This window comes from Frankia sp. CcMO1 (assembly GCF_977945845.1).
Map to the genome: position 1 here is coordinate 6,452 of NZ_CDWTMG010000008.1, position 43,960 is coordinate 50,411.

Consider the following 43,960-nt stretch of genomic DNA (forward strand, 5'->3'; position numbering starts at 1 on the left):
CGGCGGGGCCACCGATCTGGCCGCGTTCGCCAACACGGTGGCCGCGGTCGAGCCGGCCGCCGCGGCGGCCGCCCGCCAAGCCGCCGCCGCGGCCCGCGCCCGGCTCAACTAGCCCCGGAGACCGCCCGCTCGCCTCGGGAATCGCCCGTTAGCTTCGGGAACCGTCTGTTTCCCTCCGCGCCTCTGTTCCTCCCGTATCCGCACCCACCGGGTCGAGGTAGCGCCCGTCGTAGAAGACGAGCGGTCCGACATCGTCCCGCGGCTGGGCGAACGAGACGACCTCACCGAGGACGAGGGTGTGATCCCCCCCGGGATGGGTCGTGACTGTCCGGCACTCGAAGACCGACAGCGCGCCGTCGAACAGGACCACTCCGGTCTCTGGCCCGATCGAGTGCTCCCATCCCGCGAACATGTCGCCGGGCTGGTCATACGCGCGTTTCGCAAAGTAGCGCGACGTCTCGGCCATGTCCTCGGCAAGCACCGAGACTCCCCACACCCCCGAGGCCATGAGCGGACCGTGGAAGCGGGCGTCCCGGCGGATGCTGGCGAGCACCAGCAGCGGGTCGAGGGAGACCGAGACGAACGAGTTCGCCGTCATGCCGAGATGGCGACCGTCGGCGACGGTCGTGAGGACCGTCACTCCGGTAGCGAACCTGCCGACCGCCCTGCGGAAGTCCGCCGTCCGCAGCGTCGGCCGGTCGGCCTGGAGGGTCTGAGAGGTCTGGGAGGCGGGCGCGCCGGCCCGGTTCTCTCCACGGTGCGCAGGGCTGCCCACCCGACCACGCTACCCGCTCCGCTCACCGCGTGGGCTCACCACGTGGGCGACAGTCCCCAAGGGCCGGTGACATCTCCCACATCACAAGAGCCGGTGACATCTCCCAGGGCGAGACGGACGACCGGGTGACCGGACGGCCGGGTGACCGGACCGGTGCTCAGCGACCGGGAGGAAGCACCGCGAGCCCCCGCCGTGCCCCGGCGAGGACGATGACCGCGATCGGGCTCAGTGCCTCGAGCAACAGGAACGCGTACCCGAATCCGCTCGCCCGCAACAACAGGTCCCCCTCGGGGCGGGAACTGGCGAACAGCAGCACGACGACGGCCCAGCCGATGAGCACGGTCGTGGGTCCCAGCCGGGTGCCCGTCAGCCACCGCACCAGCAGCGCGGCACCCCCGTTGCCCACCAGCGCGACCAGTACGCCGAGCGACAGCAGCATCCCCCCCGGCCGCGGACCGGCGGGAACGAGGAAGACGCCGTAGAGACCCAGCCCGACCCCCAGCAATACCCCCAGTGTGTAGGAGGCGGTCAGAAAGGCCCTGCCGGGTTGCGGGTCCGGGGACGGTTGCAACGACGGCCGCGCCGGCTGTCGGGACAACCGGGTTGAGGGCGGCGTCCGGCGGGGACCGGCGCTGGGACGGGGCATTCTCCGACAGTAGGACATCGTCCGCCGGGCCCGCCCGGTCCTCAGGCGGTCACCAGCTCGGCGGGTACGACGATCACGTCCACCAACGCGCCCCGCCGCCACACCGTGAGTTCCACTGGCCGGCCGATCGTGCCCTCGGTCAGCAGTCGCTGGAGATCACCCGGGGTGACGACGGGCGTCCCGGCCACCGACAGGACGAGATCCCCGGTGAACAGCCCGGCGATCCCGGCCGGGCTGCCGACAACCACCTCGGCCAGCCAGACACCGTGGCGCTGCCCGATCCGCTCGGCCACGGCGGGCGGCAGCGGAACACCCGCCCCCGCGACCCCCAGGTACGCCCGGCGGACCCGGCCGTCGCGCATCAACGCGGCGAGGATCTTCCTCGTCGTGTCGTTCACCGGGACGGCCAGCCCCAGGCCGACACCGGCGACGGCGGTGTTCACCCCCACCACCCGGGCGTCGGCCGTGACCAGCGCCCCGCCGGAGTTACCCGGGTTGAGGGCCACGTCGGTCTGGATCACCTCGTCGACCACCCGCACGGCCGAGCCCGAACGGGTCGGCAACGACCGGCCGAGGGCGCTGACGACCCCGGCGGTCACGCTGCCGGTGAGCCCCAGCGGGTTGCCGACAGCCACGACGAGCTGGCCGACCCGCAGACCCGCGGCGTCCCCGAGGACAGCAGCCGGCGGGGTCGTGCCCCGGGCCCGCAGCACGGCCAGGTCCGAGAGCGGATCGGCACCCACCAGGTCGACCTCGCGCTCGGTGCCGTCCGCGAACTGCGCCAGCCCGACCGACGCTCCGGAGGTGGCCCGATGCCCCTCGACGACGTGCGCGGAGGTCAGCAGGAACCCGTCGTCGGTGAACACCACCCCGGAACCGGCCCCCGCGCCGCGCCGGGTACGCACCCGTAGGCTCGCCACCGACGGGGTCAGCGCCGCGGCCACCCGGGTCACGACCGCGGAATAGGCGTCCAGCGGCTCGACCGGCGGGGAACCGCCGGGCCGCGCCGGGTCGGGTCCGTCTCCCCTGGCACGTCTGGTCCGCATCCGACCTCCTCGGCCGACGCCACACTTACATTGATTACAGCGTTACGAACACGGGGCCGTCCAGAACATTCCCACCGAGGTGCCTGTGCCACCGCGGCCGGCGGGCGGGCGAGCGGGCCAGGTCGTCAGCGGGCCGGGGCGTTGGAGTCGATCAGGGCTCACACACGAGACCGGCGAACAGGTCCCGCTCCCGCCCGCCCGGACCGTCCCCCGGCCCCCGGGCGCCCTCGGCCAGCACGAAGTGCTCGACACTCCAGGCTCGCTGACCGATGCCATCGGCGAGCGCGAAAAAGAACCCGTCGACGCTCATCTGTGTCCGGTGCGACCGCATGGCGGCGATCTTCGCCTCGAAGAAGTGGGGAGCGGAGAGCTCGGTCGTAATGTCCGCATCGTCGACAAGCGTCATCCCCAGCTCGTCCACGGACTTCAGACCCGCGAACGGGCTGCTCTCAGCGGCGGAATCGCGGAAGTACTCGAAGCCCGCGACGGCGCTCGACCGCGCCAGCGCCGTCTCGTATCGCTTGGCGACCTGCCAGGCCGGACCGGCCTGCGGGGCGAAGGACGGGTCGGCGGCGTCGGTGAAGGCCCTCCGGGTGAGTTCGTGGGCCCGGATGTGATCGGGGTGCCCGTAACCACCGCGGGCGTCGTAGCTGACGAGCACCTGCGGCCGGACCTCGCGCACGATCCGCACCAGCTCCGCCGCGGCCTCGTCCAGGTCCGCCCGCCACAGACAGCGGGGATGGTCGTTGGCAGGGGTGCCGATCATCCCGCTGTCCCGCCAACGCCCGGGACCGCCAAGAAAACGCTGGTCGGTGATGCCGAGCGCGGCGCAGGCACCGGCCAGCTCGCCGATCCGGTAGCCGCCGAGCTGATCGCCCCGATCCGCCTGCAGATTGATCAGCTCGGGCACCAGTACCTCTCCCTCCTCCCCCAATGTGCACGTCACGAGGGTGACGTGGGTGTCGGGGGCGGCGGCGTACGAGGCAAGCGCGATCCCCGTCGAGATCACCTCGTCATCGGGGTGGGCGTGCACGAACATCACCCGCCGGGCGGGAAGTGGCGCAGTAGAGGGTGATGATGGGGCAGCTGTCGTCACATTGACGACCCTACGGGCGACTTTGCCGCAATCTGGGGACCGGGCTCAGGCTCGGCGGCGGGAGCGGATCTTCTCGCGTTCGGCGGCGGTCAGCGCCACCTTGCGCAGCCGCACGAAGCCCGGGGTGACCTCCACGCACTCGTCCTCGCGGCAGAATTCCAACGCCTGCTCAAGGGTGAGTACCCGGTGCGGGGTGAGCCGGACCAGCTCGTCGCCGGTGGATGAACGCATGTTGGTGAGCTTCTTTTCCTTGGTCGGGTTGACGTCCATGTCGTCCGCCCGGGAGTTCTCACCCACGATCATGCCCTCGTAGACCTCGGTCGTCGGCCCGACGAACATCGTGCCGCGTTCCTGGAGGTTGAACAGGGCGTACGCGGTCGCCACCCCGCTGCGGTCGGCGACCATGGAGCCTGTCGCCCGGGTGCGCAGCTCCCCGAACCAGGGCTCGTACCGGTCGAAGACGTGGTGCAGCAGCCCGGTACCGCGGGTCTCGGTGAGGAACTCGGTCCGGAACCCGATCAGCCCGCGGGCCGGGACCAGGTACTCCAGCCGGATCCAGCCGGTGCCGTGGTTGACCATCTGCTCGACCCGGCCCTTGCGCAGCGCGAGCAGCTGGGTCAGCGTGCCGAGGAACTCCTCGGGCGCGTCGATGGTGAGGCGCTCCACCGGCTCGTGGATCTTGCCGTCGACAATGCGGGGGACGACCTGCGGCTTGCCGACGGTCAGCTCGAAGTCCTCGCGCCGCATCAGCTCGACGAGCACGGCGAGCTGCAGCTCCCCGCGGCCCTGCACCTCCCAGGTGTCCGGCCGCTCGGTGGGCAGTACCCGGATCGACACGTTGCCGATGAGCTCGGCGTCCAGCCGGTTCTTGACCAGCCGTGCCGTCAGCTTCTTGCCGGAACGGCCGGCGAGCGGGGAGGTGTTGATGCCAATCGTCATGCTGATGGACGGTTCGTCGACGGTGATGACCGGCAGCGGCCGGGGATCATCGGCGTCGGCGAGGGTCTCCCCGATCGTGATGTCGGGGATGCCAGCGATGGCGATGATGTCGCCCGGCCCGGCCGACTCCGCCGGCACCCGCTCGAGCGCCTGCGTCATCAGCATCTCGCTGATCTTGACGCGCTGCTGGCTGCCGTCGGCCCGGCACAGCGTCGCCGGCTGACCACGCTTGATCGTGCCGTTGTGCACCCGGCACAGCGCGAGCCGGCCGAGGTACGGGGACGCGTCGAGGTTGGTGACCAGGGCCTGCAGCGGCGCGTCCGGATCGAACGACGGCGCCGGCACGGTCTCCAGCAGAAGGTCGAACAGCGGCTTGAGATCGGGTGAGTCCGGGCTCACCCCGTCGGCCGGGCGGGTGGTGGAGGCACGGCCCGCCTTCGCGTTGCAGTAGACGATCGGGAAGTCGATCTGGTCCTCGTCGGCGTCGAGGTCGAGGAAGAGCTCGTAGGTCTCGTCGACCACCTCGGCGATCCGGGCGTCCGACCGGTCCACCTTGTTGATGACGAGCACCACCGGCAGCCGCGCCGCGAGCGCCTTGCGCAGGACGAAGCGCGTCTGGGGCAGTGGGCCCTCACTCGCGTCCACGAGCAGCAGGACGCCGTCGACCATCGACAGGCCGCGCTCGACCTCACCGCCGAAGTCGGCGTGACCGGGCGTGTCGACGATGTTGATCGTGATGTCGCCGTAACGGACCGCGGTGTTCTTCGCGAGAATCGTGATGCCCTTCTCACGCTCCAGGTCCATCGAGTCCATCACGCGGTCGGTGAGCTCGGCATGCTCGCCGAACGCGCCGGACTGGCGCAGCATGGCGTCAACGAGGGTGGTCTTGCCGTGGTCGACATGGGCGATGATTGCCACGTTTCGAAGATCGGCACGAAGAGACACGGTGATGCGCTCCGGGGCGGACATGGGGTTCGCGACCCCGCAACAACGACGACGACGTCACCGCATGAAACGACGGTAACGCATGAACCGGTGACGCGAACGTTCTGGCGGGTGCCCGCCATGGTGTCGGCGCCGCGGCACGACGATCTGCCCGTCACGCGTACACCGGCAACAGTCGCACCGCCACTCATGGTACGGATGCACCCATGGTACGGATGCCACGGCTACAACGGGCTTCACCGGTCCGGGGCTTCACCGGTCCGCGACCTCCCGTCGCCGGCGTTCAGAAAAGCCGGCGTTCAGAAAAGCGATCCGGGAGTCGACAGCACGCGGCGCAACTCCGCCACCAGGGGCCCGTCGGCCGGCATCCACCGGACATCGTCCAGTTCGGCTACGCCGAGCCAGCGCAGCTCGTCATGCTCGACGGGCTGGGGCTGCCGGCGCGTCACCCGGCCGAGCCACACCCGCAGCACCCACCCGGGGCTGGACAGCCCGACCTCGCCGAGCGGCGGACCGACCTCGATCTCGACGTCGAGCTCCTCCCGGCACTCCCGGGCGAGCGCGTCGAGCTCGTGCTCGCCGGACTCGACCTTGCCGCCCGGAAACTCCCACATCCCGGCATAGGGATGCGGTTCCCGGCGCCGGGCGGCCAGCACCCGGCGATCGTCGTCGAGCAGCGCGACGGCGACGACCAGACGTCCCCTCACCACCGGGACGTCGGTGCCGTCCCGGTCCTCGGGTGTTCCACGCCGTCGTCCATGGGTAGAAGGGAGGGCATCCAAGCCCTCCACATCCGCGTTCATGGTGCCGGACTCTCCCAGAGTCCGGCCAGCCGTGGATCCGTTCCCGGCGGATCGTGTCTGATGAGCCTTTCGGGTGGCTCCACCAGGACGGCTCGCCCAGCAGCGGGACGTCGGACCGCAAGCCAGAGAATCAGAGAATCACCAGCCGGAGGGAATCGGTATGCCGAGCAGACTGGACACCACCGAAGTCGCCGAGGCGTTGGCGGCACTACCCGGCTGGATCGGCGACGCCGACCGGATCCAGTTGGAGATCATGCTGGACGGGGACGAGGCCGATGCGATCGTGGCCGAGGTCATGCAGGCAGCGGACGCGATGAACCATCATCCGGTCGTCGAGCGGGGCCCGGGAACAACGACCTTCACGGTCTGGACCCACTCGGTCGGCGGCGTCACCGAGCTGGACGTGGCCCTGGCCCGCAGGATCTCACAGATCCTGTACTCGGCCGGTGTCTCGTACTGAGCTCTCGTACCGAACAGACGTCTCGTACCGAACAGATCTGGAGATCACCAGAGGCTGGGCAGCACCCTGAAGACACCATCCGGATCAGGCGGGAACGGTACGACGATCGTCACCGCGCCGGTGTCGATCATCCCATAGAGATACGGGAAGAGCTCCCCTGGCGCGGGCGTGCCCCCCGCGGGCGCCTGGCCGGCGGGCACCCCGGCCGCCGGCGGCTCCCAGCGCAGCTCCGCGCTCAGCCGCTCCGGGTCGACGACGACCAGCAGCAGGTCCGCATGCCCGGCGTAGTACCGGTTCGCGGTGGCCACGGCCTGCTCCGGGGCGGAGAAATGGATGAACCCCTCGGATGCCAGGCTCGCCGGGCGGTACCCGCCAGCCCCGGCCGCCCACTCGGACCGGCCCGCCAGATGGCAGATCACGCCATCCCCCTCTCCTTGCCACTCATCAGTCGTTGACTGCCGAGCCACGGTCGCGGTGCCCGCATCGGCCCGGGGATACTCCCGGCGGGCCGGACGAAACCCACCCCCGCCCGGAGACCAGTGTGAAGGGCGTGCCCGCGATGCTTCAGCCCCGTTACCCGCAGGCCCCCGGGGGAGGCCGCGTACGCGGAGTCGACGCGGCGCGGGGCATCGCCCTGATCGGCATGGTCGCGACGCACGTCTATCCCGCGGTCGAGGATGACGGGGCGGCGACCCCCGCGCATCTGCTCGCCTCCGGCCGGGCCTCGGCGGCCTTCGCGGTACTCGCCGGGGTGGCGCTGGCGTTGTCGACCGGCCGGCTGCCGGCGCCACAGGCGCGCGCGTCGACTGTGGCACGAGCGGCCTGCATCGGGACGATCGGCCTCGCCCTCGGCTACACCCACTCCGGCATCGCGGTGATCCTCTGTTACTACGCGCTGATGTTCATCCTGGCCGTGCCGCTGCTGCGGGCTCCGCTCGGAGCGCTGGTCGTCGTCACGGTGCTGGCGTTCGCGGTCGTCCCGGCCGCAGGCCTCCTCAGCCGGGACCATCTGCCGTCCCCGACCCTTGACGACCCAACCTTCGGCCGGGTGTTCACCCACCCGGTGAGCCTGACCCTGGAGATGGGCTTCACCGGCTTCTATCCGGCGCTCGCCTGGCTCGGGTATCTCTGTGTGGGACTCGCGGCCGGCCGGCTGGATCTACGGTCCACGCGGGTCGCCGCCGCCCTGCTCGCGGAGGGTGGCACGATCGCCGCGGCGGCGTCGCTGGCCTCCTAGGCACTGCTCCGGCACGCCGCAGGCATGGCCGCACTCGAATCCGTCGATCCCGTCGAGGTCGCGGGAGTCGGGCCGCTGCCGGTGCGCTCCATCCTCGACGCCGGGCTGTACGGCAGCACCCCGACGAACACCTGGTGGTGGCTGGCCGTCGACACCCCGCACTCGTCCACGCCCGTCGATCTGCTGCACACCAGCGCGACCGCGGTCGCCCTGCTCGGGTTCGTCCTGCTCCTGAGCCGGCTGCTGCCGCCCCTGATGCTGGTCCCGCTCATCGCCGTCGGATCGATGACGCTGACCCTCTACTGCGCCCACGTGATCGTGATGTCCGCGTCCTTCCTCCCCGCGGACCCGACGCCGTCCTTCCTGCTCCAGGCGGCCGTGGCCCTGACCGTCGCCACCGCCTGGCGGGCGAGCGGGATGCGAGGACCGGTCGAGGCGGTCGTCGCCGCGGCCACCCGGCAGCTCGTTTAGCGCGGTGACCACGGCCGCCGGAGATCTTCAGGCCGCGGCCACAGCCTCGCTGTAGAGGCGGCCGTTGATCCCAAAGCTACTTCCGGACTCGCATTCCTTCGCGGTCCGGCCATAGCGGTCGGGAGGCTGCTCAGACGTTGAAGCGGAACTCCACGACGTCGCCGTCGGCCATCACGTAGTCCTTGCCCTCCATGCGCACCTTGCCGGCCGCGCGGGCGGCGGCCATCGAACCGGCCGCGATCAGGGCATCGTACGAGACGATCTCGGCCTTGATGAAGCCACGCTGGAAGTCGGTGTGGATGGCCCCGGCGGCCTCCGGCGCGGTCGCCCCGGCCCTGATGGTCCAGGCCCGGGCCTCCTTCGGGCCGGCCGTCAGGAACGTCTGGAGCCCGAGGGTGTGGAAACCGATCCGGGCCAGCTGGGCGAGGCCGCTCTCCTCCTGGCCGAGCGAGGCCAGCAGCTCCGCGGCGTCGGCCTCGTCGAGCTCGGCCAGTTCGGCCTCGACCTTGGCGCACAGCACGATCGCGTCCGCGGGCGCGACGGACCCGACAAGTTCCTTGCGCCGACCGGGATCGGCGAAGACGTCCTCGTCGACGTTGAAGACGTAGAGGAAGGGCTTGGCGGTGAGCAGGAAAAGCTCCCGCAGGGCGTCGCGATCGATCTTCGGTTCCGAGGACAGCGTGCGACCGGCGTCAAGCACCTCGCGCGCGGCCTTCACCGCGGCCAGCAACGGCTGCTTCGCCTTGTCGGCCCGGGCCTCCTTCTCCAGCTTCGGCAGGCGCGCGTCGACGGTCTGCAGATCGGCGAGGATCAGCTCGGTGTTGATCGTCTCGATGTCGTCGGCCGGGTCGACCCTGCCCTCGACGTGCACCACGTCAGGATCGGAGAACACCCGGACGACCTGGCAGACCGCGTCGGACTCGCGGATGTTCGCGAGGAAGCGGTTCCCCAGGCCCTGCCCCTCGGACGCGCCTCGGACCAGGCCGGCGATGTCCACGAAGCTGACCGTGGCCGGCACCGTCCGGGCGCTGTCGTAGAGCTTCGCGAGCTCGCCGAGACGCGGATCGGGCACCCCGACCACGCCCACGTTCGGCTCGATCGTCGCGAACGGGTAGTTCGCGGCCAGCACCTCATTGCGCGTCAGGGCGTTGAACAACGTGGACTTGCCGACGTTGGGCAGCCCGACGATCCCGATCGACAAGCCCATGGCCGGTCAGTCTACGGACCTCACGGCTACGGACCTCACGGCTACGGGCCTCACGGCTACGGGCCCTGCGGCCGCTCACCGGGAAGCGCCCCGCCGGGAAGGGCCCCGCCGGGGACCGACTCACCGCGAAACCGCGCGAAACTGTCGGAGGGCCGTGATTGCCTCTCTCCCGTGGACACGACCAGCGCGCTGCTGGCCCTGATCGGGCTGGCTCTCGGCGCCATGGGCGGATTCGCCGCCGCGCGCCGCTTCCCCGATCCGCGGGTCGCCGCGCTCACGGCCGCGCACGCCGCCGCCATGCGGGAGCGCGACCAGGCCCGGGAGGCCGCCGCCGCCGCTGCCGAGCGCGCGATGCTGGCCGAGTCGGACGTGTCCAGCCTGCGCACCGCGCTGGAGTACGAGCAGCGAGCGGCGGCCGAGCGGGTGGCGCTGGTCGAGCAGAGCCAGGACCGGCTCGCCGAGAGCTTCCGAGCGCTGTCCGCGCAGGCTCTGGAGGGCGCGAGCCGTCAGTTGGTGGAGCTGGCCTCCGCCCGGCTGGACGAGGCCGGCGCCCGTGCCCGCGGCGACCTCGACGCCCGTCGTTCGGCGGTCGAGAGCATGGTGACGCCGCTGCGGGAGGCCCTCGGGCGGATGGAAGACCGGCTGCGGGAGCTGGAGACCGCGCGCACCGAGGCCTACGCGGCGCTCGTCGAGCAGGTGCGGTTCGCCCGTGAGGCGTCGGAGAACCTCCGGTCGGAGACCGCCGCGCTCGTGACCGTGCTGCGCCGGCCCCAGGCCCGCGGTGCCTGGGGCGAGATGCAGCTGCGCCGGGTGGCGGAGGTGGCCGGCATGCTCAACCGCTGCGACTTCACCGAGCAGATGACGATCCAGGGCGACGACGGCCCGCAACGGCCCGACATGGTCGTCCATCTTGCCGGTGGCCGCAACGTGGTCGTCGACGCGAAGGTTCCGCTCAGCGCGTTCCTGGAGGCCGCCGACACGACGGACGAGGACCATCGCGCGCGCCGGATGGCCGCCCACGCCCGCCATCTGCGTGCGCATGTCGACGGCCTCGGCGCCAAGTCCTACTGGCGGCGGCTGCCGTCGTCCCCGGAGTTCGTGGTGCTCTTCGTCCCCGCCGAGGCGTTCCTGGCCCCTGCCCTCGATCACGATCCCGGCCTGCTCGAACACGCCGCCGGCAAGAAGGTCATCATCGCTACCCCAACCACGCTGATCGCCATGCTGCGCACCATCGCCCACGCTTGGACTCAGGATGCGCTGACCGCACGGACGAAAGAGATCTTCGAGCTGGGTCGCGACCTCTACACCCGCCTCGGCACCCTGGGCGAACACGTCGATCGCCTCGGTCGCTCGCTCGGCCGGGCGGTGGGGGACTTCAACGCCACCGTCGGCTCGTTGGAAAGCCGGGTGCTGACCCCTGCCCGCCGGCTCGCGGCCATGGAAGTCGTCGAGGCGGGGCTCCCCAGTCCGGTTCCGGTGGAGACCGGCGTGCGGCCGCTGTCCGCCGCCGAGCTCCTGAGGAGTATCGGGGAGGGCGCGACGACCGGGCGGGGTGGCGCCATAGAGGACCTCGGAGTCGATGCCGGGTATCAGACCTCTGACGGCGCAGATCCGGTCAGATGAGACGCAGACGACTAGCATAAGGAGGCTTAAGCAACGGAAAGCAGTGAGATCGACACCGAAAGCTCAAATACGAGAGCTGATGCGCATGTCTGGCGCATCGCCCTGACGCATTGGAAATCTGCGGGCGGTACCTTGCCTTCGTGAGTGTGCCGCCTCACCGGCAGTCGGCCGGACCGCCGGGCAGATCCGCACGCGCTCGCGGGCATGACGATCTGTACGCCCGCAGCTCGCGCGGTCGGGCGGGTGGGCCGCCGCCCACGCTGTTCACGGGCAGCCGCCGGGGCCTCACCGCGCTCGGCACCGGCATCCTCGTCCTCGTCCTCGGTGGGCTAGGTGCCATCGTGGACTCCGCGATCTTCGGTTCCCTGAAGTTCGCCTTCGGCGTGCTGTTCATCGGCTCGTGCGTCCTCGCCGCGGTCCGCGTGCATGCGGATGACCTCATCGGCGTAGTGATCATGCCGCCGCTCGCCTACGCGCTCATCGCCCTCGGCGTCGGCTACCTGAACCCCGCGGCCGGGGACGGCAGCTCCGGCCTGCGCAACAAGGCCATCGACGTCGGCTCAGAGATGATCTTTCACGCTCCGATCCTGCTGACGGCCTTCATCCTGGTGGCCGTCATCGCGCTCTTCCGGGGTCGCCGCGCCCAGGTGGCGCGCCGCGAGCGGCAACGTTCCCTCTCGCAGTCGGCCGCCGAGCGCCGACGCCGGTCGTAGTAGGCCCGGACCGCCGCTTCCCCGCGCCAGTTCCCCACGCCAGGTCGGCCGTACCGCCACAACCGACCCATGAGTAAATCCGCGCCCTCAATAAAAACAATAACAGGCATGTAGCTGGAACGGCCGACGACAAACACCGGCAACGCGACCACACCTATTGCCGCAGCTCGTGCTAGATTCCATGCCGCATCACGCACCCGCCGCTCAGGCGCACTTCCACTGGCCTATCGGGTGCCGCATCCCCTGGAGGCGGCGGACGTAGGGAGGCCCGCTTGTCGTGCACGTCTCACCCTTTCTCCGGCGAGTACGTCCTGTCCGCTGGTGAGCCGGCCGGGTCCCGGTGACCGCCAGTCCCTGCTCAGCGGAGAGAACCCCGGTGATCCCGATGTTGCGCTACCGGTCTCTCGACACGCAGCCGCCACGCGGCCCGCGACGTCGGCTGATCCCCTTCTCGACCTTCATGCGGCACTGCGCCATCATCGCCGCCTCCGGCCGGCAGGCGCTCACCGTGTCGAAATATGCCGCATCCCTGCGCGCGGCCACCTGGTCGGCCAACCCGGTCGTCATCACCTTCGACGACGGCGGCGTGGAAACCTTGAAGGCTCTCCGCCGGCTGGCCGAGACGGGTCTGACGGCGACGGTATTCGTGACCAGTTCGCGGGTCGGTGATCCGGGCTATTTCAACCGGACCGACCTTCATCGAATACGGGGTCTCGGGATAGAAATCGGCGGATCCGGTCACACCGGACGGCGGCTGGACGAGCTGGCGCGGACCGACGTGATCGCCGAACTGACGCTGTCGCGTCGTCGGCTGGCCGTGGCGACCGGGGACGAACCTCGCACGTTCGCCTACCCCCTCGGCGGATACGACCCGTCCGTACGCCAGCTTGTGATCTCGGCCGGCTACAGTTCGGCCTGCGCGGTACGCGACGTCCTCTCGCATCCCGCCGACGACCGCTTCGCCCTCGCTCGGTTGACCGTCGAGGCGAACACGCCCGACAGCCGGCTTCTCGCGTGGTTGGAAGGCGTCGGGCGGCCCGCGCCGCCTCTCACGGTGCCACGAGCCCACACCCATCGGTTTCGGCGCGCAGCCCGTCAGCCCGATCTTTTCACCCCCCGGCTCGGTCAGCCTGATCCTGGCCCGGTAACCGGCACCGGGGACCCGGACGACCTCGCATCCCCCAGCCTCAGCTCGCCGTCACAGGCCCTGCCGGAGCACTGAGCAGGCCGAACAAACTAAGCAGTCCGAACAAACTGAGCAGACGGGGTGGCGGCGGTACTCCGCCCGCGGGCGGTCAGCGAGAGTGCCACGGCGTCCCGCGGCGGGTCGGTGCGCAGGGCCAGATCACCGAGCGGACTGGTCACCCCGAGCCAGTACCGCTCGTTGCGGTAGTGGTGCAAACGATGCCCTCGCCACAACCGCCGGTAGTAGGCCGTGCGCGGGGGGACCCGGGTATGGATGAGGAAATGCGTCCAGTCGTAGACGAGCGCACCCATCCCGAGGCAGAGCGCGCCGGTCGCCGCCCACGGCGGCCCGAGCAGCGCCGGCGCCGCGACGGCGACGGTTCCGCTGATCACCTCGCGGGGGCGCAAGAACATCGTGTCGAGGTTGGTCGGATCGCGGTGATGCTGCTCGTGCCCGTATCCGGCAAGCTGGTAACCGATCGATCCCAGCCGACTGCCCGGCCGGGCGTGGAGCAGTATCCGGTGCACACTCCACTCGACGAAGGGCTGCGCCGCCATGGCAGCCACCGCGACGCCGGTGTCCCGGATCCGCCACGGGCCTCGGACCGCCCGCAGGGCGGCAAGCGTCCCCACGCAACCAAGCAGGACGGGGGGCCGTGGATGGCGCAGGAACCTGCGTGCCGCACCCGCCAGCGTCCGGACCTCCGCGGCGCTGCCGTGCGGTCCCGGGGGGTCGAGGCGCGCGAACACCCTCGCGGGGACGGAAGGTCGCGGGTAGAGCACCATGCGACCACCTCCCGACCAGATCGGAACCGGAACAGCATGGAAACTGTACGGAACTCCGACCGGACCGGCGACTTGGATCGGAGCTGCGACCGGAGTGGCGACCGGGACAGCGGCGGCTCAGAACGGGACGGTGGAGTACGCCTGCAGCTTGGTGAGCTGATGCTGGCTGTCCACTCGGCGGATGGTGCCCGAGCGTGACCGCATCACCAGCGAGGACGTGTTCGCCCCGCCCGGCCGGTACCGCACCCCGGCGAGCAGTTCGCCGTCCGTGATGCCGGTCGCCACGAAGAAGACGTTGTCACTGTCGACGAGGTCCCGGGTGGACAGTACCCGGGTCGGGTCGCCCCCGAGGTCGGCGACCTTGCGATACTCCGCGTCGTCCCGCGGCCACAGCCGGCCCTGGATCACTCCGCCCAGGCAGGTCACCGCGCAGGCCGTGATGATCCCCTCGGGAGTGCCGCCGATCCCTAGCAGCAGGTCCACGCCGGTGTCCGCCGAGGCGGCCATCACCGCTCCGGCGACGTCGCCGTCGGAGATCAGCTTAACTCGGGCGCCGGCCGCCCTGATCTGCTCGACCAGTTGGCTGTGCCGGGGCCGGTCCAAGACCACCACGGTGACGTCCCGCGGGAGGATCTCCTTGGCCTTCGCCACGGCGCGGATGTTGTCCTCCACCGAGGCCGTGATATCCACCGCCCCGGCCGCCTCCGGGCCGGTGACCAGTTTCTCCATGTAGAAACACGCGCTCGCGTCGTACATCGAGCCACGCTCGCTGACCGCCATGACCGAGATGGCGTTATTCATCCCCTTGGAGGTCAGCGTCGTACCGTCCACGGGATCCACGGCGACGTCGCACTCGGGCCCTTCCCCCGAACCGACCACCTCGCCGTTGAACAGCATGGGGGCCTCGTCCTTCTCCCCCTCGCCGATCACGACGACCCCGCGCATCGAGACGGTGCCGACCAGTCGGCGCATCGCGTCGACGGCGGCCCCGTCCGCGCCGTTCTTGTCACCACGGCCGACCCAGCGCGCCGCGGCGAGCGCGGCTGCCTCGGTTACCCGGACAAGTTCGAGCGCGAGGTTGCGATCCGGAGCCTGTCCCTGCACGGCCAGCGTGTCGGGCACGGACGAGGCGTCGGAAGGCCTGGAAACGGAGGATTCAGCAGTGGAAGACACGGCCCCGAGCCTAGTTCGGGAGCCCCGTCGGCGCCCGAGATAGGCCCAGAGTGACGCCGAATATACCTCCATGACCCTATCCCGCCGCGAAGGTGTGCCTGCGGCCGTCCGGCAAATCCGGCCTGTCGTCGACACGACACCTCGAATCCGCCGAAGAGGCACGCAACCTTCAACCCGGTACGCGCGTCCAACGAAGCATCGGGCAGCCGTCACGCGGAGGGGGCGTGACGGCTGCCCGACAGGTCCCGGCGTGGCCGGTTCCTCACCCCGCGCTCCCCGATAAGGCCATCCAGCCGGGCGAGAGCCTGAACACACCACCACCCCTGCGAGCCGCCCAGACGTGGTCTGGGTGCCCATCCGGGGGCTCAGACCTGGAAGATGGGGACGTGGCACGACGACGCGGTCAGGAAACGATCAGAGACATGGCGCTCTCTCTCGCCGTAGTCATGGCGGGTGTCCTGCTCTTCGTCATCTTCGTCATGCCCCGCGGAAGCGACGAGCCCACGGTCAAGGTCGTCGCGACGAGTGAGCCGATGGCGGCGTTCGCCCGCCAGGCGCCCTACTCCCCACTCGGGCCGGCTGGCCTGCCCTCCTATTGGAAGCCGACCTCCATCCGCCTGACGCTGCCCACCGGTGGTGCCGACGGTGGTCCCGCCGAGGCGACGATCGGCTATGTTGTCGATCGGCCCGACCATCGGACGTTCGCTCGCTTCGTCGAGAGCAACGCTCCCACCGCGGTCCAGCGGATCCTGGGGAACCGACCGGCCAACGGCACGGTCGATGTGGAAGGCGTCGCCTGGCAGCAACGCCGGGACGGCGATGGGCATCTCGCGCTCACCCGGACCGACGGCGGCGTCACCGTGATCGTGGATGATGGAGGCGGCAAAGGCGGGGCGAATCAGGCCGATCTGGTCACCCTCGCCGCGTCACTGCGACCGGTCGTTCCCGCCGCCACGAACTGATCGCGCCGCCGGTGCGAGCCTGGTCGGTGGGAACCCGGTCGGTGCAAGCCGCCCGGTCAGCGCGAACCCGGTCATCGCTGGACGGCGACCGCGATGACGGGAGGCCGTGCGGGCGCGACGGCCGTTGCGGCCGGTGGCTCGCCCCCACCCTCCAGCGCGGTGGCGGCCGGGATGAGAATCGCCATGCCGATGACCAGCCCGGCCGCCCGACGTAGCAGCGGGCCCGTCGTCGGCATCCGCCATCCGAGGTGGGCGCCGCCACCCCGCGTCCCGGTCATCCCACCCCTCGGCACGGCACCCACGGCGGCAACCGAAGGCGGAGCGTACTCTCGGGCGAGGTCGCCGAGAGGCCGGCGACGAGGCGTCGGGCGTAGCGCGGGCATTGCTACCTCCGGACTGGATGTCCTGCGGGTAACGGCCAGTGTGCCAGGCCGGACGTGATCCGTCTCGGACCGCGACCGACCTGAAACGCCGTGCAGTGACCTTGTACTATGGATCTCTACCGGACCGACCGGGTTCAGCCATGATTGTTCCTTGTTGGATATCATGTTGGCCAGGCGGAGGGGAAATCGCCACGCCGGTGCCCCCTGGCCGTCGGGTCGCCCAACGGTGGATGCTGAGTCGGGGCCGAACCCGTAACCCACCGGGACCGAGCCGCAAACGCCGATGGCATCCTGAAACGATGGCACCCCGAGGCAGGGGGCCTCCCCGCTCCGCCGGGGCCGGCCCGGAACCGCGCGGTCCACGGATTGAGCGGACCTCGCTGTAGAGGGTTGTAGAGGCATAGAGGGTTCTAGAGGTTAGAGGGCCGCGGAGGCGGCACGGAGGTGGCCATGCCCGAAGCATTCAACGACAGCCCTACCGGTCACGCCTCGGACTCCGCCGATGTCCCCCCGCCGGGCGTCCCGGCCCCACCGGTCACCTACGAGGCCGCGCGGGCCGAACTCGAGGAGGTCGTCCGCCGGTTGGAGGCCGGCGGGGTGAGTTTGGAGGAGTCACTGATCCTCTGGGAACGGGGCGAGGAGCTCGCCAGGACCTGTCAGGCGCTGCTCGACGGCGCCCGCGCTCGACTGGCCGCGGCGACTCCACTCCCCTGAGCGTCTCCTGATCTCCTGAGCGTCTCCTGAGCGAGCGGCCCCTCCAGCCGACGGGCCGCCGGGCCTGCTCAGCCGTCCACGACCGTCGCGCGCAGCGTTCCGCCCGCCACCCGGATGGCGAGCCCGTCCCCGGCCGCAACCTCGGCAGGCCCGCGCACAACCGCACCATCCACGGTGCGCTGCACCACGGCGTACCCGCGGTCGAGGGTCGCCGCCGGCGACAGCGCGCGCATCCGGGCGCGGGTGGCGGCCAGATCGTTCCCGGTCACATCTATCATGTGGCGGACGCAGCGGCGCGAACGGGCGAGGAGCGCCGACACGTCGTCCGCTCTGCGGCCCACGTCGCGCGTGGGCGTTGCGAGCACGGGGCGCCCCCGGGTGTCCGCCAGCCAACGTTCCTCCCGGTCGAGCCGGTGCTCGACGACCCGCCGGGCCCGGGCCCGCAGCTGGGCGACCGCGATCGCCTGCTCACCGACGTCCGGCACCACCCTCTTCGCCGCGTCCGTCGGTGTGGAGGCGCGGACGTCGGCGACAAAATCGAGCAAAGGGGTGTCCTGCTCGTGTCCGATTGCCGACACCACCGGGGTACGCGCGGCCACGACGGCCCGCAGCAGCGCCTCGTCAGAGAAGGGCAGCAGATCCTCCAGCGACCCGCCGCCACGAGCGATGACGATCACCTCCACTTCGGCACGCGCGTCGAGTTCCCGCAGCGCGTCGATGACCTGGGCGACCGCGAGAGGCCCCTGGACGGCCACCTCCCGTAACACGATACGCACCGCCGGCCAGCGACGGCGCGCGTTCTCGACCACGTCCCGCTCCGCCGCGCTGGCCCGCCCGGTGATCAGACCGACGGCCGCCGGGAGGAACGGAGGACGCCGCTTACGGGACGCGGCGAACAGCCCCTCGGCCGCCAGCGTGGCCTTGAGCTGTTCGAGCCGGGCCAGCAGCGCACCGGCACCGAGCGGGCGAATCTCAACAACCGCAAGGGCCAGCGTGCCTCGGCCGGGGTGGAACGACGGCTTGCCCCACACCACGACGCGGGCCCCGTCGACGAGCGCCGGCCCCACCGCGTCGCACACCGCGCGCGGGCAGGTGACCCGCAGGGACACGTCGGCCACCGGGTCCCGCAGGGTGAGGAAGACCGTTCCCATCCCGGGACGGCGGACGATCCCGGTCACCTGCCCCTCGACCCACACTCGCCCCAGCCGGTTGATCCAGTCTCCCAGCGCGCGCGACACGCTGCGGACCGGCAGCGGCTGTTCCGGGGACGATGTCAGTGCCACCCGGGCACCGTAACCTCGCCCTCCAGCCTCGCCCTACAACAGTCGGCGGCCCTCGTCACGGCCGGACCGGACGATGTCGCCATCGGGTGATGCATCGCCTAGCCGACTTCCCGGCCGCCGGCCGCCGCGTAGACTCCCACCTATGGGCCGGGTCCTTCTTGCCAAACCGCGCGGCTACTGCGCTGGTGTCGATCGAGCCGTCGTGACCGTGGAGAAAGCACTAGAGCTGTACGGTTCACCGGTCTACGTACGCAAACAAATCGTTCACAACCTTCATGTCGTGAAGACGCTGGAGGCCAAGGGTGCGATCTTCGTGGACGAAACCGACGAGGTGCCGCACGGCGCCACCGTCGTGTTTTCAGCCCATGGAGTAGCACCAACGGTGCACGAAGAGGCTGCGGCGCGCGAGCTCCACACAATCGACGCCACGTGCCCGCTGGTCACCAAGGTGCATTCTGAAGCCAGGCGGTTCGCCCGCGAGGACTACGACATCCTCCTCATTGGCCACGAGGGCCACGAGGAGGTCGTCGGCACCACCGGGCAGGCTCCGGACCGCATCCACCTCGTGGACGGGCCCGAGGACGCCGCCGGGGTGAAGGTCCGCGATCCGAAGCGGGTGGCCTTCCTCTCCCAGACCACGCTGTCCGTCGACGAGACGATGACGACGGTCGACGCGCTGCGCGAGCGATTCCCGCACCTGCAGGGTCCACCGAGCGACGATATCTGCTACGCCACGCAGAACCGCCAGGTCGCCGTCAAGGAGATCGCCGGCGCGGTCGACCTGGTCATCGTCGTCGGCTCGCGGAACTCCTCGAACTCGGTCCGGTTGGTCGAGGTCGCGCTCGACGCCGGCGCGCCGGCCGCCTACCTCGTGGACGACTCCACCGAGGTGGACCTGAGCTGGTTCGATGGTGTCGAGACCGTCGGGGTCACCAGCGGCGCATCGGTGCCGGAGGAGCTCGTCACCGGCGTGATGGCCTGGCTCGCCGAGCGGGGCTTCACCGATGTGGAGGAGGTCACGTCCGCGGACGAGCACCTTCTCTTTGCGTTGCCGCCGGAGCTTCGCCGGGAGATGCGTACCCGCGAGCGCGCCGCCAGCTGAGCCCGGACCGCCCCTCACATCAGACTCGTCGGAGCCACCCTTCCCCGCATTGCGCCGAAGCCCCCGACGTTCCCCTATAGCCATTCTCACTGTCCCCGCATCACGCCGAAGGCCCCCGAGGCTCCCCCAGGAACCTCACCGAAGGCGAGGTAACGGAAACCCCGAACGGTGCCCTATGCCAGGGGTCCCCGCATTGCGCCGAAGGCGCCATGCGGGGCAGGCCCGACATGTCCTAAGGTCGGCCCTGGGGCCGCGTCCAGGCGGCATCTCGCCGGGACGCGGCCCCAGTGTGCGGTACAGGGCACGGGCAGTACAGGTCAAGGGCGACGAGCATCGGGAGAACGGGCGCATGAGCGAGCAGGAATACCGCATCGAGCACGACAGCATGGGTGACGTCCGGGTACCGGTCACGGCCCGGTGGCGGGCCCAGACGCAGCGGGCGGTGGAGAACTTTCCCGTCTCCGGCCAGCGGATCTCCCGCGCGCACATCGCGGCGCTCGCCCGGATCAAAGCCGCCGCCGCGACGGTGAACGCCAAGCTGGACGTGCTCGACGCGGACATCGCCGAGGCGATCGCCGACGCGGCCACGGAGGTGGCCCGTGGTGACTGGGACGACCAGTTCCCCCTGGACGTCTTCCAGACCGGCAGCGGCACCTCGTCCAACATGAACACCAACGAGGTGCTGGCCTCGCTCGCCTCCGAGCGCCTCGGCCGCCCGGTTCACCCGAACGACCACGTCAACGCCTCGCAGTCCTCGAACGACGTCTTTCCCTCATCGATCCACATCGCCGCCACCCAGGGCATCGTCGGCGACCTGATCCCGGCCCTGGAGCACCTTGCCACCGCGCTCGGTCGCAAGGAGACCGAGTTCGCCGACGTCGTGAAGTCCGGCCGGACCCATCTGATGGACGCGACCCCTGTGACACTCGGCCAGGAGTTCGGCGGGTACGCCGCCGCGGTCCGGCTCGGCGTCGAGCGCCTGCAGGTGGCACTGCCCCGGATCGGAGAGCTGCCGCTCGGTGGGACAGCCGTCGGGACCGGCATCAACACCCCGCCCGGCTTCTCCGCCGCGGTAATCGAGGAACTGTCCGCCAGCACCGGTCTTCCCCTGACTGAGGCACGCAACCACTTCGAGGCGCAGGCCTCCCGGGACGGCCTCGTCGAGGCGTCCGGCGTGCTGCGGGTGATCGCCCTCTCGCTCTACAAGATTGCCAACGACCTGCGCTGGGCCTCGTCCGGCCCACGAGCCGGGCTCGGCGAGATCCGGCTGCCCGACCTCCAGCCCGGATCCTCGATCATGCCCGGCAAGGTCAATCCGGTCATTCCCGAGGCGGTCTGTCAGGTCGTCGCCCAGGTCATCGGCAACGACGCGGCGGTCGCGTTCGGCGGATCAGCCGGGAGCTTCGAGCTCAATGTCATGCTGCCGGTGATCGCACGTAACCTGCTGGAGTCGATCCACATCCTGTCGACGATCAGCCGGCTGTTCGCCGACCGTTGCATCGACGGCATCGTCGCCGACGTCGAACGCTGCCGCCGCTACGCCGAGTCCTCCCCCTCCATCGTGACGCCGCTGAACAAGTACATCGGCTACGAGGAGGCCGCGAAGGTCGCCAAGATCTCGCTCGCCGAGGAGAAGACCATTCGCGAGGTCGTTCTCGAGCGCGGTTACGTTGAGGCGGGCAAACTCACCGAGGCACAGCTCGACGCCGCGCTCGACGTGCTGTCGATGACCCACCCGTAGCCGAAGCTCGTCGGGCGGCCTCTCCCCCGACCGTCGCGTCTCCCGGACACCTCCGTGACCCACGGGGGTGTCCCGTCCCGACAGCGCGACCCGACAGGCGGCGACCGACGGCGCGGCGGGAGCCGTGGAAGACCCCCCAGACAGCCTCCACGACCCCCGCTAGAGGTTTAACGGGCCGGCGGCGGATTGGTTACGGGTGGCGGGTGCCTCAATTTCACCTGCCGGCACGACGGCCCGGCCCGACAGCAGGGTCCAACGGCCCGGCGGCGGGGGCCCGGCGGCCTGGCGGCGCAAGTCCTCGACAGGTTCCCACCAGTTGGACTCGAAAAGCTCTCAACCGGAACCACACCGGCACATATGGCGGGCATGACGGCACACCTCGGCCATCACAGACGGGTTCGCGACACCTACCTCGAGTGATAATCCGCAGGTGAAGCGACTCCCGAGAAATTTCCCAGAAGAAATGGACGTAACAAGCACGGCCAACGTGCCGACCCGACCCGTCCGGCCGGATAGCCTCGGGTTCACCGGAGACCGATAGATTGCGGGGGATGTGACGATGTTCGACTACGACGTCCTCGTCATCGGATCCGGGCCGGGCGGGCAGAAGGCCGCGATCGCAGCGGCCAAGCTCGGCCGACGGGTCGCGATCGTCGACAAACGGGAAATGATCGGTGGTGTCAGCATCAACACTGGCACGATCCCGTCCAAGACGCTGCGGGAAGCGGTCCTTTATCTGACCGGCATGTCACAGCGTGAGCTGTACGGGTCGAGCTACCGGGTAAAGGATGACATCACCGTCGGTGACCTCTCGGCGCGGACCAGACATGTCATCAGCCGCGAGATCGACGTGATTCGCAATCAGCTCAGCCGTAACCACGTCACCCTGCTGACGGGACTGGCCAGCTTCGTCGATCCGCACACCGTGAACGTGCGGGCGGGCGGCGAGGACACCGAGGACCGCCGGATCCAGGCGGAAAGAATCATCATCGCCACGGGCACCCGCCCGGCGCGGCCGGACACGGTCGACTTCGACGGACGGACTGTCGTCGACAGCGACCAGATCCTGGCCCTAGAGAAACTGCCCCGGTCGATGGTCGTCGTCGGCGCCGGTATGATCGGTATCGAATACGCCTCGATGTTCGCCGCGCTCGGCACGAAGGTGACCGTCGTCGAGCGCCGTGACCGGATGCTCGACTTCTGCGACCTCGAAATCGTCGAGGCGTTGAAGTACCAGCTCCGCGATCTTGCGGTGACCTTCCGTTTCCGCGAGTCGGTCGTCTCCGTGGAACGCCACAACGGCGGTACCCTCACCCTGCTCGAAAGCGGGAAGAAGCTCCCGGCGGACACGGTGATGTATTCGGCCGGGCGGCAGGGGCTCACCGACATCCTCAACCTTCCGGCGGCCGGCCTTTCCGCGGACAACCGCGGCCGGATCAAGGTCGGCTCGGACTTCCGCACGGAGGTCGACCACATCTACGCGGTCGGCGACGTGATCGGATTCCCCGCTCTCGCGGCGACGTCAATGGAACAGGGACGTCTCGCGGCCTACTCCGCCTGCGGCGAGGACGTCAACGCCATGCGGGCCGAGCTGATGCCGATCGGGATCTACACGATCCCGGAGATCTCCTATGTCGGCAGCACCGAGGACGAGCTGACCGAGCAGGCCATCCCGTTCGAGGTGGGCATTGCCCGGTACCGGGAGCTGGCCCGCGGAGCCATCCTCGGTGACTCGTACGGGATGCTGAAGCTACTGGTCAGCCCGGACGACCGGCGCCTTCTCGGGGTACACGTCTTCGGTACAGGAGCCACCGAACTCGTCCACATCGGACAGACTGTGATGGGCTGCGGCGGCACCATCGACTACCTCATCGACAGCGTCTTCAACTATCCGACGCTCGCCGAGTCCTACAAGGTCGCGGCTCTGGACGCGATGAACAAGATGCACGCGGTCGCCCGCTTCAGCGGCTGAATAGGCTCGGCGACATCCCGGTGTTCCACCGTGGTTACACCGGCAGGTGACGCCCCAGGAGCGCCCGTGCCACTCGATCCCGCCAGTCTCGATCTGCCGATCTGCCTAACCTGCGGGATCCAGTACGGTGCGGTCCGGGGCGACTGCCCGGTGTGCGAGGACGAACGGCAGTACGTCGGCTGGGACGGTCAGCGGTGGACCTCGCGGGCACGGCTGCGGGCCGCAGGATACCGCGGGGTACTGCGCCCCGAGGGGGACCGCGTGTTCGGCGTCGGCGCCGAACCGAAGATCTCCATCGGGCAGCGGGCCCTGTTGGTCCGCACGGACGAGGGCAACATCCTCTGGGACTGCGTGCCCTTCCTCGACGACGATCTCGCGGGTCAGGTTGATGCGCTCGGCGGCATCCGCGCCATCGCCGTCAGCCACCCGCACTTCTACGGCGCCATGGTGGACTGGAGTCACGCCTTCGGCGGAGTGCCGATCTACATCCACGCCGCCGACGCCGCCTGGATCGGCCGGACCGGCGATGCGATCGTGCTCTGGTCCGGCGACACCCACCGGATCGGCCCGGGGCTGACCCTCGTCAACGGCGGTGTGCACTTCGCCGGTGGCACGGTCCTGCATTGGGCGGACGGGGAGAACGGGCGCGGTGCGCTGTTCTCCGGCGACATCCTGCAGGTGGTGCAGGACCGGCGGTGGGTGAGCTTCATGTACAGCTACCCGAACTACATCCCGGAACGGCCCGGGGCGGTCCGGCGGACGGTCGCGCTCCTCGAACCCTTCGATTTCGAGGTCGTCTACGGCGCGTTCTGGCAGGCGATCGTCCGCGCCGGCGGTCGGGCCGCCGTGCGCCGCTCCGCCGAGCGATATCTGCGGTTCGTGGCGGACGACACGCCCCAGGGACCGGTTCCACCCGAGTCCCGGGCTCCTCGCCCCACGACGTCATAAGCCGACGAAAGGTAAGCCGCTATTACCGGATCGGGCCGGCTAATGGCGGGCAAGCATAGGCTGATCAGGGTGGAGCTGTCCTCGTTCTGCCCGCGCTACCACCATGCCGTCGAGACCATTGGGCGGCGCTGGACCGGGGCCATCGTGCGCGCGATGCTGGCCGGCGCAACCCGGTTCTCCGAGATCACGACGGCGGTGCCCAACCTGTCCGACCGGCTCTGTTCCGTGCGGCTGAGAGAACTTGAAGCCGAAGGGATGGTCAGACGCACCGTCGTCCCGGATACGCCCGCGCGGACCGAGTACCACCTGACCGCGAAGGGAGCGGACCTCGCAGACACGGTCGCGGCCCTCTCCCTCTGGGCCGAGACCTGGCTCCCCGACCCATGCTGCTGACCCGCCCTGGCGGCCCGCCCTGCTGGCCTAGGGCTGCTCGGCACCCCGGCTGGATCAGGCCCGCATGGGTCCGGTCAGCGCACCAGCCCGGCCTGCTGGAACGCCCTGGTCAGCTTCGCGCCCAGCTGGCCGGAAATCTGCTCGGGCGCCACCCACCGAACCTGCGTCGTGGCGCTCTCCCGCACCGCGAGGCTGCGGTCCTCGACGTGGAAGAGATAGGTCATGTCGTAGTGCACGTGCTCGGGTTCACCGAGGATCGGCGCGGCGTCGACGATTCCGACCTCCACGTCGAACGGGAGGATCCCGCCCGGGATCACCGCGTCGGCCTCGACACCTGCCCGGCGCGCGGCGAGCCCGAGCGCGGCGCCGAGCAGCGAGGAGTCGTCGGCATCTACATGACCGCCGGGCATCCGCCAGACCGCGGTGGACGGCTCCAGGATCTCCAGCACCCGCCAGTCCGGGGACACGATCGCGGCTCGGCACGTGACGTGGGCCGGCATCGTGCTACGGGCTGTGATGGATGGCCCGTGCAGAGCCAGCACGACCAAGGACCGCATGAGGTCCACTTCATCCGGGTTTGCCTCGATGTAGCCCAAGGCCACACCGATCACCGCGTTGTTGGTGACCGCCACGCTTAAGGAACGTACAGGCATCGGGCGCCGATCACGGCGCACTGGGACGGGACACACCGAAACTCGTGTCGCATCGACATCCTCACTTACAGTGATAAAAAAGGTAACAGAACGGACCGAATCGGAATTCCGACAGCTAGAAAGGGGGCTTCACCCGCGAGGGGATCCACCACCGGCCGAGGAAGGCGGAAGCTGGAAGCAGTGGCACCAACACCCCAGGTAGTCGCCACCCCCATGCGACCCATCCCTTTCTTGCGATTACGGAAGGTAGTTGTTGGTACCGGAGTGCCGCCCCGCCCATCCCTTCGCGTCCAGCCCCCTCGGGGCGACCATCGCCATCGACCCCGCCAAGGACTAAGCGGATAAACAGGGCAAGTAACATCCGCCGTGCGGATACCCGGCGACTAACCCCTCAAACCTCACCTATGACACAAATCCGAAAGCTCGGCCGCCCCGACGCACGATCTCGACCCCCGACCCGACGTGATGCTCAGGTGTGCTCCCCCCGGGTGGCGACGCACCGACCGCACCCCCACGCAGGCCACCCCCACACGGCCCACCCCCACGCAGGCAATGACGCTGAGCCGACACCGCCACGCGGCGTGCACCGTCCGCGACTAAGGAGTCGAAATGAAATAACTTGCGCGCTTCGAACCCTCCACAGGCCTGTGACCTGCGATGATGCTCTCGATCACGTATTTGTTACTTCATTACGTCCCCTAAGGTCGACAGCATGGATCCGAAAGATCCGGGAATCAGACACCTGGACAGATCCACAGTGATGATCTACCGTCCGCCCGCGGGACCCCTGTCCCGCCGGTCGGACCGAGCAGGAGGACCAGCCGTGCGGGAGAACCTCACCCTTGACGAACCACGCCGAGGGATCCGGTCCGGCCGAACCATGACGCTGCTTCCGGGGCTGGTCCTCGCGGGAATGGTCGCGCTGACCGCCGGTTGCGGGGGGTCCGACGACATCGGTGTGCCGCCCTCCGTCAGCACACCGACCCTGCCGACGTCGATCCCCACCGCGCTGCCGAGCGGGCTGCCCACCTCGCTGCCTACCTCGCTGCCGGGGGTGGGAAGGATCGACGCCGTCAGCGGCGCGGATGCCCTGCGTGGCACGAATGTCCCTCCGATTTCCCGGTGCCGCCCGGGGCCACCGTGAAGGTCGGCACGACCACCGGGAAAACGTCGACGGTGACGCTGGGCGGGGTGTCCAGCGACGGGGTGGCCACCTTCTACCGGCAGACCCTGCCTGGCGCCGGCTATAAGATCACAACGGATGTGGGGATTCCGGGAGTCGCCAGAGCCATCCAGTTCAACGGGCACGGCGTCAACGGGAGTATCGGGGCCGCGGGGGTCGGTAACACCGACGGCGTCGCCGTGGTATTCACTAAGCAGTAGCCCCCCCGGGGGGATCGCGGCCGGGCTCACCCGGACACGACCGGCCGCTGCGGAAGACCGAACTGCGAGCGATCGAGCTGCGGAAGATCGAAATGCCGGCGGATCTCCGCCTGCACCTCGCGCGGCGGGTGCCTGGCGTCCACGACGGCCACGAACTCCTTGCGCTGGAAGATCTCCATGACCGGTCGGGTCTTCTCGTGGTACTCCCGCAGGCGGACGGCCAGCGCCTGCGGGTTGTCGTCGGCCCGGGTCAGCAGCGGCGCTCCGCACACGTCGCAGGTGTCCGGCACCTGCGGCCTACTGGCGATCAGGTTGTAGTCCAGGACGCACCGCGAGCAGAACCGGCGGGCGAGCACCCGCCGGTAGACCTCGTCGTCGGGGAGGTCGAGGTAGATGACCCCGTCGATGTCGTAGCTCTCCAGGAAGAACTCGGCCTGCCGTGCGTTGCGCGGGAACCCGTCGATGATGAACCCATAGTTCCAGTCGTGCTCGGCCAGCCGGGAGCGCACCACTGACTCGACGAGATCGTCCCCGACCAGGTGACCGGCCGCCACGATGCGTTTGACCTGGGCACCGAGTTTGGTGTGATTCTGCACGTTCCAGCGGAAGACGTCGCCGACGCTGATGTGGACCAGGTCGAAGTCCCGGGCCATCATCGTCGCCTGGGTTCCCTTGCCGCTGCCCTGCACGCCCATGATGACGAACTTGCGCACGCCGACTCCCGCTCGTTCCTCCGCCCCCAGCTGTCCCACCGGCCTCTCCGTCGCGACGTTATCCGCCATGGAGATCACTAGGGGTTTCCGCGGCCCAGCGGTGGCGGGTACGTCATGACACCCGCACGGCCGACCGGCGGGCTGTCCGCAGCCCAACCCGGACCGATGCACGGCGACAATGCCGTAAAGAGCAGGATGTCAGGATGTGTGGGGATCGGGGGAGCGCGGAACGGGCCGCGGCGGCGGCGATCCCGGATTCTAGGAGGGAACGCGGGTGTCAAGGGGACTGCGTCAGACGCTCGGCGCCAGCTTGGCCGCCACCGTGCTGGCGGTGGGGCTCGCGGCGTGCGGTTCCGGGGACAAGGCACCGGCTCCACCCGCGGAGATCGTCCTCAACCGGGGGCAGGACTCGTCGATCCCCTTCCGCACCGAGGCCGACGGCGAGGTGCTCCTGGACATCACCACCACCGCCCCAGGGGTCTCCTGGGGCTCCCCGGGCGGCGAGTCCGCGGTGTTGTCGCTCTACGTCGACACCGCCTACGCCACCGACCTCGTGATCCCCACCTCCTTCCCGATCAAGCGCAGCCTCGCGCTGGGTCACCTGGCCGCCGGCAAGCACACCCTGCGGACGCTGTTCGCCGCGGACCGGTCGCCCCGCAACGCCGCCACGGCGCGCCTGACCGATCTGACCTTCCGCACCGTCACGCCGCAGGACAACGGCTACCAGGCCCTGGCCCACGCTCCGGTGATCTACGGCCGGACGGCACCGGCCGCCACCGCGAATCCGATGGCCGGCGGGCCGTTCCAGAACGCCGTCACCGACACCCCACTGCTCGCCTTCCACTCCGAAGCGCCAACCGCGATCGCCGGTCATCGCCTGCTGACCTACTCGATGGTGTGGAGCAACGAGGACGAAGGCACCCCGACCCCGGCCCTGATGGCGTTCTGGGGGCGGACCACCGACATCGAGTGGACCTACCAGGTCGAGATCGACGCCACCGGCAACGCCATCCCCGGCAGCGCCGTGATCCAGGGTCCGGAGCACACGTCGCAGCCGTTCACCGGCCGGTACGAGGGCACGCACCCGCTGCTCGGGACCTGCACGCGCAGCAACAGCATGTGCCAGAACACCAACGGCCCGATGCGGTTCGCCCTGTCGGCCGCGGACACCCTCGACCCGAACGCCGAGGCCCCTGAACGGGAGATGGACCGCAACCCGTGGACCTACTGGGTGATGTCCCAGGAGGTCGCCCGGGAGGGCAAGGTCGCCGACGCCCCGGTCCCGAACTCGCGCACCCGGATCAGCGACCCGCGTAACTACCTGTACCTGATCGTCCGGAAGAACACGGTCGGCACACCGAACACCGCCGACGCCTGGGTCGGGCTGTCGGTCGGGGTGCGGCTCGCCGGCAACCCCGAGACCTACCGGTCGAACAAGACCTACCCTGCCTGGTCCATCGAACGGGACGCGCCGGCCGCCACGGCCGTCGAACTCCCGCCCGGGACGGTCGCGGAGGACATCGCGTCCATCCAGGCGACCCGGGTCGTCGGTGCGGGTGCCGACACCGGTGCGCGCATCCAGGTCGACTCGATCGAGCGGGCGTTCCTGCTGGGTCCGGACGGCCTGCCGCAGCAGTCGTTCCTGTTCACGCCGACGAAGGTGACCCTGACCGCCGCCGCGCCGACCGCGACCCTGTTCCGCCGTTCGCAGGGCGACTCCTGATCCCGTCCGGGGTTCCCTGATTCCGTGGTGGACCCTCACCCACGTGTGGTGGACCCCGGGGTGTGCATCGCTCCCAGGGTCCGACCGTGCGCCCCGGCCCGCTCGGGGGCTCCGGTGCGCTCGGGGGTCTCGGCTGGCGCCGGGCGCACGGCGGCCGTCGGCATGCTGTCGAGCGTCCGCACGTCCCGACCGACGGGCAGCTGGGCGATGCTGCCGACGATGGCGGTCGGCCGGTAGGGAAACCGGTCGACGTCGGTGATGGACGTGATGCCCGACAGCACCAGCACGGTGTCCATTCCGGTCTCCAGGCCGGCGACGACGTCGGTGTCCATCCGGTCGCCGATCACCACGGTGGTCTCGCTGTGCGCGGACAGGGTGTTCAGCGCACTGCGCATCATCAACGGGTTCGGCTTGCCGACAAAGTACGGTGTGACGCCGGTCGCCCGGGTGATCATCGCCGCGACCGCCCCGGTGGCGGGCAGGAGACCCTCCACCGAGGGACCGGTGGGATCGGGATTCGTCGCGATGAAGCGTGCGCCGTCGCGCACCAGCCGTACCGCTTTGGTGATTGCCTCAAAGCTGTAGGTCCGAGTCTCCCCGAGGACGACGTAATCGGGTGACCGGTCGCTGAGGACGTAGCCGATGTCGTGCAGCGCCGTGGTCAGGCCCGCTTCGCCGACGACGTACGCCGATCCCTGGGGGCGTTGGGTGTGTAGGAAGAGCGCGGTGGCGAGGGCCGAGGTCCAGATCCGCTCCGGCGGGATTGTGAGTCCAGCGCCAGCCAGTCGGGCGGACAGGTCGCGGGCCGTGTAGATCGAGTTGTTGGTCAGCACGAGAAAACCCAGGCCTGCCGCGCTGATCCCGACCAGAAAGGCATCCGCGCCCGGAATGGGATGTTCCTCATGGACCAGAACACCGTCCATGTCGATGAGATAGTTCTCGATCAGATGCTCCGCCATGACCCCCGATTCTCCCCGCCGGCGCTCGATGCCGTCTGCCGGGTGGTCCCCACTCGGCACCATGATGGGGACCACCCGGCCCGGACGATCCGGCGGGTTCGGTCACCTCGCCTCACCTCGCCGGGTTCGGGTGATCCCGTCTCACAGCACCGCGATGGCGGCGATCTCCGGTTCGGTGGGCGACATCAGATACAGGGATGGGACGATGAGCCAGTCGGCGAATCCCCCGTCGCAGGCGTAGGCCTGCGCATGGCCGGGCGACCGGAACGGGCCGATGACTCCCTGCACCTGCCGGGTCCCCTGCTCCAGGACGATGATCGCCCAGCTGCCCGTCCGGTCCGGTGCGGGTGTCCCCCACTCCGACTCCGACAAGTCCATCACATAGTCCATCTGTGCCCCTTCGCGAACGTCCCTCACCGGTATCCACCGAGCCGCGGGGTGGTAAAGCACCCGGGATATCTTGACGCTTTCACGCAGCTTTGCGCATCGAAACGCCGGATGTCGACCTGGGTCGGTCCGGGATCCTCCGCCGGCAACGGCCGGGTGCGGCCCGTTCGTACATCCGTGAGTACATCGCCGAGCCGGCCGGGAGCGGAACGCAGATGTGTGTGACGAAAATCGAAGTTCCCGTGTGGGGATCCCCTTGGGAGGGAGGAGAAGACGGTGCGTTTTCCCGCACCGACACTCGGGTGATGTCGCAGGCCGGTACTTTGCCCGCTGCCCGCGCTCGCGGTCGTGCAGCCGCATCTACCGCCGCGCATACCGCCGGTCCGGCGTATTGCTATGGCGGTAGCCGGGACAGCCGCCCCGGAGCCGCAGAGCCCCGGAGCCCATTTGGCGGTGCCCGTCTGGTGGTGCCCCTCGCGGTGTGCCCCTTTGGTGGTGCCCCCGCGGGGCCTCTTCGGTGCCCCCGCGGCGCCTCGGTGCCGCAGCGGGAGGTTGAACCGGGTACGTGGGACGCCGGGCGTCGCGTCACCGGCGCGGTCGGGAGTCGCTCCCGACGCAACGTCAGGATTGAGCTGTGCGTCTGCTTTGTCGCTGACTTCTTGCTATCTGGGGGACCCGTGAGCCGGCGCCGGAGCGACTACCGCACCTGGGAGGAACTGACCAGGGAGGAACGTCGACGCGGGCTGGCAGTTCTTTCCGTGGTCGGGGTCGTGGCGGTGGTCGTGGTGTTCCTCGTCGTCGGGGCCGGTGGCGGGGCCGGTGGCGGGGCCGGTGCGGCGGCACCGCCAACCACCGACGTCAAGGCCCGGCTCACGTCCTGGTACGCCACCACCGCCCAGGTCCGTTCGGAGGTCGTGCGGGCGGTCAACGCGGTACGGGCCGACATCCAGGCGGCGGACGGCATGTCGCTGAAACCGGCCTGCGCCGACCTGGGGCGGGCCGTCGACCGCATCGGACCTCTGGGCCTCCCGCCCGTCGAGAGCGTGAGCAGGAGTTGGACCGAAGGCGCCGGTGCCTACGCCCAGGCGGTCACGGCGTGCGGGAACCTGTTCGACGGCACACCCGTCCCCCCGCCGGTGCTGCTGCAGCGCACGACCGACGCCCTCAACGCCGGCGACGGGCACTGGACCATGCTCGTCGCCCAGATCGGGGCCCCGGCGCAGATCGTTCCCACCGGCTGAGCGCACCCGGCCGGCCGCTCGCCGGACGACTCGGCCCGCACGTCCTGTCAAACTCGGCTACGTGGACTTCTTCCCGGGCTTTGAGCGCGATGCCCGACCCGCGTGACCTCGACGACGCCCTGCGGTCGGTCCGACCGGCGAGCGAGGACGACGTCGACGTGATGCGCGACATCGAGCGGACCGCCGGAGTGCTGTTCGCCGGGATTGGGATGACCGACATCGCCGGACATTCTCCGCTTTCGGCCGAGAAGCTGGCGGAGTATGTCGCCGGGGGGCGGGCCTGGGTGAGCGACGCCCCGGTGGGGGTCGCGGTGGGCTACGCCCTCGCCGACGTCCTCCCCACGGACGTCTCCGAGCCCGGGCCGGGGACCGACGGCGCGCCGCCACGCGTGGGGACTCCGGCGGCGAGTGTCCATCTCGAACAGCTCTCGGTGCGTCCGGAGCACGGGAGGTCGGGTCGGGGCCGGGCGCTGAGCCTAAGCGTGATCGATTATGCGCGCTCCCGTCGTGTGCGGAGGGTGACGTTGTCGACCTTCCGGACGGTGCCGTGGAACGGTCCGTTGTATGCGCGGTGGGGCTTCCGGGAACTGGTGGCGGCCGAGATGACCCCGGCGCTCGCCGACCTCGTCGCGCACGAGAGCGAGCTCGGCCTCGCCCCGAACTCCCGCATGCTGATGGCCATCGATCTCGACTGAGCGCCGGACCGGCGGGACCCGCGGACGACCCGCGGCTACGACCGGGTCCGCGACAACCTCGACCGGCACGGGACGTACGCCTTGTCGGCGTTCCTCGGCGAGTAGGTCTATACGGCTGTGCGTGGACCGGCCAGTCCCGTGGGACCGTCCTACCGGTCTGACAGGCCGTGCCACGGCACCGGACGGCCAACACCGACATGCAATAATGACCTCTTTTGGCCGATGAGCGAAACCGTCGGACCTCTGTGGCTTACTTTGGGCGGTGAGCCTGGAGGAGGAACCTATGTTGCGGAACGTGATCAAGCCGATCCGGGAGGAGCTTGAGGCGCGCCGGAAGTCGATCTTGGATCGATATCGGCCTGACCGCTGACGAGCTTCGAGCCCGCTGCGACGCCTACGCGCTCACCGGCGACGAGTTCGAGGCACTCACCGAGCTGGAAAAGATCGACTACCTACTTGGTTGCGCACTGGCAGTTCCACGCGGAGCGCGGTGCATTCAGTGCCCTCCTTGCACATGCCGGCAAGAAAACGCCGCATGACTTGGCGTCCCTCCATCTTCCTGTGGGCGGGGCGCGGATGCGACCGTGTCTCGAGGACTTCATCCAGTTCCTGATTTCTGAATGCAGCTTCGATGCAAAGGAGGGTTGGCGCGCGGTCGTCGAGGCTGGCCGGATCCGTTGGCGTCAGCGTCAGATCGGCGCCCTGGTCCACGATGCTCCCGAGGAAGCGATCCGGGTCTTGGAAGAGAACGGCTACGTAGTCACCCGCAGTAACGACCCGCTCGTGGGCAATGCGGAGAAGCTCGCCCGCTGGTGATGCTCCGGGCACGTCGCTGTGGCAGGTAGAGCAGGGCTCAGGCTGAACTTGTCTCGCAGCACAGCGCGCGGACCTGCGGACTACCCGCGACATGCATCCGTTGCCCACGTTGCGCGTCGTCGCCACCGCCTCGACGGTTAGGAGTCGAAATAAAATAACTTGCGCGTTTCGAACCCTCCACAGGCCTGTGACCTGCGATGATGCTCTCGATCACGTATTTGTTACTTCATTACGTCCCCTTAGACGCCGTCCTCCTGTAGCTTGCCGCTCCATATGTCGGTAGCGGGGGCTGCAATGCGGATGCGGGGACCACGCATGTCGTTAGGTCTGGGAGGTTTCAACCTCTCCGGACCGAGGATCGGCTTTGGTGGCGGCTGGGGTGGCGGGGGTCTGATCGGCTCACTCACCCAATTCTGCGTGGCGATGATCCAGCTCTGCATATTGATGGCGTGGTTCTCGGCGCTGCTCAGCTTGCAGCGCAGCACGATTACCGGGTTGGGCCACGGCCTGCCAGGCGCCTCGTCCATGCCGTCAGGATGGCCCGGCCGGCGCGGCCGCGCCGTATCCTTCGCGTGGGCTCCGGCATGGGTACCCGGCAGCTCAGGCTCTGGAGGTTGCCCCACGCCGGGTGTTCCACTCGACTCGGCTGATCGCATAGACGTTGTTCGCCCTCCATGGGCCGACGTCAGCCACCTCCCGGAAGGTCATCCCAAGCTTGCGCGCGATCGCGTTCATCCCCGCGTTCTCCTGGTGCGTCGCCGTGATGAGCTCGTCGACGGGCAGCCGCTGGAAGCCGAAGTCGAGCGCTGCCCGGATCGCCTCGGTGCCAAGCCCTTGGCCCCAGCGATCGCGGCGGATCGACACCGCGACCTCGACTTCCGGCCAGCCGTCCGCGAAGTACGTCCCGGCCCGACCGAGGAACTCCCCCGTCTCCCGATCCTCGACCGCCCACATGCCATGACCGCGGATCACCCACATGCCGATGAGATGGGTGACGAGACGCTCTGTTCCGGCCGCGCCGAAGGTGCCGTCGAGATACCGCATCGTCTCAGGGTCGGCGTTCATCGCCGCGTACGGTTCAAGGTCCGCGGCCCGCCAACCACCCAGGACCAGCCGATCCGTGACGACCGTCGGTATCTCGAAGACGGACGGGGCGTCGTAGACGAAGGTCATACGTGGCCTCCGGTCAACGCAAGCCGCGGCCGGGCTTTCCATCGGTCCCAAAAGTCCCGTACGGGCTCCACCGCCGGGTAAGAGCCGAACCCGGCGGCCACTTCGACGACCCGCGCGGAAACAGACGCGGTAGGACTGGCATCCAACAACGCAACAGCACGCCCGGCGACTGTCGCGGCCTCGTCGACCGCTGGCCGCTCGCGGTTGGTAAGGCTCCAGGCAATCGCTAGCAACGCATTCCCGTAATCCTCATATCCGGTAGCGCGGTCGGTCTCGTAAGCGACGACGGCTCGACGGGCGATCGGCTCGGCCTCGATACCGGCGCCGATGCGAGCGAGCACGCCGGCCTCGAACATGGCCGCGGTCGCCTGCCCGAACGGGCTGCACCCCGGCTGCAACGGTAGATCTGTCACCGAGGTGCGCATCCGGTTCAACGCCGCCCGGGTGCCGCCGACATCGCCGAGCGCGCCGAGCGCCCGCGCTTCGTACGCGGCCATACGGGCACGGGTGTACGGGCCGTCGGCCACCGCGGCGGTCCGCTGCGCCGCGGTGGCCGCTTCCCGGTAGCGCCGGCCGTAGAACGCCAGCGTGGACAGCATCTCTCCCACTGACGCGGCCAGCACGACATCGTTGGTCTGCTCGGCATGCTCACCCGCGAGGCGCACGAACCGGCGGGCGGTGACGGTGTCACCGAGGTTGAACGCCAGCCTGCACAGCATGTACGAGGCGTAGCCGGCCGCAACAGTCAGTTGCACCTGCGACCGTGCGCGGGCACCGCCGCTACGCAGGAGTGTGTGTGCCGACTCCCAGGTTCTCCACACCTTCGGCGCGAGCTGGTGATGCGGCTCGATGGTGAACGCGGCAGCATGGTTGTTAATCGAGTCGTCGATCTCGTCGAGGGTCAGAACATCCGGTCCGGATGTCGTCCACTGCCGGTAGGTCTCTGCTGCAACGAGCCCTGCCGCGGCGAACTCGAAGACCTGTCGCCTGTCCGTCGTGACCATCTCCTCTTCCGCCGTCTGCTGTTCAGCGTCCACGGCGGTTCCCGTCCCGGCAACTTCCTCCAAGCCCCGGAGTCGTTGTGCGGCTTGGGCGGCCCGGATTCGCTCTCCCAGATCGGTCAGCTCGCTGCCGGTTCCGAAGACCTTGTCCAGGGCTGCGAGGACGTGGCCTGCCGGCAGCGGCCCCGCGTTGCGGATCCAGCCGACGTTCTTCCGAGAGTAGGTGGTGCGCTTCTCCAACTGCACCCCGGAGAGCTGGTACTCATTCTGGAGTTCCCGGAACCGGGAGGCGAGTTGTTGCTTCAGCGTGTCGACATCAGCGTGCACGGCGGTTCCCCTCCGACAGCCGGACGTTGGAGGTGAGCGGTGATGTCCCACCTCTGGGCATCAGGTGAGCATTCTGTCGTAGATCTGGTGCGCAGTGTGTCATGTCCTTACCGGCGGATGTGCCGGCCGGCACCCGGAGGCCAGGGAGGATTCGTGACGCTGACGGGTTCTCCCTGCGGGTTGTTGACCGCTGCCGCCGAGGGTGGCCGCCCCCGTGCCGGATCGCCGACCATCGACGGCGGATCGCCGGGCGAGTGGAGGGCGGCCATCTATGCCGGGAGGGGGAGCGGGCCCCGCCGCTCGCGGGCATCCTCCCCCTCCCGGACCCTGCCGACCCGCCGGCCCGGAACGAACTGGATTCCCGGGCGGGACACACCGGCGAACTACTCGATCTCCGTGCTCGACAGAGCCGGGAATCCGGTGGAGAGCCTGATCGGCTGGCCGGCGGCCCGGCTCGCCGACGAGCACGCCCAGACCTTGCCGGACATCGCCGGCTACCGAGTCGTTCCGCTTCGCCGTGTCAACGGCCCCTGAGACCGGGGCCGTCCCTTCCCCGAGGCGGCCCCACCCGATCCCCTCCCCGCCCGCGGCGACCCAATGCCACCGGGGCGCTTCCGTGAGCGCCTGCCCCGGGCGGGGAGGTTCCCCACTCCCTGCCCTCACCCACCCGAAGGGATCATCATGTGCAACAGCAACCACGCATGCTTCACCAAGCCGGGCTATCTGATCGACGTGAAGGCGGAGAGCATCGCTGCCAACGGGGCGCTGTTCACCCGGATGCTCGCCCACCATGCCGAGGTCGGGCTGACCGACGAGCAGATCCGCGGTCTGCTCACACTCTCGGGCGAGTACCATGAGCGGCTGGTCGCGGGCCGTATCCGGATGGCGAAGCTCGGCGAGCAGGTGGAACACAAGGGCTGCCGGCTCGGCGTCGAGGAGATCGCCGCCCGGAAGGCGGCCCTTGACGAGCGGGCCGAACTGTTCCGCGCCGACGAGGCGCTGTTCTTCGAGTACACCGTGCGCGGGCAGGACCTGCTGTCGGACAAGCAGCTCGACCGCATCGACGCGATCTACCATGCCGAGAAGGATCAGGGCCTGGCCGAGCTGGAAAGCGCCCTGGCGAACGCGGTCGGCCCGAACTTCGTGTTCACCTCCGTCGCGTGATCGCGGTCGTGCGGAAGAGTGACCCGGCCGCGCATTGGCTGACGGCCGAACGGTTCGCCGGGATGTCGCCGGTCGAACGGCAGGCGGCGGAAGACCAGCTCCACGGGATTCGCGATCGGATTCTCGCTGGCGCGAAAATCTCACCCGGCGATCATGTGCTGGATCTCGGTGCGGGCACGGGTCTGCTCACCCTCGCCGCCCTGGCCCTGGTCGGCCCGGACGGCGCCGTCACCGCCATCGACCGGTCCGCCGAGGCGTTGGACGCGATCCGACCCGCCGGCTACGGTGCCGGCGCCCCCGAACGGGTCGTCGCCGACGCCGCCAGCCTGCCCCTGCCGGACGGCAGTGTCGATGCGGTCGTGGCCCGCTCGGTTCTGATCTACCTGGAGGATCTGCCCGCCGCGCTGGAGGAGGCGGCCCGGGTGCTGCGTCCGGGCGGCCTGCTGTCCGTCTTCGAGCCGATCAACGCCCGCCGTCGGCACGACGCCGACCTGTCCACCCTCACCGCCGACGAGCTGCGAATGATCGGCGACCTGTTTGCCGACGCGACCCCGGCAGCCCGGACGATGAGCCGGTTCAACGAGACCGACACCGTTACCCACGCCCGAAGCGCCGGCTTCGAGGGCGTCACGGTCGAACGCGACACGGTCATCAGCACCATAACCAGCCGGGACGCCGTCGACGGCTACCTCAACCGGCCGCCGCACCCCGGCGCCCGCAGCCCCATCGACACCATCGCCACCTTCGACGAGAACCTCGCCCACCGCTACGCCCAGGCCTGGCAGCAGGCGATCGACACCCAGGGCACAATCACCTACACCACCCCAGTCATGTACCTGACCGCCACCCGCCGGATGGACTGATCCCACATCTGCCGCAGGACCCGCGGTACCCCGGACCGGCCGTCGGCGCCCCCGCGCCGACGGCCCCCGCTCCCTCCCCCATCCGCGAGGTTCCCCCCGCTCCCGTCTCCGCTGGCCGCGCTCAGCCGGCGCTGGAGGCTTCCGCGGACGTCCCGGCGCGGGGAGAACCGGCCGAGGCGACCCCCACCGGGCATGACAGCCCGGTGCCACCCAGGCCGCAGTAGCCGCCGGGGTTCTTGGCGTCGGAAAGGTACTGCTGGTGGTATTCCTCCGCGTAGTAGAACGGACCAGCCGGGGCGATCTCGGTGGTGATCGCCCCGAGGCCCGCGGCGGTCAGCACCTGCTGGAACGCCTCGCGGCTGGCAGCCGCCGCGGCGGCCTGCCCGGCGGTGGTGGTGTAGATCGCCGAACGGTACTGGGTGCCCACGTCATTGCCCTGCCGCATGCCCTGGGTCGGGTCGTGCCCTTCCCAGAACACGCGCAGCAGCTCCTCGTAGCCGACCTTCGCGGGGTCGTACACCACAAGGACGACCTCGGTGTGCCCGGTCAGCCCGGAACACACCTCCTCGTAAGTGGGGTGCGGGGTGTGCCCTCCGGCGTAGCCGACGGCGGTGGTGTACACCCCGGGAACCTTCCAGAACGCGCGCTCGGCCCCCCAGAAGCAGCCGAGGCCGAACACGGCGGTCTCCAGACCCGCCGGGAACGGGCCGGCGAGCGGGGTCCCCAGCACGGTGTGCGGGACATCGCCCGCGAACACCGGCCGATCCCGGCCGGGAAGGGCCTGCTCGGGCGTGGGCAGTGTCGTCTTGTGACGACCGAAGAACATGGGAAGCCACCTCCGGTGGTTGTCTCCTCGCACAACCGCGCACCGCGGCCACACGTTCCCGCAGCCCGGGACCCTCGGACGCTCTCCAGATATTCTCCAGATATTCATCGAAAGTTCGCTGGATGATCAGGGAGAACCCCGTCAGAGAACGAGATCCTCCAGCATCGTCGTGACCAGGGCCGCAATCGGCGATCGCTCGGAACGGGTGAGCGTGACGTGCGCGAACAACGGGTGGCCCTTCAGGGTCTCGATCACCGAGGCGACCCCGTCGTGCCGGCCGACCCTCAGGTTGTCGCGCTGGGCCACGTCGTGCGTGAGCACCACCCGTGACCCCTGCCCGAGCCTGGACAGCACGGTCAGCAGCACCCCGCGCTCCAGGGACTGAGCCTCGTCGACGATCACGAACGCGTCGTGCAGGGACCGGCCACGGATGTGCGTGAGCGGCAGCACCTCCAGCATCCCGCGATCCACGATCTCCTCGATGACCTCGGGGGAGACGAGCGCACCGAGGGTGTCGAACACCGCCTGGGCCCAGGGCGCCATCTTCTCGTTCTCGCTGCCCGGGAGGTACCCGAGCTCCTGGCCACCGACGGCGTACAGCGGGCGGAAAACCACCACCCGGCGGTGCGCCCGGCGCTCCATCACAGCTTCGAGCCCGGCGCACAGGGCGAGCGCCGACTTACCGGTGCCGGCTCGACCGCCGAGGGAGACGATCCCGACATCCGGATCGAGCAGGAGGTCGAGGGCCACCCGCTGCTCGGCGGAGCGACCGTGCAGGCCGAACGCGTCGCGGTCGCCGCGGACGAGCCGGACCTGCTTGTCGGCGGTCACCCGGCCGAGCGCGGAGGCACTCCCCCCGGTGGTGGTGAGGACCAGGCCGGTGTGGCAGGGCAGGTCGGCGGCCTCCAGGATCTCGGTGTACTCGCGGGAGTAAAGCCGGTCGAGGTCCTCCTGGGTGACGGTGAGCTCGGCCATCCCCGAGAAGCCGGTGTCCACCGGGGACAGCGCCTGGTACTCCTCGGCGGGCAGCCCCAGCACCGACGCCTTGACCCGCAGCGGGAGATCCTTCGTGACCAGTACGACGTCGGCGCCCTCGCGGGCGAGGTTCATCGCGACGCACAGGATCCGCGAGTCGTTCGTGTCGACCCGGAACCCCAGTGGAAGCACCGCCGCATCGGTGTGATTGAGTTCCACCCGTAGCGTCCCGCCGTTGTCCAGCGGGAGCGGTTGATCGAGGCGACCATGCCGGATGCGCAGATCGTCCAGGATGCGTAGTGCCTCCCGGGCGAACCAGCCCAGTTCCGGGTGGTTCCTCTTACCTTCCAGCTCCCCTATGACAACGAGGGGGAGCACGACATTGTGCTCCGCGAACCGCAGCAGCGCGCCAGGATCAGAAAGCAGCACGCTTGTGTCGACGACATGCGTTCGTGGCACACGCCCACCCGCTTACTCGGAGGTAGTCCGGGACCGACCCCTGCAGGAGCCGGGCACCGGCCTCCTGGTGTAGTCGCGCTTGCGGCACCGAGGGGCCTCCCGAGAGGTCCGGCACCATGCCGGACCACGGCTTGAGACGCTAGCGATCCCACGGTAACCGCAGCCCTCGATGATGGCGACCCACTTCCGACAACACGTTACGTTAAGAACTGGAAACGTCTCGCACCCCGGAGCTCCCGTCGCACCCCGATCGGTCACATTGCGTCCGGATCATGACGCGGAGCATCAACCGCCGCGCGCGGCGCCGTCGGAGACCGGACCACGAGCGTCCGCCCGAGGAAGCCAGGTCACCGCTCACTGCCCGGTTCAGAAGCCCCCGGACCTGCGCTGACTCCGGCAACGGGCACCAACCGGGGCAACGGGCACCGACCGGCCGCAGGCCGCCACCGGATCCACGAGCCCGGCGACCGACGAGAGCCGGGTGACCGCGGGCGTGCCGGCCAGAGACACGGCGGGCCGAAACGCGACAGGCCAGAACGTGACAGGCCGAAACGTGGCGACATGGGAGGGGGCACCCGAAACGCGGCGACCGAAAGGTGACGGCCTGAAGCGCGCCCGCGGGGAAAACGTGACGGAACGCTATGGAACACCGCGGGCCGATGATCGGACACTCGTTGTCTCGACATGTCATCGAGATCGGATCGGACCGGACCGGACCAGGCCCGAAAGAGGGCGCCGACTGGCACCGTCGGGCGGGTCGGAGGAAATTCAGCCAACCGACTGGGGAATTCCCGGAAATTCATCCGGAGAAGGGATTGATCCCCGGCAAACATGCAGGGATCCGCGGAGTGGTCATTATCGGGTGGTGCTCCGCTCAGGTGAGCCGTAGCACGACACTCGGTAGGAACGCGGCCCGCCAACGGCGGAACAACGGACGCGACGCAGAGTTACGAATGAGTCCGCCGCCGGCTGGCCGCCGGGCCGGCGAAGGAGGGCCGAACCCTGCCGACCGGTCGCCACGGGACGGGCCGGGAGCCCGCCGAGCGGGTCGGCCGAAGGCCGGCCCGCTCGGGAGTGTCGCACGAAGTGGTGCCACGGATGGCTTGCGTTGCCACAGATGCCTTGCGAGGTGCTGCCACGAAGTGCCGTGCCAGCGGTGCGGTCCCCGAACGGAGCCCGCGGTTGGGTGGCGTCAGCCGCTCAGCCTCCGCTGTTCAGCCGCTCGACGAGCGCCTCGTGCTCGGTCCACAGGGCGGCCGGAAGCCGTTCCCCGAACGTCTGGTAGTGCTCGGGGATCAGCTGGGCCTCCTGCTTCCACACCTCGACGTCCACCGTGAGCAGGGTCTCGAGGTCCTCCTCGGCGATGTCGAGGCCGTCGGCGGGTAGGGCGTCCTTCGTCGGCAGGACGCCGAGCGGCGTCTCCACCCCGGCTGCCGTGCCCTCCAGGCGACCGACGATCCAGGCGAGGACACGGCTGTTGTCGCCGAATCCCGGCCACAGGAACCTGCTCTCCGGGCTCTTACGGAACCAGTTCACGTAGTAGATCCGCGGGAGCTTCGTCTGGTCGGCCTTCTGCCCGACCTCGAGCCAGTGGGCGAAGTAGTCGGCCATGTTGTAGCCGCAGAACGGCAGCATCGCGAAGGGGTCCCGGCGCAGCTTGCCGATCGCTCCGGCCTGGGCCGCCGTCGTCTCGGAGGCGACGATCGAGCCGAAGAACACCCCGCGCCGCCAGTCGGGAGCCTCGGTGACCAGCGGCACCGCGGTCGCCCGGCGCCCGCCGAACAGGATCGCCGAGATCGGCACGCCGCGCGGATCCTCCCACTCCGGGGCGATCGTCGGGCACTGGCCCGCCGGGACGGTGAAGCGGGCGTTGGGGTGTGCGGCGGGCTCGCTGGACTCGGGGGTCCAGTCGCGGCCCTTCCAGTCGATGAGGTGCGCCGGCGGCTGCTTGGTCAGCCCCTCCCACCAGACGTCACCGTCATCGGTCCTGGCCACGTTGGTGTAGACGACGTTGCCCCAGAGGGTCCTGACCGCGTTGGGGTTGGTCTGCTCGCCGGTCCCCGGGGCGACCCCGAAGAACCCGGCCTCCGGGTTGACCGCGTACAGCCGGCTGTCCTCACCGAAGCGCATCCAGGCGATGTCGTCACCGACGGTCTCCGCCTGCCAGCCCGGCAGGGTTGGGATGATCATCGCCAGATTGGTCTTTCCACAGGCCGACGGAAATGCGGCGGCAATGTAGTGGACCTTGCCAGCGGGAGACGTCAGTTTGAGGATGAGCATGTGCTCGGCGAGCCAGCCCTCGTCGCGGGCCATGACCGACGCAATACGCAACGCATAGCACTTCTTGCCAAGTAGTGCGTTTCCGCCGTAACCTGAGCCGTAGGACCAGATCTCCCGGGTTTCCGGGAAATGGGTGATGTACTTCGTCGTATTGCACGGCCACGGGACATCGGCCTGGCCGGGTTCCAGCGGAGCGCCCAGGGAGTGGACGGCCGGGACAAAGAAACCGTCCGTTCCGAGCTGCTCGAGGGCGGGCGTTCCCATCCGGGTCATCGTCCGCATGGAGATGACGACGTAGGGCGAGTCGGTGATTTCGACACCGAGGGCCGAGATGCTCGAGCCGAGCGGGCCCATGCAGAACGGGACGACGTACATCGTCCGACCCCGCATGCACCCTGCGAACAGGCCTCGGAGCGTGACCCGCATCTCAGCAGGGTCGAGCCAGTTGTTGGTCGGGCCGGCGTCCTCCGCCTGCTCAGAGCAGATATAGGTACGGTCCTCCACGCGGGCCACGTCGCCCGGGTCCGAGGCGGCGTAAAAGCTGTTCGGACGTTTCTCGTCATTCAGCCGGACCAGGGTCCCCTGCTCGATCAGAAGGGAGGTCAGCCGATCGAACTCCGCGTCTGATCCATCGCACCACTCAACCCGGTCCGGCTGAGTGAGTTCGGCAATCTCGCGCACCCAGGCAACTAGCCTGGCGTGCCTCGTGGGGGCCACGTCCAGCCCCGAAACCTGTGCCGCGGTTGTCACAGCTCACACCTCCGGTCGAGTCGAACCTGCCGCGCTCTCTTCCCATATGCAGGTGCCCACTTGAGAACTCGAACGTACTCGTGGATGTTCAGACAAAACCCACAATATAGGGGGAGTTCGAGGCCACGTTCAGGATCATTAGACTGTACCGCGCGTTCCGTCCGCAGTCGCGCGATAGCGAGTGCGCAGAAGCGTCGGATCCATCACGCGCCGGTACGGACCGACTGCTGCCGTCCGGCTCCGCTTCGTGACGGCACTGACCCTCGGGTTATCGTTCTCGGCGTGGCTTCCCTCGTACAGCAGCCGGCCGGGCCTCCGCAGACGGACATCGCCTCGCACCCGCGTGACCTGGTGCGACCGCGCATGCGGGGATGGCTACATGCCGGCGCGTTCCCGATCAGCCTGACACTAGGCGTCATTGCGGTGGCGCTGGCTACCACGCTGCGTGCCCGGCTCGGTATCGCAGTTTACGCCCTGAGTATTGCGGCCCTCTTCGGAACGAGCGCCCTCTACCACCGGACGATGTGGTCGACATCACGCGCCCGGGCGCGCATGAAACGCCTCGACCATTCAATGATCTTTGTTTTCATCGCCGGCACTTACACCCCTTTCGCCCTGATTGCGATGCCGCCGACGACCGCTCGGGTGGTCCTGGCGGTGGTGTGGGGAGGGGCAGGACTCGGCGTCGCCATCCGGATGCTGTGGCTGCACTCGCCGCGGTACCTGACCGTGCCGCTCTACATCGCGCTCGGCTGGGTGGCCGTCTTCGTGATCCCGGAGCTCGCCCACCGGGCCGGGATCGCCTCGATGGTCCTTCTGCTCGTGGGGGGGGTCTGCTACAGCCTCGGCGCCGTCGTCTACGCCTGCCGGCGACCGGACCCGGTGCCCACGATCTTCGGCTACCACGAGGTGTTCCATGCCTTCACCCTCGTCGCCGCGACCTGCCACTACATCGCGCTGCTCTTCGCC

44 protein-coding genes are annotated in these 43,960 nt (G+C 69.4%); 23 read left to right on the forward strand and 21 right to left on the reverse strand.

Annotated features, from left to right (window positions below):
• Positions 1-148: 148 nt before the first annotated feature.
• From AC08OU_RS02355 to AC08OU_RS02380, 6 genes are all read right to left on the reverse strand, one after another.
• Positions 149-775 (reverse strand): flavin reductase family protein, encoded by a 627-nt coding sequence (locus AC08OU_RS02355; RefSeq protein ID WP_476593187.1) that lies wholly within the window; start codon positions 773-775, stop codon positions 149-151.
• 157 nt (positions 776-932) lie between these two features.
• A complete protein-coding gene (locus AC08OU_RS02360; protein WP_476601215.1) occupies positions 933-1,421 on the reverse strand; it encodes a DUF6113 family protein in 489 nt (162 codons plus the stop codon).
• Between the two features lie 41 nt (positions 1,422-1,462).
• Entirely contained in the window at positions 1,463-2,467 is a 1,005-nt protein-coding gene (locus AC08OU_RS02365; protein WP_476601216.1) for a S1C family serine protease, read from the reverse strand.
• Between the two features lie 151 nt (positions 2,468-2,618).
• Positions 2,619-3,506, reverse strand: coding sequence for an N-acetyl-1-D-myo-inositol-2-amino-2-deoxy-alpha-D-glucopyranoside deacetylase (mshB, locus tag AC08OU_RS02370; RefSeq protein ID WP_476601226.1), 888 nt, complete (start codon positions 3,504-3,506; stop codon positions 2,619-2,621).
• A 102-nt stretch (positions 3,507-3,608) separates the two neighbouring features.
• Entirely contained in the window at positions 3,609-5,471 is a 1,863-nt protein-coding gene (typA, locus tag AC08OU_RS02375; RefSeq protein ID WP_476601218.1) for a translational GTPase TypA, read from the reverse strand.
• A 275-nt stretch (positions 5,472-5,746) separates the two neighbouring features.
• Entirely contained in the window at positions 5,747-6,250 is a 504-nt protein-coding gene (locus tag AC08OU_RS02380; RefSeq protein WP_476601220.1) for a (deoxy)nucleoside triphosphate pyrophosphohydrolase, read from the reverse strand.
• A gap of 160 nt (positions 6,251-6,410) precedes the next feature.
• On the opposite strand from AC08OU_RS02380, the gene AC08OU_RS02385 reads away from it, so the two are divergent.
• A complete protein-coding gene (locus tag AC08OU_RS02385; protein ID WP_462187153.1) occupies positions 6,411-6,710 on the forward strand; it encodes a 4a-hydroxytetrahydrobiopterin dehydratase in 300 nt (99 codons plus the stop codon).
• Positions 6,711-6,754: 44 nt separating this feature from the next.
• On the opposite strand, the gene AC08OU_RS02390 is transcribed toward AC08OU_RS02385, so the two are convergent.
• Positions 6,755-7,129 carry a DUF952 domain-containing protein gene (locus AC08OU_RS02390; protein ID WP_476601222.1) on the reverse strand — a complete coding sequence of 125 codons (375 nt, stop codon included), beginning with the start codon at positions 7,127-7,129 and terminating at the stop codon, positions 6,755-6,757.
• A 122-nt stretch (positions 7,130-7,251) separates the two neighbouring features.
• On the opposite strand from AC08OU_RS02390, the gene AC08OU_RS02395 reads away from it, so the two are divergent.
• Positions 7,252-7,947, forward strand: a complete 696-nt coding sequence (locus AC08OU_RS02395) for a heparan-alpha-glucosaminide N-acetyltransferase domain-containing protein (RefSeq protein WP_476604219.1) — start codon at positions 7,252-7,254, stop codon at positions 7,945-7,947.
• Between the two features lie 24 nt (positions 7,948-7,971).
• Entirely contained in the window at positions 7,972-8,418 is a 447-nt protein-coding gene (locus AC08OU_RS02400) for a hypothetical protein (protein WP_476601968.1), read from the forward strand.
• 130 nt (positions 8,419-8,548) lie between these two features.
• Here AC08OU_RS02400 and ychF read toward each other — a convergent pair whose 3' ends face one another.
• Positions 8,549-9,625, reverse strand: a complete 1,077-nt coding sequence (ychF, locus tag AC08OU_RS02405; RefSeq protein WP_476601969.1) for a redox-regulated ATPase YchF — start codon at positions 9,623-9,625, stop codon at positions 8,549-8,551.
• Positions 9,626-9,796: 171 nt separating this feature from the next.
• On the opposite strand from ychF, the gene AC08OU_RS02410 reads away from it, so the two are divergent.
• From AC08OU_RS02410 to AC08OU_RS02420, 3 genes are all read left to right on the forward strand, one after another.
• Entirely contained in the window at positions 9,797-11,248 is a 1,452-nt protein-coding gene (locus AC08OU_RS02410) for a DNA recombination protein RmuC (RefSeq protein ID WP_476601970.1), read from the forward strand.
• A gap of 146 nt (positions 11,249-11,394) precedes the next feature.
• Entirely contained in the window at positions 11,395-11,961 is a 567-nt protein-coding gene (locus tag AC08OU_RS02415) for a DUF6542 domain-containing protein (RefSeq protein WP_476601972.1), read from the forward strand.
• 385 nt (positions 11,962-12,346) lie between these two features.
• On the forward strand, positions 12,347-13,183 hold the full coding sequence (locus AC08OU_RS02420) for a polysaccharide deacetylase family protein (protein WP_476601971.1): 837 nt from the start codon (positions 12,347-12,349) through the stop codon (positions 13,181-13,183).
• A 14-nt stretch (positions 13,184-13,197) separates the two neighbouring features.
• On the opposite strand, the gene AC08OU_RS02425 is transcribed toward AC08OU_RS02420, so the two are convergent.
• Positions 13,198-13,932: a sterol desaturase family protein gene (locus AC08OU_RS02425; protein WP_476604220.1), complete on the reverse strand. Its 735-nt coding sequence runs from the start codon at positions 13,930-13,932 to the stop codon at positions 13,198-13,200.
• 117 nt (positions 13,933-14,049) lie between these two features.
• Positions 14,050-15,054, reverse strand: coding sequence for a class II fructose-bisphosphatase (gene glpX, locus AC08OU_RS02430; protein WP_462187147.1), 1,005 nt, complete (start codon positions 15,052-15,054; stop codon positions 14,050-14,052).
• 437 nt (positions 15,055-15,491) lie between these two features.
• Between glpX and AC08OU_RS02435 the strand changes: the two genes are divergently transcribed.
• A complete protein-coding gene (locus AC08OU_RS02435; RefSeq protein WP_462187146.1) occupies positions 15,492-16,067 on the forward strand; it encodes a DUF4245 domain-containing protein in 576 nt (191 codons plus the stop codon).
• Between the two features lie 71 nt (positions 16,068-16,138).
• On the opposite strand, the gene AC08OU_RS02440 is transcribed toward AC08OU_RS02435, so the two are convergent.
• Positions 16,139-16,345: a hypothetical protein gene (locus AC08OU_RS02440; protein ID WP_462187145.1), complete on the reverse strand. Its 207-nt coding sequence runs from the start codon at positions 16,343-16,345 to the stop codon at positions 16,139-16,141.
• A gap of 549 nt (positions 16,346-16,894) precedes the next feature.
• Here AC08OU_RS02440 and AC08OU_RS02445 point away from each other — a divergent pair.
• Complete coding sequence (locus AC08OU_RS02445) at positions 16,895-17,164, forward strand: exodeoxyribonuclease VII small subunit (RefSeq protein ID WP_476598761.1); 270 nt, start codon at positions 16,895-16,897, stop codon at positions 17,162-17,164.
• Positions 17,165-17,232: 68 nt separating this feature from the next.
• Here the strand turns inward: AC08OU_RS02445 and xseA are convergent, their stop codons facing one another.
• On the reverse strand, positions 17,233-18,447 hold the full coding sequence (gene xseA / locus AC08OU_RS02450) for an exodeoxyribonuclease VII large subunit (protein ID WP_476598762.1): 1,215 nt from the start codon (positions 18,445-18,447) through the stop codon (positions 17,233-17,235).
• Positions 18,448-18,589: 142 nt separating this feature from the next.
• Here xseA and AC08OU_RS02455 point away from each other — a divergent pair, with 142 nt between their 5' ends.
• From AC08OU_RS02455 to AC08OU_RS02475, 5 genes are all read left to right on the forward strand, one after another.
• The gene (locus AC08OU_RS02455; protein ID WP_476598764.1) at positions 18,590-19,549 is read left to right on the forward strand and encodes a 4-hydroxy-3-methylbut-2-enyl diphosphate reductase; all 960 of its coding nucleotides are present in this window, start codon (positions 18,590-18,592) and stop codon (positions 19,547-19,549) included.
• Between the two features lie 349 nt (positions 19,550-19,898).
• On the forward strand, positions 19,899-21,290 hold the full coding sequence (locus AC08OU_RS02460; protein ID WP_476598766.1) for a class II fumarate hydratase: 1,392 nt from the start codon (positions 19,899-19,901) through the stop codon (positions 21,288-21,290).
• Between the two features lie 559 nt (positions 21,291-21,849).
• Positions 21,850-23,262: a Si-specific NAD(P)(+) transhydrogenase gene (gene sthA / locus AC08OU_RS02465; RefSeq protein ID WP_476598768.1), complete on the forward strand. Its 1,413-nt coding sequence runs from the start codon at positions 21,850-21,852 to the stop codon at positions 23,260-23,262.
• Positions 23,263-23,328: 66 nt separating this feature from the next.
• Positions 23,329-24,210 (forward strand): MBL fold metallo-hydrolase, encoded by an 882-nt coding sequence (locus tag AC08OU_RS02470; protein WP_476598769.1) that lies wholly within the window; start codon positions 23,329-23,331, stop codon positions 24,208-24,210.
• Between the two features lie 42 nt (positions 24,211-24,252).
• Positions 24,253-24,603 carry a winged helix-turn-helix transcriptional regulator gene (locus AC08OU_RS02475; RefSeq protein WP_462187137.1) on the forward strand — a complete coding sequence of 117 codons (351 nt, stop codon included), beginning with the start codon at positions 24,253-24,255 and terminating at the stop codon, positions 24,601-24,603.
• A gap of 74 nt (positions 24,604-24,677) precedes the next feature.
• On the opposite strand, the gene AC08OU_RS02480 is transcribed toward AC08OU_RS02475, so the two are convergent.
• Positions 24,678-25,256, reverse strand: a complete 579-nt coding sequence (locus AC08OU_RS02480; protein WP_462189169.1) for an NUDIX hydrolase — start codon at positions 25,254-25,256, stop codon at positions 24,678-24,680.
• 823 nt (positions 25,257-26,079) lie between these two features.
• Here AC08OU_RS02480 and AC08OU_RS02485 point away from each other — a divergent pair.
• A complete protein-coding gene (locus tag AC08OU_RS02485) occupies positions 26,080-26,400 on the forward strand; it encodes a hypothetical protein (protein ID WP_476598771.1) in 321 nt (106 codons plus the stop codon).
• Positions 26,397-26,639, forward strand: a complete 243-nt coding sequence (locus tag AC08OU_RS02490; RefSeq protein WP_476598773.1) for a hypothetical protein — start codon at positions 26,397-26,399, stop codon at positions 26,637-26,639. Before AC08OU_RS02485 ends, AC08OU_RS02490 begins: the two co-directional genes overlap by 4 nt.
• Positions 26,640-26,665: 26 nt before the next feature.
• On the opposite strand, the gene AC08OU_RS02495 is transcribed toward AC08OU_RS02490, so the two are convergent.
• The gene (locus AC08OU_RS02495) at positions 26,666-27,352 is read right to left on the reverse strand and encodes an adenylate kinase family protein (protein ID WP_476598797.1); all 687 of its coding nucleotides are present in this window, start codon (positions 27,350-27,352) and stop codon (positions 26,666-26,668) included.
• 274 nt (positions 27,353-27,626) lie between these two features.
• Here AC08OU_RS02495 and AC08OU_RS02500 point away from each other — a divergent pair, with 274 nt between their 5' ends.
• Positions 27,627-29,075: a hypothetical protein gene (locus tag AC08OU_RS02500; protein ID WP_476604221.1), complete on the forward strand. Its 1,449-nt coding sequence runs from the start codon at positions 27,627-27,629 to the stop codon at positions 29,073-29,075.
• Between the two features lie 35 nt (positions 29,076-29,110).
• On the opposite strand, the gene AC08OU_RS02505 is transcribed toward AC08OU_RS02500, so the two are convergent.
• Together AC08OU_RS02505 and AC08OU_RS02510 are read right to left on the reverse strand one after the other, a co-directional pair.
• The gene (locus tag AC08OU_RS02505; RefSeq protein WP_476604222.1) at positions 29,111-30,034 is read right to left on the reverse strand and encodes an HAD-IIA family hydrolase; all 924 of its coding nucleotides are present in this window, start codon (positions 30,032-30,034) and stop codon (positions 29,111-29,113) included.
• A 141-nt stretch (positions 30,035-30,175) separates the two neighbouring features.
• The gene (locus AC08OU_RS02510) at positions 30,176-30,415 is read right to left on the reverse strand and encodes a hypothetical protein (protein ID WP_476604223.1); all 240 of its coding nucleotides are present in this window, start codon (positions 30,413-30,415) and stop codon (positions 30,176-30,178) included.
• 683 nt (positions 30,416-31,098) lie between these two features.
• On the opposite strand from AC08OU_RS02510, the gene AC08OU_RS02515 reads away from it, so the two are divergent.
• The 3 genes from AC08OU_RS02515 (at position 31,099) to AC08OU_RS02525 (ending at position 33,173) form a co-directional block, all read left to right on the forward strand.
• Complete coding sequence (locus AC08OU_RS02515) at positions 31,099-31,662, forward strand: hypothetical protein (RefSeq protein WP_476598780.1); 564 nt, start codon at positions 31,099-31,101, stop codon at positions 31,660-31,662.
• Between the two features lie 89 nt (positions 31,663-31,751).
• On the forward strand, positions 31,752-32,357 hold the full coding sequence (locus AC08OU_RS02520; RefSeq protein WP_476598799.1) for a GNAT family N-acetyltransferase: 606 nt from the start codon (positions 31,752-31,754) through the stop codon (positions 32,355-32,357).
• Between the two features lie 576 nt (positions 32,358-32,933).
• Entirely contained in the window at positions 32,934-33,173 is a 240-nt protein-coding gene (locus AC08OU_RS02525) for a hypothetical protein (RefSeq protein ID WP_476598782.1), read from the forward strand.
• A gap of 600 nt (positions 33,174-33,773) precedes the next feature.
• Here the strand turns inward: AC08OU_RS02525 and AC08OU_RS02530 are convergent.
• Together AC08OU_RS02530 and AC08OU_RS02535 are read right to left on the reverse strand one after the other, a co-directional pair.
• On the reverse strand, positions 33,774-34,346 hold the full coding sequence (locus AC08OU_RS02530; protein WP_476598784.1) for a GNAT family N-acetyltransferase: 573 nt from the start codon (positions 34,344-34,346) through the stop codon (positions 33,774-33,776).
• Positions 34,343-35,674, reverse strand: coding sequence for a hypothetical protein (locus AC08OU_RS02535; RefSeq protein ID WP_476598786.1), 1,332 nt, complete (start codon positions 35,672-35,674; stop codon positions 34,343-34,345). The genes AC08OU_RS02530 and AC08OU_RS02535 overlap by 4 nt, the downstream gene beginning before the upstream one ends.
• Before the next feature lie 153 nt (positions 35,675-35,827).
• Between AC08OU_RS02535 and AC08OU_RS02540 the strand changes: the two genes are divergently transcribed.
• The 3 genes from AC08OU_RS02540 (at position 35,828) to AC08OU_RS02550 (ending at position 37,701) form a co-directional block, all read left to right on the forward strand.
• Positions 35,828-36,208, forward strand: a complete 381-nt coding sequence (locus tag AC08OU_RS02540; RefSeq protein WP_476598788.1) for a hypothetical protein — start codon at positions 35,828-35,830, stop codon at positions 36,206-36,208.
• Between the two features lie 147 nt (positions 36,209-36,355).
• Positions 36,356-36,838, forward strand: a complete 483-nt coding sequence (locus tag AC08OU_RS02545) for a hypothetical protein (protein ID WP_476598790.1) — start codon at positions 36,356-36,358, stop codon at positions 36,836-36,838.
• A gap of 8 nt (positions 36,839-36,846) precedes the next feature.
• A complete protein-coding gene (locus AC08OU_RS02550) occupies positions 36,847-37,701 on the forward strand; it encodes a methyltransferase domain-containing protein (protein WP_476598792.1) in 855 nt (284 codons plus the stop codon).
• A gap of 121 nt (positions 37,702-37,822) precedes the next feature.
• Here AC08OU_RS02550 and msrA read toward each other — a convergent pair whose 3' ends face one another.
• The 3 genes from msrA to AC08OU_RS02565 form a co-directional block, all read right to left on the reverse strand.
• A complete protein-coding gene (msrA, locus tag AC08OU_RS02555) occupies positions 37,823-38,527 on the reverse strand; it encodes a peptide-methionine (S)-S-oxide reductase MsrA (RefSeq protein ID WP_462187764.1) in 705 nt (234 codons plus the stop codon).
• 141 nt (positions 38,528-38,668) lie between these two features.
• Positions 38,669-39,961, reverse strand: a complete 1,293-nt coding sequence (locus tag AC08OU_RS02560) for a PhoH family protein (protein WP_462187765.1) — start codon at positions 39,959-39,961, stop codon at positions 38,669-38,671.
• 1,200 nt (positions 39,962-41,161) lie between these two features.
• Complete coding sequence (locus tag AC08OU_RS02565) at positions 41,162-42,991, reverse strand: phosphoenolpyruvate carboxykinase (GTP) (RefSeq protein ID WP_476598794.1); 1,830 nt, start codon at positions 42,989-42,991, stop codon at positions 41,162-41,164.
• Positions 42,992-43,273: 282 nt separating this feature from the next.
• On the opposite strand from AC08OU_RS02565, the gene trhA reads away from it, so the two are divergent.
• Positions 43,274-43,960, forward strand: a 687-nt coding sequence (trhA, locus tag AC08OU_RS02570) for a PAQR family membrane homeostasis protein TrhA (protein WP_476604224.1), incomplete at its 3' end; no start/stop codon positions are given.

Excerpts from the sequence above, each read along its gene's own strand:
- ychF (WP_476601969.1), bottom strand. The coding sequence starts at position 9,625 with ATGGGCTTGTCGATCGGGATCGTCGGGCTGCCCAACGTCGGCAAGTCC.
- sthA (WP_476598768.1), top strand. The coding sequence starts at position 21,850 with ATGTTCGACTACGACGTCCTCGTCATCGGATCCGGGCCGGGCGGGCAG.
- AC08OU_RS02480 (WP_462189169.1), bottom strand. The coding sequence starts at position 25,256 with ATGCCTGTACGTTCCTTAAGCGTGGCGGTCACCAACAACGCGGTGATC.
- mshB (WP_476601226.1), bottom strand. The coding sequence starts at position 3,506 with ATGTTCGTGCACGCCCACCCCGATGACGAGGTGATCTCGACGGGGATC.
- AC08OU_RS02460 (WP_476598766.1), top strand. The coding sequence starts at position 19,899 with ATGAGCGAGCAGGAATACCGCATCGAGCACGACAGCATGGGTGACGTC.
- msrA (WP_462187764.1), bottom strand. The coding sequence starts at position 38,527 with ATGTTCTTCGGTCGTCACAAGACGACACTGCCCACGCCCGAGCAGGCC.
- AC08OU_RS02505 (WP_476604222.1), bottom strand. The coding sequence starts at position 30,034 with ATGGCGGAGCATCTGATCGAGAACTATCTCATCGACATGGACGGTGTT.
- AC08OU_RS02400 (WP_476601968.1), top strand. The coding sequence starts at position 7,972 with ATGGCCGCACTCGAATCCGTCGATCCCGTCGAGGTCGCGGGAGTCGGG.
- AC08OU_RS02520 (WP_476598799.1), top strand. The coding sequence starts at position 31,752 with ATGCCCGACCCGCGTGACCTCGACGACGCCCTGCGGTCGGTCCGACCG.
- AC08OU_RS02455 (WP_476598764.1), top strand. The coding sequence starts at position 18,590 with ATGGGCCGGGTCCTTCTTGCCAAACCGCGCGGCTACTGCGCTGGTGTC.
- AC08OU_RS02440 (WP_462187145.1), bottom strand. The coding sequence starts at position 16,345 with ATGACCGGGACGCGGGGTGGCGGCGCCCACCTCGGATGGCGGATGCCG.
- typA (WP_476601218.1), bottom strand. The coding sequence starts at position 5,471 with ATGTCCGCCCCGGAGCGCATCACCGTGTCTCTTCGTGCCGATCTTCGA.
- AC08OU_RS02380 (WP_476601220.1), bottom strand. The coding sequence starts at position 6,250 with ATGAACGCGGATGTGGAGGGCTTGGATGCCCTCCCTTCTACCCATGGA.
- AC08OU_RS02420 (WP_476601971.1), top strand. The coding sequence starts at position 12,347 with ATGTTGCGCTACCGGTCTCTCGACACGCAGCCGCCACGCGGCCCGCGA.
- AC08OU_RS02365 (WP_476601216.1), bottom strand. The coding sequence starts at position 2,467 with ATGCGGACCAGACGTGCCAGGGGAGACGGACCCGACCCGGCGCGGCCC.
- AC08OU_RS02475 (WP_462187137.1), top strand. The coding sequence starts at position 24,253 with ATGGCGGGCAAGCATAGGCTGATCAGGGTGGAGCTGTCCTCGTTCTGC.
- AC08OU_RS02385 (WP_462187153.1), top strand. The coding sequence starts at position 6,411 with ATGCCGAGCAGACTGGACACCACCGAAGTCGCCGAGGCGTTGGCGGCA.
- AC08OU_RS02425 (WP_476604220.1), bottom strand. The coding sequence starts at position 13,932 with ATGGTGCTCTACCCGCGACCTTCCGTCCCCGCGAGGGTGTTCGCGCGC.
- AC08OU_RS02360 (WP_476601215.1), bottom strand. The coding sequence starts at position 1,421 with ATGCCCCGTCCCAGCGCCGGTCCCCGCCGGACGCCGCCCTCAACCCGG.
- AC08OU_RS02525 (WP_476598782.1), top strand. The coding sequence starts at position 32,934 with ATGCGACCGTGTCTCGAGGACTTCATCCAGTTCCTGATTTCTGAATGC.
- AC08OU_RS02530 (WP_476598784.1), bottom strand. The coding sequence starts at position 34,346 with ATGACCTTCGTCTACGACGCCCCGTCCGTCTTCGAGATACCGACGGTC.
- AC08OU_RS02545 (WP_476598790.1), top strand. The coding sequence starts at position 36,356 with ATGTGCAACAGCAACCACGCATGCTTCACCAAGCCGGGCTATCTGATC.